This window comes from Nonomuraea gerenzanensis (assembly GCF_020215645.1).
Classification (GTDB): domain Bacteria; phylum Actinomycetota; class Actinomycetes; order Streptosporangiales; family Streptosporangiaceae; genus Nonomuraea; species Nonomuraea gerenzanensis.
The window spans coordinates 10,816,109-10,871,893 of the sequence record NZ_CP084058.1; the positions used below are offsets into that span (position 1 = coordinate 10,816,109).

The following is a 55,785-nucleotide window of genomic DNA, read 5'->3' on the forward strand; positions in this document are numbered from 1 at the left end:
TCGACCCGGCCACCGGGCGCGTCGTCGGCCAGATCAGCGCCTCCGACGTGCCGGGCTCCGGCTGGTGGCTGGCCTTCCCCGACCGCATGGACAAGCTGGGCTTCCTCAAGCACGGCGCCAAGGGCACGGCCTTCGACGTCGCCTCGGGCCGCCCCGTGCCGGTGGAGGAGACGCGCGGCTGGTCCTTCTGCGTCACCGACCCCAAGCCGCTGCCGCTGCGCGGGCAGCCGCCCGGCTTCTACTCCACGGCCGCCCTGTGCGAGTACGACCTGAGCACCGGCAAGCGCGTCTCCCCCGTCGCGGTCCCGCCGCCCTGGTACACCGGCAGCCAGGACGGGTGGCGCCTGTGGCGCGACGAGAAGGGCGCCCTGCACGCCGTCAACGACCACACGGCCACGGCACCGGGCATGTACGGCTGACTCGCCCGCGAACCCGGGGGGCGGCGGGCCTTGCGCGCAGAACTGGAATATAGTTCTACTATTAGCGCCGACAAAGGAGGGGCCATGCCCGAGGCAGTCATCGTCGCAACCGCGCGTTCCCCCATCGGGCGAGCCTTCAAGGGCTCGCTCAAGGACATCCGCCCCGACGACCTGACCGTGCAAATGATCAAGGCGGCGCTGGCCAAGGTGCCCCAGCTCGACCCCGCCTCGATCGAGGACATCATGCTCGGCTGCGGCCTGCCCGGCGGCGAGCAGGGCTTCAACATGGCCAGGGTGGTGGCGGTGATGCTCGGGCTCGACAACGTCCCCGGCACCACCGTGACCCGCTACTGCTCCTCCTCGCTGCAGACCACCCGGATGGCCTTCCACGCCATCAAGGCGGGCGAGGGCGACGTGTTCGTCTCCGCGGGCGTCGAGACCGTCTCGCGCTTCGCCAAGGGCAACTCCGACTCGCTGCCCGACACGCACAACCCGCTCTTCCTGGAGGCCCGCGACCGCACCAAGACCTACGCCGAGGGCGGCAGGACCTGGCACGACCCCCGCGAGGACGGCGCGATCCCCGACGTCTACATCGCCATGGGCCAGACGGCCGAGAACGTGGCCCAGATCAAGGGCGTCTCGCGCCAGGAGCAGGACGAGTTCGGCGTGCGCTCGCAGAACCTGGCGGAGAAGGCGCTGGCCGACGGGTTCTGGCAGAAGGACATCACGCCGGTGACGCTGCCCGACGGCACCGTGGTCAGCAAGGACGACGGCCCGCGGGCGGGCACGACGTACGAGAAGGTCTCCACGCTGCAGCCGGTCTTCCGCCCGGACGGCACCGTCACGGCGGGCAACTGCTGCCCGCTGAACGACGGGGCCGCGGCGGTCGTGGTGATGAGCGACGTCAAGGCCGCCGAGCTGGGCATCACCCCGCTGGCCAGGATCGTCTCCACCGGCGTCTCCGGCCTGTCGCCCGAGATCATGGGCCTCGGCCCGGTGGAGGCCTCGAAGCAGGCGCTGGCCAGGGCCGGGATGGCGATCGACGACATCGACCTGGTGGAGATCAACGAGGCGTTCGCGGCCCAGGTGATCCCCTCCTACCAGGAGCTGGGCATCGACCTCGAACGGCTCAACGTCAACGGCGGCGCGATCGCGCTCGGCCACCCGTTCGGCATGACCGGCGCCAGGATCACCTCCACGCTGATCAACAGCCTGCAGCACCACGACAAGAGCATCGGCCTGGAGACGATGTGCGTGGGCGGCGGCCAGGGCATGGCGATGGTCGTCGAGCGCCTGAGCTGATCGCGGGCGGCGAGCCGCGGCCGGGGTCCGCACCGCGGCTCGCCTGACCCCCGCTACCCGTGCCGGATCGGCCCCACACGGGTCGGCGTGATGCGCATGATGACGCGGCGGTCGCGGACCATCGCCTCGCGGTACTCGTCCCAGTCGGGGTGCTCGCCCGAGATGTCGCGGTAGTAGGTGACGAGCAGGTCCATCGCCTCGGGCAGGTGGACGATCTCCGCCGTGCCGTCGACCTGGATCCACTCCCCGAAGAACCCGTCCGTGAACGCGCACAGCGACACCTGGGGATCGCGCAGCGCGTTGCGGACCTTGGAGGCCGTCTCCCTGGAGCTGATCACCACGTGGCCGTCCTGCACGCCGGCCGTGATCGGGGACATCTGCGGGCGCCCGTCGCGGTGCCTGGTCAGCAGGACCGCGCGGTGATGCTCGCGGAGAAAGCCGATTGCCTTGTCGAGATCCATGACCTCATGATGACGCGCCCGCGCTTGGGGCACGGGCGCGGGGACGGGTGGGCTTAAATGAAGCCCATGCGGTTACGGCGGTGCCGCTCGTGCTCGTGGACGATGGCGGCGGCGTAGCCGTGAGTCAGCCCGTGCTCGTCGGCGAGCCAGTTGGCCCGCTCGTCACACCGTAGGAAAGCCGGGCCGTTGTCGATGGCTTGAAACCACTCGGGGAGTTCGCGTCCCGTGATCGTCGGGACCCTTGCGATGAGCTTCGTCTGCGTCTCCGGTGAGTGGTTCAAGGACATGGGCACCTCCGCGGATTAAGGTCCTTTGCTTGACACTGCAACACGGACGTGCGAATGGCAACCCCCAAGCCCGGCATCATTCTGTGACGGCAGGTAGATTTTCGGTCGCACAGCGAGAGGGCCCCGCCTGGACGGCGAGGCCCTCTCCGATGTCGCGGCGATGAACGGCTAGTCGCTGCTGCTGAAATAGCTGACGAACCGCAGCACCTCGAGGTAGATCCACACGAGGCTCAGCGTCAGGCCGAACGCGCACTGCCAGGCGAACTTGGCCGGCGCCCCCTGCTTGACGCCCTGCTCGATCGAGTCGAAGTCGAGCAGGAGGAAGAAGCAGCCGAGCAGGATCATCGCGATGCTGAAGATCCAGCCGAGCGGGGTGTCGGTGCGCAGGCCGAGACCGCCGTCGTTGAACAGGCCGACGAGCAGGTTGACGAGCATCAGCCCGACGGCCGCGATCGCGGCGGCGATCACGAACTTCACCAGCTTGGGTGTCACCCGCACGATGCGCAGGGCGTAGACGGTCAGCACCGCGCCGAACGCGAAGGCCGTGCCGAGCACCGCCTGCATCACGATGCCGCTGACCATGCCCTCGAAGACCGAGCTGATCTTGCCGAGGAAGACACCCTCGGCGACCGCGTACCCGAGGATGAGCGCCGGGTTGGTGCTCATCGTGAAGGAGGCGATCAGGCCGAGGACCAGCGCGACGATGGCGGCGCCGATGGCGACCATGGGCGGGACGTTGAAATACCAGGCCGCTGCGGCGGCCAGGACGAGCGCCCCGAGGGTCATGAACCCTCGGACCACGACGTCGTCGAGCGTCATGGTGCGGTACGCCGGGCGGGACGGTGGTGCGTACGACGGCGCGTCGTACATGTTCTGCAGCTGGTCGGGGGACGGGGTGGGGCCGGCCCAGCCCGCCGCGGCCTGCTGCCGCGACCTGCTGAATACGGGGTTCTTGCTCTCCATCGCTGCCTCCTGTGACGCCGAGCCTACGGGGCGCGGCGGCACCTTGGTCAACTGACGCTCAGATCGATGTTCATTCGGGACTTCAGCTTGGAACACAACGAACGTGCCCGCCCCGGAGTTCCCAGGTCATCAGGCGACACGGAAATCTTCGCACGGGCGGCGCCAGGAGGCCACGGGTCCGCGCCGGGGCGGCCCCTCGCCCGGCATCCGGACTTTCCGCCGGCGAAAACCCCGGTCGTAAGGCGTAGTCGACCATTCACAGAAAGAAACTCCCGCAAAGCCCGCCGCTCCCGTGCAGGAAACCGGCGGGTTGTCAATATCCGCCGTGACACGAAAAGTTTTCGAGCGGGCGAACGGGAGGCTGCGCCTTCCCGCGCCCGGCCACCCCGTCCGGCGTCCCGCCATCCACCAGCAGTGAGCGCCCGATCACAGGACAACTCCATAACAACTCGATATCGGCTATGGGAGCCCGGCGGGGGCCTGTCTCGTGCTCGCGGTAAAGCTCCAGGTCAGAGACCTAAATTGGGTATAAGTTGGCAAGTGCCCCCGGCGGGATTCGAACCCGCACGTCAACCCTTTTAAGGGGTTTGCCTCTGCCATTGGGCTACGGGGGCGCCGCAATCATACGAAACGGACCATGCTTCCGAGGAGCACAACTTCGCATCAGGCGTCACAAGTGTGAAGTCTGCGGTGAAGTGATAGCACTCCCGGGACTCTGTCCAAGAAGAGTAGTCCGTCCAGATGGTCGAGTTGGTGTTGAATGCACCGAGCCTCGATGGCATCCGCTTCGATGGTGACGTCCTCGCCGGTGCCTGGCAAATGCCCATGTACGGTGATACGCGTCGCACGGCGTACGTCCGCGGTGAGTCCGGTGATCGAGGCGCACCCCTCGCGGCCGTCGTCCCAGTGGGCCGCGCCGGCGAGCCGTGGATTGGCCACGACGAGCTCTCCGGCCCAGGACCTACTCCTGGGGTGGCGCCGGGCGTCAAAGGCGATCAGCCGCAAGCTCAGGCCGATCTGGGGGGCCGCCAGCCCGGTCGTGGCGGGCGCGCGGCGCAGGGTCGCCAGCAGATCCGCCGCGGCGGCCACGACTTCGGGGGCGGTGGGGTCCACGGGCTCGGCTACGGCGGACAGCAGGGGGTGCGGGGCGCCGAGCACCTCGCGGGCCGTGCCCCCGGGCCCGGTCACAACAAGTCCGGTTCGACAGGCCGGAAGGTGATGTCGGAGTCGAGGGTGGAGCCGACGGCCGCCAGCCTGCGCATGAGCGCGGCCACGTCCACCTGCTTCGGCAGCTCGACGTCGGCGATCAGGACGTAGAGCCGGCCGGTGAGCCTGGTGCTCATGCCGGTGATGTTGCCGCCGTCGGCGGCGAGCACGGCGCTGATGGCGGAGATGATGCCGGGCCGGTCGGGGCCGTGCACGGTCAGCACGTAGCCGAGGCCGTCGCCCTCCGCGCAGAAGTGCCGCCGCGTCTCGATCGCGGAGGCCGTCACCACCAGGTCGGGCGCGCCCACCCGCTTCATGAGCTCCGCCGGGTCCAGCTCGCCGGAGACGAGGAGCATCATCGCGACGTGGCCGCCGAGCAACGTCATGGTCGAGTCCTGGATGTTCGCGCCGCAGTCGGCGAGCGATCCGGTGACTGCGGCGATCACGCCGGGCCGGTCGACGCCGAGCACGGTCACCGCTGAAAGACCCACCCGTGGTACCCCTTCCGCTTGCGACCAGGGGCGCCGAGAACGCCCCGGCAGTGGTTCGCCGGGGCGTTGCCGTACCTGGGCTAGCGGCGGGTCGTCGCCACCGCGGCCCTGAAGCCCTCACGCGGGTGCTCCATCTCACCCAGAGAGATCGTCTCGCGCTTGAAGAACAGGGCCAGGGTCCAATCGACGACGACACGGACCTTGCGGTTCAGCGTCGGCACCCGCGACAGATGGTAGGTCCGGTGCATGAACCACGCAGGGAATCCGCGAAGCTTGACGCCATAGACGTTGGCGACGCCCTGATGCAGGCCCAGCCCGGCCACCGATCCGACATACTTGTGGCGGTATTCGGCCAGTTCCTGCCCCCGCAGGTGGCGGACGATGTTGTCGGCCAGCACCTTGGCCTGGCGCACCGCGTGCTGGGCGTTGGGCGCGCAGTACTGCCCGGGGTTCGTCACGTCGGGCACCCCCGCGGCGTCGCCGGCCGTGAAGGCGCCGGGCGTGCCCGCCACGGTCAGCATGGCGGTGGCCTTGATCCGGCCGCGCTCGTCGAGCGGCAGGTCGCTGTCGTTGACCACGGGGCTGGGCTTGACGCCCGCCGTCCACACGAGCGTCTCGGCGTCGAACTCCTCACCGTCCGACAGCACCACGTGCCCGCCCTCGCAGGACACCAGCCGGGTCTCGAGCCGGACGTCGATGCCGCGCTCGCGCAGCTGCTCCAGCGTCCATTTGCCCATCTCGGGGCCGACCTCGGGCAGCACCCGGTTCGTGGCCTCCACGAGCACCCAGCGGATGTCGGACGGCTTGATGTTGCGGTAGTAGCGGGTGGAGTCCTTGGCCATGTCCTCCAGCTCGGCCAGCGCCTCCACGCCCGCGAAGCCGGCCCCGACCACCACGAACGTCAGCGCCCTGCGCCGCACCTCCGGGTCCTCGGTGGACTCGGCCACGTCGAGCAGATGCAGCACGCGGTTGCGCAGCGCGATGGCCTCGCCGACGGTCTTGAAGCCGATGCCGATGTCGGTCAGGCCCGGGATGGGCAGCGTGCGCGAGATCGAGCCGGCGGCCATGACGATCACGTCGTAGGCCACCTGCCGCGGCTCGCCCTCGGCGGGCTGGAAGGTGACGGTGCGCCCGGCGTGGTCGACCTTGGTCACCGTGCCGTTGAGGATGTGCGCCTTCGGCAGGATCCGGCGCAGCGGGGCCACCATGTGGCGCGGCGACAGGTTGCCGGCCGCGGCCTCGGGCAGGAAGGGCTGGTAGGTCATGTAGGACTGGGGGTCGATGATCGTGATGCGGGCTTCGCCGGAGCGCAGCTCGCGGTGGAGCTTGCGCTGCAGCCGGAGCGCCGTGTAGAGGCCGACGTATCCGCCGCCGACGATCAAAATGTGCTGATTCATCCTGAGGCCCCATCCCTCGTGGAATGCTTGTGAAAGCATTCACAAGCTTACGTCAAGGGCTCTCGGTGAATCCAATCCGGGCGTGGTGGGACGCGTCACACAGCCAGTGACCTGGCCCTTTCGAAGATGTCGTCCAGCATCTGGGCGGTGACGCGGCCGGTGAAGGTGTTCTGCTGGCTCGGGTGGTAGCAGCCGATCAGCGTGACGGGCCGCTCGCCGTACGCGACCTCGACCTCCGCCCCGTGACCGAACGGCGGGCGGCTGCGCGGCAGCGCGTACCCCGCGTCCTTGAGCGCCGGCCACATGGCCTGCCAGGCGTACCCGCCGAGCGCCACGACCACCCGCACGTACGGCGCGACCAGCGTCACCTCCTTGGCCATCCACGGGAAGCACGCCGCCTTCTCCGACGGCAGAGGCTTGTTCGCAGGCGGCGCGCAGCGCACCGAGGCCAGCACCCGCGTGCCGAGCAGCTCCTGCCCGTCGCCCGCGTACGTGCTGGTCTCCCGCGCGGCCAGCCCGCAGCGGTGCAGCGAGGCGAACAGCCAGTCGCCGCTGCGGTCGCCGGTGAAGATGCGGCCCGTCCTGTTGCCCCCGTGGGCGGCCGGCGCCAGCCCCACCAGCAGGATCCGCGGCTGCTCCGCGCCCCAGCCGGGGACGGGACGGCCCCAGTACGTCTCGTCCGCGAACGCGCGCCGCTTCACCTCGGCGACGTCCTCGCGCCACTCCACCAGGCGGGGACACGCACGGCAGACGGACTGCCCTGCCGTGAGCTCCGCGAGGGTGCTGCTGGCGGCGGCGAGGCGGCGCACGTCCGCGGGGTCCTGCGCGACCGGGGTGTCAGCGGTCGCGGGGTCGTCGGGCCAGCCGGTGCCAGGTGGGACGTAACTCATGACACCGATGGTGCCCGATCAGTTCGTGCGCCCGGGCTTCGGCGCGGCCGGCGTCGCCGTGGCCATCGGCGCCGGCTCGGCGGGCACCGGGGCCGGGCAGGCGGACGGCGTGCTCTCCACGGCGGCCTCCGGCCCCTCCGCCACCAGGGGCAGCGGGTAGCGGTTGAGCACCGGGGCGCCGCAGGAGCGGTCCACGCGGTAGCCGTAGAACTCGGGGTTGGTCACGAACGGGTTGCCGTCCTGGTCGTAGAGGTAGACGTCGGTCAGCGGCGTGCCGTCCTTGGCGTAGGGCCGCAGGTTGTAGACGCCGTCGGACGAGGCCGGCTGCATCCACACCGCCTGCTCCTGCTCCGGGCTGGGCGTCGTCACGCCCCCCGCCTCCACCATGCCCACGAACAGCGCCAGCCCGGCCACCACGTTCGCCGCCACCGCCGCCAGCACGACCACCCGCCCCCTGCGCCGCCGGCCGAACCAGACCGACGCCCAGATCCCCACCGCGACGGCCACCCAGGCGGGCGGCGTCATGGGCACCAGCGCGGCCTCGCCCGCGATCGACACCAGCAGCATGGCCAGCACGTAACCCCGCAGCACCCACCATCCCGGGCGCAGCTCCGGCAGGAAGCGCGTCAAGCTCCGGTACGGGCCGTATCCCATCAGCCTGGCGTGCCCCGCCACCGCCCACGCGCGCGGCCCCAGGCGGCGCCTCCCCGCGCTCCCCGGACGCTCCCCGTAGGCGGAGGCCAGCTCCTCGGCGTACGTCTCCGGCGGGCCGAGCCGCGCCTCCAGCGGCAGGTCCGACTCCGCGGCGATCTCCGCCAGGTGGTCGTCGAGGTCCTCCAGCAGCTCCTCGCGCTCCGGATGGCCGGACAGGGCGTCCCGTACGGCCTGCGCGTACTGTGCGGGGGTCATGCGTGTCCCTCCTTGAGCAGGGCTGCCATGGTGGCCGAGAAGGAGGCCCAGGTCTTGGCCGAGGTGGCGTACATGTCCCTGCCGACGTCGTTGAGCCCGTAGTACTTGCGGTGCGGCCCCTCGTCGGAGGCCACCACGTATGAGGTCAGGGCGCCTGCCTTGAACAGGCGGCGCAGCGTGCCGTAGACCGAGGCGTCGCCGACTTCCTGCAGGCCGGCTTCCCTGAGCCTGCGGACGATGTCGTAGCCGTAGCCGTCCCGGTCGTTGAGGACTGCCAGGACTGCCAGGTCCAGGACGCCCTTGAGGAGTTGGCTGCTGTCCACGCGAAGCACACTACTGTGCAAAGCGTAATAGCTGCAACAGGAAAAACCGGGCGGCACCCCGAAGGGGCCACCCGGTTCAACCGGTCCGCGTCATGTCGTTCAGGCGCGTCTCACGCGGCCTAGCTGCAGACGTAGGACTTGGTGTCGGTGTCGCTGCCACCCGCGCCGGAGACGGAGAGAGTGACGGTGCCGCTCTTGATCTCCGAGGTGGTCGAGAAGCCGTTGATGGGCTTCGACCCGCCGTCAGCGCCGAACTCGACCGAGCCGGTGCTCAGCACGGTGCCGTTCAGGGCCCAGCTGTAGCTGACGGTCCCGGCCTTGGACGAGGTGACGGAGCCCGTGCCCGTGACCGAGCAACCGGCGCCGGTCGTCACCGAAGCGGTGGCGGAAAGCGTACCGGCGTGCGAGTCAGGGGTCTTGTCGTCGCCCTTGTGGTCGTCGCGGTGGTCACCCTTGTGCTCGTCCTTGCACCAGACCTTGTAGTAGGCCCGGTTCGAGGAGGTAGCGTCAGGGCTCAGCACCTGCAGCTGCGCCCACCCACGCTGGCTGTGCCGCGGGTTGATGCCGAAGCCGACCTTACGGGCCTCACGCACCTTGATCTTGCCGTAGTCGACCACTTCACCGTTGAGCACCCAGCGGTACCGCACCCACGAGGGCCGGTCGGTCTTGATCAGACCGGTGAAGTCGATCTTGTCGCCGTAGGTGTCGCAGCGACCCGCGTACGTGCTCGGGCTGGCCCAGGCGCGAGCCGAGACCGACACGTCGAGGTGCGTACGCACGTCCTCCTGCGGCTTCTGGCAGGAGACGGAGAAGTAGCCCTTCTTCGAGGTGACCTTCTTCGGCCCGAGGACCTGAACGGCCTCCCAGCCCTTGACGTCCTCCTTGAAGGTGATGGACTGCTTGACCGTCACCGTCTTGGTGCCCTTACCCTTGAGCTTGATCACATTGACCTTGCTCTTGGACCCGTCACCGTGGAGCCAGCGGTAGGCCAGCTCCGTCTTGCCCTTGAGGGGCACCTTGATCTGGGCCGAGAAGTTGATCTTCGTCGGGCAGGAACCTTCGTAGTCACCCGGCGTGGCCTTCGGCGCGGAGACCGAGACCTTGGGCGCCGACTTGGTGGCCGCCTGTGCCGGGCTGGACATCAGACCCGCCGACAGGCCGGCCAGCACCGCGGCCGAAGCGCCGAACGCGGCGGCCTTGCGTGCTAACCCAACAGACATCATCTGAGAGTGCTCCATTCCGTGAGGGAAGAGACGCGCTCGGGAACGGTCGCCACGCCGGCGCCTTTCGCGCACAGCGATATGGCAAAGCCCCCGTAATGCCCCTTTACCTAATCACAATACTGAATGCACGCTCAACACGGCCCGCAGATCGGAAATGTCCGGATTTCTTCAGGGTGAACCGGCGAGGGCCCAGGCGATTCCGTCGAGGATGTCGTGTTCGCTCACCACGACCTGGGAAAACGCGAAACGGCGAACGATCCGGTCAAGAATTAGCGCACCCGCGCCAATCACGTCAACCCTCCCGGGATGCATGACCGGAACCTCGGCCCGCTCACCATGGGTCATCGCGAGCAACCGCCGCGTCACCTCGTGCACCTGCTCGGCAGAGATCCGCGAGTGGTGGATGCGCGCCGAGTCGTACGCCGGCAGGTCCAGCACGATGCCCGCGATCGTCGTCACCGAGCCCGCCAGGCCCACGAGCGTGTGCGCCTCGCGGACGGGGATCTCGGCCTCCACCCGGTCCAGCGCGGCCTCGATGTCGGCCACCACGGCCTCCAGGGCATCCGCGGGGGCCGGGTCACCGACGTCGCGCAGGTGCCGCTCGGTCAGGCGGACGCAGCCGATGTCCAGCGACAGCGCCGCCTGGGCGTGCTCGGTGCCGACCACGAACTCGGTGGAGCCGCCCCCGATGTCCACCATGAGGTACGGCGGCAGCGGGCCCTGCGGCACCTCGGTCTCGGGCGACAGGCGCACCAGCCCCCGGGTGGCGCCCGTGAACGACAGCTCCGCCTCCTCCGCCCCCGTCACCACCTCGGGCTCCACGCCGAAGATCTCACGCACCCCCGCCACGAACTCGTGCCGGTTCGCCGCGTCCCGCGTGGCGCTGGTGGCCACCACGCGGGTGGCCGTGGCGCCGTGGCGCTCGATCAGCTCCTGGTAGTGACGCATGACCTTGAACGTGCGCGCCAGGGCCTCGGGCGTGAGCCGGCCCGTCCTGTCGACGCCCTCACCCAGGCGGACGATCTCCATCCGCCGCTCGACGTCCGTCAGCTCGCCGTCGCCGACGTCGGCGATGAGCAGGCGTACGGAGTTGGTGCCGCAGTCGACGGCGGCTACACGCATGGTCCGTCACTCCACCAGTCGGGGAGGGCGTCGAGCGCCTCCCTGCCGAACGGGTTGGCCCCGGGTGCCGCCAGCTCGTGCGCCACGAGCGCGTGCAGGCACTTGACCCGCTCCGGCATGCCCCCCGTGCTCTGCATGTCGCGCGGGAGCGGCGTCAGCCCCTCCTCCTCGGCGGCCTTGTCGCGCCTGGCGACGTAGTCGTCGTGCGCCGCGCGGTAGGCCGCCGCCAGGTCGGGCTCGGTGGCCAGCCTGGCCTGCATCTCGCGCATCAGGCCCGAGCCCTCCAGCGTGCCGATGGCCGAGGCCGCCTTCGGGCAGGTCAGGTAGTACAGGGTCGGGAAGGGCGAGCCGTCGGGCAGCCGGGGCGCGGTCTCCACCACGTCGGGGTTGCCGCACGGGCAGCGGTGCGCCACCCCGCGCAGCCCTCTGGGCGGCCGGCCGAGCTGCTTCTCGACGACCTCGACGTCCTTACTGTCCAACACTTTCCTTCCCCGTCACCGCCCGGCGCCCGGTGCCCTTGTCCGCGGCCTCCACGGACTCCCAGAGCGTCTCGTACCACGGCGGCACCGCCGCCGGCTGTTTCACGGCCGTCTGTTCCCTGCCCTGCTCGGGCTCCATCACCACGTAGCACTTCTCGCCAGGACCGCAGTAATGCAGCCGTTCCTTGGCGGTCTTCTTGATCCAGTTGGGATCGTCGCTCTGCCGGTCGCGGGCCAGCAGCGCCTGCTTCTCCGCCTCGACCCTGGCCTTCTCCGCGCGCAGCTCGGAGATGCTGCGGCGCAGGCTGATGTACTCGCGCACAGGGTAGGCCAGGCTCATCGCGATCGCGCACACCACGACGGCCAGGATGGCGGCCCTCCCGGTGAGCTGCGGCCTTTTCGCCAATTGCTGCACACCCCCTCAAGTACGGCTCGCGGCCGGAGTTCGGGGCGCCGCGAGCCGTACTCGAAACTAGCGCCGGAACCGCGGGAAAGCCGCGCGACCCGCGTAGCGGGCGGCGTCGTCGAGGAGCTCCTCGATGCGCAGCAGCTGGTTGTACTTGGCCACCCGGTCCGAACGGGCCGGCGCGCCGGTCTTGATCTGGCCGCAGTTGACCGCCACCGCGAGGTCGGCGATCGTGGTGTCCTCGGTCTCGCCGGAGCGGTGGCTCATCATGCAGCGGTAGCCGCTGCGGTGGGCCAGGTCCACCGCGTCGAGCGTCTCCGAGAGCGTGCCGATCTGGTTCACCTTGACCAGCAGGGCGTTGGCCGCGCCCTCGTTGATGCCGCGCTCCAGCCGCTCGGGGTTGGTCACGAACAGGTCGTCGCCGACGAGCTGCACCTTGTCGCCGAGCGAGGCGGTGATGGCCTTCCAGCCCTCCCAGTCCTCCTCGTCCAGCGGGTCCTCGATGGAGACGAGCGGGTAGTTGGCGACCAGGTCCTCGTAGAACGCGATGAGCTCCTGCGCCGACAGGCCCTTGCCGTCGATCGTGTAGACGCCGTCCTTGTGGAACTCGGAGGCGGCCACGTCGAGCGCCAGCGCGACGTCCTCGCCCGGCACGTAGCCGGCCTTCTCGATGGCGACCAGGATCAGGTCGAGCGCGTCGCGGTTGGAGGGCAGGTTCGGCGCGAAGCCGCCCTCGTCGCCGAGGCCCGTGGCGTAGCCCTTCTCCTTCAGCACGGCCTTGAGGGCGTGGTAGACCTCGGTGCCCATGCGCACGGCCTCGCGGAACGTCTCCGCGCCGATCGGCGCGATCATGAACTCCTGGATGTCCACGTTGGTGTCGGCGTGGGCGCCGCCGTTGAGGATGTTCATCATCGGGACGGGGAGCACGTGCGCGTTGGGGCCGCCCAGGTAGCGGAAGAGCGGCAGGTCGGCGCTGTCGGCGGCGGCCTTGGCCACGGCCAGCGACACGCCCAGGATGGCGTTGGCGCCGAGCTTGGCCTTGTTGGGCGTGCGGTCCAGGTCGATCATGATCTGGTCGATGATGCGCTGGTCCTCGGCCTCGATCCCGCTGATCTCCTCCTGGATCTCATCGGTGACGGCGAGCACGGCCTTCTCCACGCCCTTGCCGCCGTAACGCTTGCCGCCGTCACGCAGCTCGACCGCCTCGAACTGGCCGGTGGACGCCCCGCTCGGCACGGCCGCGCGGCCGGTGCTGCCGTCGTCGAGCACGATCTCGACCTCGACCGTGGGGTTGCCCCGGGAGTCGAGGATCTCGCGAGCGTATACGACCTCGATGGTAGCCACGGGATGCGCTCCTAAATCGAAAGGTGATATGCCGTCAGAGCCTATCGGTACGGCCGCACGTCACGTGGGCGTGGCCCTGGCCACGGCGGGTGGCATGCAGAGCCCCCGTGATCAAGAGCCCCATCCGGGATCAGGTGCTGTCCGTCAGGCTCCAGGCCCCGAGCCGGCCGCCGGTCTGTGCCACCAGGAGGGATGTTGCTGGGCTTGAAGTCGCGGTGCACGATGCCGGCGCCGTGGATGGCGGTCAGCGCGGTGATCGTCCCGACGGCCAGGCGCTCCAGCTCGCCGCCGGTCAGCGCCCCGCCGCTCGCGACCTGGCCGTGCAGTGACGGCCCGTCGCGGAGCCCTGCCCGCCGTCGCCGAGCCCGCCGAGCAGGCGGTAGCCCGCCACGTGCCGCGGCTCCCCCGAGTGCGGCGGTCTCGGCTCCACGGAACACGTCCCCCTGGTCTCAGTGGTCACAGCCCCAGGGGATCCTGACATTTCGCGACTTATCGCGCCGAACTCAGTCGGTTGCGGACTCCCACGTACGGACTCGGTCCCGGTAGGAACGGGCGGCGGCCCGCAGCTCGGCCTCGGCGTCCAGCCCGGCCTCGGCGGCCCGCCGTACCAGGTCGAACAGCTCCCGCGCGACGCCCTGCCCGACGGCGGCCGCCAGCGACCCGGGCGCCCCGGCCCGCTCGGCCCTGCGCACGAGCTGCGCGGCCAGCGAGAGCGCCGGCTGACCCATCGGCACCCCGTCGAGCACCGACTCGCGGCCCTTGGCCGCCCGCTCGGCCGCCTTGATCGCTTCCCAGTTGTCGTTGACCTCGTCGGCGCTCTCCGCGCGCACCGAGCCGAACACGTGCGGATGGCGGCGGACCAGCTTCTCCACGATGCCGGCCGCCACGTCGTCCATGTCGAAGCCCTCGGCCACCCGCGCGTGGAAGACCACCTGCAGCAGCAGGTCGCCCAGCTCCTCGCGGAGCGCCGGATAGTCGCCCTGCTCGATCGTCTCGAGCACCTCGTAGGCCTCTTCCAGCAGGTACGGCACCAGCGTCTCGTGCGTCTGCTTCCGGTCCCACGGGCACTCGGTGCGCAGCCGGTCCATCACCGCCACCAGGTCGAGCACCCGAGCCCCCGGCAAGTCGTACGACCCGGGCACGACCTCGATCAGCGGCGGCTCGTCGAGGGAGACGGCGGCGTGCCCCACGGCACGCATGAAGTCCTCGCCGTCCTGCTCCGACAGCCACACCACGGTCTCGCCCGCCGCTCGTACGGCCAGCGCCCGCGGGTCGGGCTCGACGACCTCCACCTCGATCCCGGCCTCGGCCAGGTAGGGCAGCTGCGGGTGCGAGCCGGAGCCGGTGAGGACGGGGCCCGAGCGCAGCGCCTGCCAGGCCTGGTGGCTCAGCAGGCCCGGCGCGACCCTGGGCGAGGTGGTGACGACGATCAGCGGCACGGGATCAGCCCTGGGCCGGTTGCTGCGCCTGCTGCGTGAGCTTGCCGAACCTGCCGGTGTCGACGAACAGCGCCGGGTTCTGCTCGGAGCGCTGCGCGTTGAGCGCGCCGAAGCGCGGGTTGAAGACCGGCTTGATGGAGCTGAACTCCTGGATCAGCTTCTCCTGCCCGGCCTGGCCGCCGAACTGCTGCTGCAGCTTGGTCAGGCCGACCATGGCGCGCGCGTAGTCGCGGGCGTCGCTCGGGGCGACGCCGTTGGCCAGCAGGTTGATCTCGGCCGACTGGAACTGGCCGGGGTCCTTCAGCGCGGTGTCGATCTCGGTCTCGCTCACCTGCACCTTGTGGCGGTCCATGAGCTGCTTGGACACGCTCACGTTGACCAGGCGCTGCAGCACGGCCTGGTTGGCCGGCACGCCGAGCGCCGACTCGTCGAGCTGCGCCTTCTTCAGCGCGGCCAGGTAGGCCTGCGTGTCCGTGTTGAGCTTGCTCATCGAGATGCGCTCGTTCCCGACCACGGCCGCGGCCCCGGCCTGCATGGGCGAGGAGCAGGCGGTCAGCGCCGCGACCGCCGCAGCGGCGGCCACGGCCACTCGTATCGATTTCACGTACGTCCCTTTCCGACCAGAAAACCGCCGCTAGCTTACCCGTGCGGGCTCGAGGAACATCGCCTCGACCAGGTCTCCGCACCATTTGAGCAGGTCCAGGTCGCGCAGCGGCTGGCCGCCCAGCGGCTTGGTCTTGGGGATCGGCACCAGCAGCGTCTCCGCCGCGTGCTTGTAGATGGCCTTCTTGTACAGGCGGTCGAGGCGGACCTGCTGCGACTCCTTGAGCCTGGCCGGGCCGAACTTGATGTTCTGGCCCTGCAGCGTGACGTCCGTGAGCCCGGCCGCGCGTGCCCTGATCCGGAACCTGGCGACCTCCAGGAGGTTGTCGACCTCCATCGGCGGCTTGCCGTAGCGGTCGGTCAGCTCGTCGCGCACCTCCTCGATATTGATCTCGGCGGCGATCGCGGCGATCCGCTTGTACGCCTCCAGCCGCAGCCGCTCGGAGGTCACGTAGTCGTGCGGGATGTGCGCGTTGATGGGCAGCTCGACCTTGACGTCCTGCTGCTCCTCCTGAACCTCGGCGCCCGACAGCTTGGCCTTCTGCTCCTGCACGGCCTCGGCCATGAGCCGGACGTACAGGTCGAAGCCGACGCCCGCGATGAAGCCGGACTGCTCGGCGCCCAGCACGTTGCCCGCGCCGCGGATCTCCAGGTCCTTCATCGCGACGTACATGCCCGCGCCCATCTCGGTGTGCTGCGAGATGGTGGCGAGCCGCTCGTGGGCGGTCTCGGTCAGCGGCTTCTCCGGCGGGTAGAGGAAGTAGGCGTAGCCGCGCTCCCTGCCTCGCCCGACCCGGCCGCGGAGCTGGTGGAGCTGCGAGAGGCCGTAGTTGTCGGCCCGGTCCACGATCAGCGTGTTGGCGTTGGGCACGTCGAGGCCCGACTCGACGATCGTGGTGGAGACGAGCAGGTCGTACTCCCGCTCCCAGAACCCCACCATGATCTTCTCCAGCTGGTGCTCGTTCATCTGCCCGTGCGCCACCGCGATGCGCGCCTCCGGCACCAGCTCGCGCAGCCGCGCGGCCACCCGGTTGATGGAGGCGACCCGGTTGTGCACGAAGAAGATCTGGCCGTCGCGCATCAGCTCGCGCCTGATCGCCGCGGCGATCTGCTTCTCCTCATACGGCCCGACGAAGGTGAGGATCGGATGCCGCTCCTCCGGCGGGGTGAGGATCGTGGACATCTCGCGGATGCCGGTCAGCCCCATCTCCAGCGTGCGCGGGATCGGCGTGGCGGACATGGCCAGCACGTCCACCTGCGTGCGCAGGTGCTTCATGGCCTCCTTGTGCTCGACGCCGAACCGCTGCTCCTCATCGATGATGATCAGCCCCAGGTCCTTGAACCTGACCTCGGGGCTGAGCAGCCGGTGCGTGCCGATCACGACGTCCACCGCGCCCGAACGCAGCCCTTCGAGCGTGCCCTTGACCTCGCCGTCGGTCTGGAAGCGCGAGACCGGCTTGATCGTGACGGGGAAGCTGGAGAACCGCTCGGCGAAGGTGGACATGTGCTGCTGCACCAGCAGCGTCGTGGGCACCAGCACCGCGACCTGCTTGCCGTCCTGCACGGCCTTGAACGCCGCGCGCACCGCGATCTCGGTCTTGCCGTAGCCGACGTCGCCGCAGATCAGCCGGTCCATCGGGACGCCGCGCTCCATGTCGCGCTTGACCTCGTCGATGGCTTCGAGCTGGTCGCCGGTCTCGGCGTACGGGAAGGCGTCCTCCATCTCCCGCTGCCACGGCGTGTCGGCGCTGAAGGCGTGGCCCGGCGAGGCCATGCGGGCGGAGTAGAGCCTGATCAGCTCGCCGGCGATCTCCTTGACCGCCTTCTTCGCCCGGGACTTGGCCTTGGCCCAGTCGGCGCCGCCCATGCGGTTGAGCGTGGGGGCCTCGCCGCCGACGTAGCGGGTGACCTCGTCGAGCTGATCGGTGGGCACGTAGAGGCGGTCGCCCTTGGCGTACTCGATGACCAGGTACTCGCGGGTGGCGCCCTGCACGGTGCGCTGCACCATCTCGATGTAGCGGCCGACGCCGTGCTGCTCGTGCACCACGTGGTCGCCGACCTTGAGCTGCAGCGGGTCGACCATGTTGCGGCGGCGCGAGGGCAGGCGCCGCATGTCCTTGGTGGAGGCCTTCTGGCCGACCAGGTCGAGGTGGGTCAGGACGGCCAGGCCGGGCGTGATGAAGCCGTGCTCGATCAGGCCGGTCGAGACGTGCACGACCTTGGGCTCGGGCGCCTTGTCCAGGAACTGCTGGAGCCGCGCCGGCACGTCCACGCCCTTGAGCAGCTCGACCATGCGCTCGGCCGGGCCGTGGCCCTCGCTGAGCAGCACGACCGCCTTGTCGTCGGCCAGCCAGCCCTTGATGTCGGCCAGCGCCTTGGCGGTGTCGCCGCGGTAGGCCTCGGAGTCCTGGGCGGCCAGCTCGATGCCGTTGCCGAACGGCGCCATCGTCCACCAGGGCCGGCCCAGCGCGTCGGCGTGCTCGCGGATCTCCTCCAGCGAGCGGAACGCGGCCGCGCCCAGGTCGATCGGCGCCTCACCACCGGCCGCCGCGTTGATCCAGGACGCTTCGAGGAACTCCTGCGAGGTGCGGACGAGCTCCTCCGCCCTGCCCCTGATCCGCTCGGGGTCGCACACGAACACCGCGGACCTGCTCGGCAGGTGGTCGAGCAGCAGGTCCATCTCCCCCGCCAGCACGGGCGCGAACGCCTCCATGCCCTCGACCGGCGAGCCCTCGGCGAGCTGGTCGAGCACCTCGGCCAGCGCCGGATGCTCCTCGGCCAGCTCCCTGGCCCGCGCACGGACCTCGCCGGTCAGCAGCAGCTCCCGGCACGGCGGCGCGAACAGGCCGTCCTCGGCCGCCTCCAGCGAGCGCTGGTCGGCCACCTTGAACCAGCGGATCTCCTCGACCGTGTCGCCCCAGAACTCCAGCCGCAGCGGGTGCTCCTCGGTCGGCGGGAACACGTCGAGCAGCCCGCCCCGCACGGCCACCTCGCCGCGCTTCTCCACCATGTCCACGCGGTGATAGCCGTTGTTGACCAGGTTGGTGACGACGTCGTCGAGGTCGGCGTCGTCGCCGGCGCGCAGCCGGATGGGCTCCAGGTCGCCCAGCCCCTTCACGATCGGCTGGAGCAGCGCGCGCACGGGCGCCACGACCACGCTGAGCGGCCCGGCGGCGGCATCGCCCTTGACCGGGTGCGCCAGCCTGCGCAGCACCGCCAGCCGCTGGCCCACGGTGTCGCTGCGCGGCGAGAGGCGCTCGTGCGGCAGCGTCTCCCACGCGGGGAACACCGCCACGGACGAGGGTTCGATCAGGCTCGTCAGCGCGGCGGCGAGGTCCTCCGCCTCGCGGCCGGTGGCGGTGACGGCGAGCACGGTGCGCTGGTCGTGCCCGGCCAGCGCGGCCACGCCGAAGGGGCGCAGCGCGGACGGCGCGATCAGCGAGACATCGCCGCCCTCCTCCAGAGCGGCGGTCAACTTCGGGTCGGCGCGAACAAGGTCAAGTAGCCCGGAAAGACTCATCAGATACGCCCACAGCCCCACGACGGCAACACGATTACCCCCGGCCGTGTCAGGTCGCGGGGGTCTCTTCCCAGCCTACTCGCCGCCGTGCCTCAGCCAACTCGATAACCAGGCACGGAGGGCCAGCGCACGGTCAGCACCGTCGAGGCCGCCTCCGCACGCCAGGAATGGTCGACGCCCTGACCCCACACCACGTAGTCGCCCGGCTCGGACAGCAGCACGCTGCGGCCGGGCAGCTCCACCCGGAACCGGCCGCTGATGAGCACGAGCAGCGCCGTGCGCTCCTCGCCCTTCACCCACTGCGCCCGCTCGTCCCCGGCAGGGTGCACGCCCCACTTGATCTCGACGTCATCGCTGTGCCTTGGGTCGCCAGGGGGTTTGAAGTGACCGAGCAGCCACCCCCGGTCCCCTGCGGCATCCACGCCGGCGTTCCCCACGTAGATCCGATCGCTCACGGGGCAGGACGCTAGCAGGGAAATGCATTACGAACGGGGAGCGGTTGATTACTGTAGGTCATATGTCTGAGGTGCGATCGGTCGCCCAGCGAGGCGACCTCTTCGGTCAGCGGGTCCGCGAGCACGTTGCCGGGCAACCGATGAGGCGGCTGGACGTTCTGGTCGCCGGGTGCGCCCACGACGAGCCGCTGGTGCTCGACCACATCGAGACGAGGGCCACGGGGGCCGACGAGGACCATCCGGCGATCCGGCGGGTGCTGGCGGAGCGCGCCGACCTCGCCACCTGGTCGCTGGGCGACCTGCGCTCGGTGCCGCTGCCGCCGCGCGGCTTCGACATCATCCAGCTGTCGTTCCTGCTGGAGCGGGTGCGCCACGCCGAGCTGGTCTTCGACCGGCTGCTGCAGGCGCTGCGGCCCGGCGGGCTGGTGCTGCTGCGGGTGCGCGACCGGCGGTCGGCGTACGGGCTGCTCGACCGCCTCACGCCCGGGTGGCTGCGCCGGCTGCTGTGGCGCGGCCTGGTCCGTCCCGGCACGCCGGGCCCGTTGCCCGCCGTGTACGAGCCGCTGGCCTCCAGCGACGGGCTGCACGCGTTCTGCCTCAGCAGGGGCCTGATGATCACCGACGACGAGCGCAACCTGAGCGGGCCCGCCCGCTCCCGCCGGATCGGGGCCGCGGTCGTGGCACTGGCGTCCAAGCTGACCAGCGGGCGTTTCCCGGCCTCGCACGACGAGATCACCATGGTGATCAGGAAGCCGCAGCACCACTTCGCGCGGCTGCTCTGAGACGCCCAGGGGCCCCAGTGCCCCCCGGAAAGGGTCTGGCGACACACTGGTATCAGCCGGTAGACTCCTTTCCTACCAATTCAATCGGAATAGTTGGGATGCAGACAACGTGGAGTGGACCCCCGACCCGCGCGAGCTGGCCGACCTCGAACTGCTGCTCTGCGGCGCGTTCGAGCCGCTGACGGGGTTCCTGGCCCACGACGACCTGCACGCCGTGCACGAGCGCGGCACACTCGCCGACGGCACCCCGTGGCCCGCGCCCGTGACCCTGCACATCGGCGCCGATCTCGCGCCGGGCGACGAGGTCACGCTGCTCGACCCCGAGGGCCTGCCGCTGGCCGTCCTGACGGTGACGGCGCACGAGCCCGACGGGCTCACCGCGGGGCCGCTCAAGGCGCTGAGCACGCCTGAGCACGGGCCGTTCGCGCGGCTGCGGCGTACCCCCGCCCAGGTCAAGGAGGAGCTCGGCGGGCGCGCCGCGCTGGCCGTCACCATGCGGGGGCCGCTCGACGAGCTGGGCGAGATCGTCGCCACGGCCAAGGAGCTGGACGCGACGATCCTGCTGCTCCCCCTCGCGTACGGCGAGGCGGGCCCGGCGGTCGTCAGGGCCGCGCTGCGTGCCGGGGAGCAGCTCCCCGCCGGCACGCTCGTCGTCCCCGTGCCCCTGGCCCCGCGCGACGAGCCCGAGCTCGACCTGGAGCTGCGCGAGCACGTCGCCACCGCCTACGGCGCCGCCGAGCACCTGGCGGGCCCCGATCCCGTGCACATCCCCGGGCCGCCGCACCGCCGCGGCCTGGTGGTGTTCTTCACGGGGCTGTCGGGCTCGGGCAAGTCCACGATCGCCCGCGGCCTGCGTGACGCGCTGCTGGAGCTGGGCAGCCGCACGGTGACCTACCTCGACGGCGACGTGGTGCGGCACCTGCTCTCCAAGGGCCTGACCTTCTCCAAGGCCGACCGCGACCTGAACATCCGCCGCATCGGCTTCGTGGCCGCCGAGACCGCCCGGCACGGCGGCCTGGCCATCTGCGCCCCGATCGCGCCGTACGCGGCCACCCGCGAGGAGGTGCGCGAGATGGTCGAGTCCGTCGGGGCCGACTTCCTGCTCGTGCACGTCGCCACGCCGCTGGAGGAGTGCGAGCGGCGCGACCGCAAGGGCCTGTACGCCAAGGCGCGCGCCGGCCTGATCCCCGAGTTCACCGGCATCTCCGACCCCTACGAGGAGCCGGACGACGCCGACCTGGTCATCGACACCACGCACATCTCGATCGAGGCGGCCGTGTCCAGGGTGCTGGACACGCTCAAAAGTGGAGGCTGGATCCGTTGATCGACTGGGCGCTGATTGCCGGATCCTTCGTCGTCGCCATCGTGGTCGGGCTGACCGGGATGGGCGGCGGCGCGCTCATGACCCCGATGATGATGCTGTTCTTCAACGTCCCGCCGCTGGCGGCCGTCTCCAGCGACCTGGTCGCCTCGGCCGTGATGAAGCCGGTCGGCAGCGTCGTGCACCTGCGCCGGGGCACCGTCAACCTGCGCCTGGTCGGCTGGCTGTGCGCGGGCTCGGTGCCGGCGGCGTTCTGCGGGGTGTTCCTGGCCAGGGCGTTCGCCGTGAGCGACGCCGTGAAGTACGCGCTCGGCGTGGCGCTGCTGCTGGCCGTGGCGGGCATGGCGCTGAAGAGCTGGCTCGGCGCGCGGGGCGGCACGTCCACCGCCCACGACATCGTCGTGCGCCCAATCCCTACCCTACTGGTCGGTACGGTCGGCGGCCTGGTGGTCGGCGTCTCGTCCGTCGGCTCGGGTTCGCTGATCATCGTGGCCCTGCTGGTGCTCTACCCGGCGCTCAAGGCCAACCAGCTCGTCGGCACCGACCTGGTGCAGGCCGTACCCCTGGTCACCGCCGCCGCGCTCGGCCACCTGCTGTACGGCGACTTCCAGCTCGATCTCACGCTGTCGCTGCTCATCGGCTCGATCCCGGGCGTCTACCTCGGGGCCAGGATCTCCTCGCGCGCCCCTGGCGGCCTGATCAGGGCCATGCTGGCGATCGTCCTGCTCGCCTCCGCGCTCAAGCTGCTCGACGTGAGCAACACGCTCACCGTGTGGGCGCTGCTCGCCGCCACCGCGGTCACCGTGGTCGGCTGGCGGCTGCGGGTCAGGGCCGCGGCACAGGCGTCGAGCGGAAGTACGGATCTCGAGCCAGCTCGGTGAACGCCCGGTCCGCCCCCGGATCGGAGTCGAAGCTCGTGTCGCCGCGCGGCGCCTGCGGCGAGTCGAAGTAGAGCAGCGCCTTGATCTGCGGATACCGCTTGATCTGCCGGAGCGCCGACTCGAAGAAGCGCCGCTTGAACGAGCGGTCCCTGGGCCGCTCGAACACCCCCCACTCGGCCACCATGACCGGCTTGCCGGGGAAGCGCGCCTGCATCCACCGGTAGAAGCCCGGCCAGTCGGGATACTCCTTGCGCGTCTTGTTCACCAGCCCGTCGAAGTCGGACACCCGGTCGTCGGCGTAGGGGTCCATCGCCACCCAGTCGACCACGTCGTCACCGGGATACAGCTCCTCGAACCAGGACTTGGCCGCCCAGTTGGGCGCGCCCATGTAGGTCATCACCACGACCGCGTTCCTGACGCCCTGCTCCCGCAGCCTGAGCACGACGTGGCGGAACATGGCCGCGTAGTCGGCGGCCGCCATGCCGGAGCCGGAGGAGGAGTCGACGTCGTTCTCCGGCTCGTGGTGCAGGGTCAGGAAGAACCGCTCGGGGAAGGTGCGTCTCAGATGGCCGGCCAGCCGGTCGATCCTGGCGTCGAGCGCGCCTTCGGCGATCTCCGCCCAGGTGTGGTCGAACGAGGGCTTCCAGTTGATCATGAGCAGCCGCGGCCTGGCCGGGTCGCGGGCCAGCCTGACCTCCGCCGGGGTCGGGAACAGCTCGCTGCCCCGGTGGTAGACGTGCAGCACGTCGGCGGGCGCGCCCATCCGCGACTCCGCCCCGTGCAGCGCCTGCTCCACCGGAGCCCCGGTGAACACCTCGGGCGCCATGCCCCACCACGCGCCGCAGGACGGGATGAGCCTGGAGGTGACCGTGCAGGCGGGCGCGCCCGCCGGCCTGGCCACGGGCGCCTGGACGGGCACCGGCAGGACGTCGGAGCCCTCCGCGCTGGAGCAGGAGGCCAGCAACACGGCCCCGGCCAGAATCGCACTGGTGAATGTAGTTTCCTGGGAAATGCCCCGTCGCCGCAAAGCCTTCCAACCCCCTCGTCGAACGACCCCGCCTCTCACACCCTGAACCTTGCCATGTCATTCCTGGAACTTCAGCCAGTAGAGAAGTCTCCCCAGTTCGTAGCGGTGAGGTGACGTTCCGAATTTCCTGATATTTCGCTTTATGTGTTTGCTTGTTTATGGCCTTACCGGAGAAAATCTTGAGTATTCAACCTGGGTGCTGACCGTCCCTCCTATAGTGGGCGCACATGAGCTCCGGCACCGACCTGGACGAGCATCTCGCGCTGCTGCGCAGGCGGTGGCTGCTCCTCGTGGGCTGCGTCGTGTTCGGCGGCACCGCGGGCCTGGGGCTGATGCGGCTGACCCCGCCCGCCTACACCGCCACGGCCCAGGTGCTGGTCATGCCGGTCGGCCCGCAGGAGCAGACCAACCAGGTGAGCAATCGCCAGCGCGAGTCGCTCAACCTCGACACCGAGGCCCAGGTCGCCCAGTCGGCCGTGGTCGCCGCGCGGGCCGCTAGGGCGCTCGGGCTCGACCGCACGGAGCCCGCCGAGGTCAGCGTGCCGCCCAACTCGGCGGTGTTGTGGATCTCGGTGACGGCCGCCCACCCCGACACCGCCGCCGCGCAGGCCGCCGCCTACGCCGAGGCGTACCTGGCCAACCGCCGCGAGAGCGCGCTGACCTCCATGACCGAGCAGCAGCAGGCGGTGCTGAGCAAGCTCAAGCAGGTCAACGCCGGGATCGACCAGCTCATCAAGCAGCTCGCCCGCCTGCCCAGGTCGGGCCCCGAGCACGCGATCGCCACCCAGCGGCAGGGCGTGCTCAACCGGCAGGCGGCCAACCTGGCGCTCAGGTACGACGCGCTCAGGACGGTCGCGATCACCCCCGGCACCGTCATCAGCCAGGCCGCCCCGCCCGAGGCGCCCAGCTCCCCCAGCCTGCCCCTCTACCTGGGCACCGGGCTGATGGCGGGGCTGCTCGCCGGCTCGGCCGCCGCCTACACCCGCGACCGCTTCGACCGGCGCCTGCGCACGCCCGCCGACGTCGAGCGGCTCACCGGCCTGCCCGTGCTCAGCGACCTGTCCAGCCCGCGCGAGCACGGCGTGCTGCACGACCTGGCCTGTGCCGTGGTCTCCGCCTGCCCCGGCAAGCGGCTGCTGATCAGGGCGCTGCCCGCCGACCTGTACGCCTCGTCACTGGCCGAGCCGCTCGCCGTGAGCGCGCCGCTCGTCGTGCTCGACGGCTCCGACGTCCGCGACCTGTCCAGGGCGGACGCCGCCGTGCTGCTGGTCGGCCTGGGCCTGGTCACCTCCGAGGAGGTCGCGGCCACCGCCCGCCAGCTCGCCCGGCACGACGTACCGGTCATCGGCGTGGTGACGGCCACCGACGCGGTGCCGTCGTTCGTGCCGCTGCTGGAGCCGCGCCCGCACACCTCGCTCGGCAAGCTCGTCGCGACCGGCGAGCTGGAGCCGGGCGTGTCGGCGGAGACCACGCCCATGCAGGCGCTGCACCATCCCCGGCGGCCGGGCAAGCAGCCGTGACAGGGGCGCTATGACGAGAGCCGCGTGGCCCATCGCGGCGCTGCTGGTCGGTTACCCGGTCTGGTGGGCGCTCGGCTTCGGCGGGCTGTCGGTGATCGTGGTGGCCGGGCCCATGGCGGCGGTGTTGTGGCGGCGGCGGCCGATCCGGGTGCCCCGCGGGTTCGGGCTGTGGTTGCTGCTGCTGGCCGGGTACCTGGTCAGCGGGCTGATGCTGGCCGAGTCGCCGCCCGGCACGTACGGCGAGCTGGGGGCGGGCCGGCTGCTCGGCTACGGCATGCGGCTGGCGCTCTACTGCTCCGTCCTGGTCATGGTGCTCTACCTGGGCAACCTCACCGAGCGGGAGCTGCCGCAGCTGCGCCTGGTGCGCATGCTGGGGGTGCTGTTCGTCAGCACGGTCGCGGGCGGGCTGCTCGGCGTGTTCTTCCCCGGCTTCGGCTACACCTCGCCGGTGGAGCTGCTGCTGCCGGAGTGGATCAGCGGCAACTCGTTCGTGCAGAACCTCATCCACCCCACCGCCGCGCAGACGCAGAAGGTGCTCGGCTTCGCCTCCCCCAGGCCCGAGGCGCCGTACGAGTGGGCCAACGCCTGGGGCAGCAACGCCTCGGTGCTGCTGGTCTGGTTCGTGGTGGGCTGGTGGGTGTACGGCGGGGCGCGGCACCGGCTCCTCGTGGCCGTGGTGCTCGCCCTGGCCGCCATCCCCGTCGTGTACTCGCTCAACCGCGGCCTGTGGATCGGCCTCGGCCTGGCCGTGCTGTACGTCATCGTCCGCGTGGGCGGGCGCACCAGGGCCGCGCTGTGCGGCGCGCTCGCGGCGGCGGCGCTGGCGTTCGCGCTCAGCCCGCTCGCCTCCCTGTTCGCCCAGCGCCTGGACAGCCCGCACTCCAACGACATCCGCGCCTTCACCGTCAGCGCCACCCTCACCGCGGCCGGCCACTCCCCCGTGATCGGGTACGGCAACACCCGCAACGCCACCGGCAACCACCGGACGATCACCACGGGCAAGACCGACTGGTGCGACACCTGCGGCCATCCACCCCTGGGCAGCGACGGGCAGCTCTGGCTGCTGATCATCACGCAGGGCTTCACCGGGGCCGCGCTGTACGTGGCGTTCTTCCTCGGCGCGATCCGGCGCCACTGGCGTGACCGCAGCCCCGTCGGGCTGGCCGGGGTGCTGGTGATGGGGCTCGTGCTGTTCTACATGTTCGTCTACGACGGCCTGGTCACGCCCCTGACCCTCTACCTCGTCTCGTTCGCCCTCCTGTGGCGCAACGCGCAGGCGGGCGACCGATCTGACGCGGCGCCCGCGCGAGCGGCGGAGGAGGGCGGATGAGGGACGCCGCCGTCCGGCTCGGGTACCTGGCGGAGACCGTGCGGCTGCTGTACCCGGGGCCAGGCTCGCCCCGGGCGTACACGCTGCTGCCGCACGCCGCCGTGCCGCGCAGGCTGGCGCCGCGCCGCTGGTGGCACCTGGGCTCCCGGGTCGTGGTGCCGGTCGAGGGGTCCATCGCGGCGCACCTCAGCGACGTCTTCCACCGGCCGGTGGAGACCGTCCTGCACGTGCGTCCCGCGCTGCGGGCCAACCGCAAGCCCATCCTGGAGGCCCGCTCGGGCGGGCGACGGCTGGCGTTCGTGAAGATCGGGGACAGCGCGCGGGCGCGCGCCCTGATCACCGCCGAGGCGGCGGCGCTGCGCCGGCTGGCCGGGCTGTCCCTGGAGACGGTCACCGCCCCCGCCGTGCTGCACCACGGCGACTGGCGCGGGCTGTCGGTGCTGGCGCTGTCGCCGCTGCCCGTGCCGGGGCGGCTGCGGCGCCGCCCGGTGCCCGGCCCGTTGCTCATGGACGCGGTCAGGGAGATCGCCGGCACCGGCGGCGCCCGCCCGGCCTGGCACGGCGACCTGGCGCCGTGGAACCTGTGCCGCTCGCGCGACGGGCGGCTGCTGGTGTGGGACTGGGAGCGGTACGAGATCGGCGTGCCCCTCGGCTTCGACGCCGTGCACCACTTCTTCCAGCGGGCGCTGCGCAGGATGGCGCCGCCGGTCGCGGCCCGGGCGTGCGTGGCGCGCTCCGTACGGCTGCTGGCCCCCCTCGGCGTGTCGTCGGCGGCGGCCAGGCAGACCGCGCTGCGCTACCTCATCGCGCTGGCCGGGCGGCACGCCGCCGACGGCCACGCGCCGCTCGGCCCGCCGGAGTCCTGGCTCAACCCGGCCGTCGACCACGAGGAGCTGTTGCTGTGAGGACGATGAAACGATCGGTCCTGTCGCTGTCGCGGGCCACCGGACGGTTCACGTCGGGGGCACGCGTGCTGCCGTCGTTCCTGATCACGGGGGCGCAGCGGTGCGGCACCACCTCCCTGTACCGGGCGCTGGCCCAGCATCCGCTGCTGCTCAAACCCGTGCTGCACAAGGGGGTGCACTACTTCGACGTCGCCTACTGGCGCGGGCCGGCCTGGTACCAGGCGCACTTCCCGCTGCGGGTCGGCGCGGCGCTGCTGCACCACCGGTACGGCACGCGCGCCCAGGCCTACGAGTCCTCCCCCTACTACCTGTTCCATCCGCTGGCCGGGGAGCGCATCGCCGCCGACCTGCCCGGGGTCAAGCTCATCGTGCTGGTCCGCGACCCGGTGGCGCGGGCCGTCTCCGCGCACGCCCACGAGCTGGCCAGGGGGTTCGAGACGGAGTCCCACTTCGAGTACGCCGTGGAGCTGGAGGCCCAGCGCCTGGCCGGAGCCGAGGAGCGGCTGCGGGAGTCACCGTTCGCGCTGCACCACTCGCACCGCCACCACGCCTACCTGGCCAGGGGCCGCTACGCCGACCAGCTCGACCGGCTGGAGCCGCTGATCGGCCGCGAGCGCATCCTCGTGCTCGACAGCCACCGGTTCTTCACCGAGCCGGAGTCCGTCTACGACCGGGTGCTGGACTTCCTCGGGCTGCCGCACCTGGGCTACCCGGTGTTCGAGCGGCACAACGGGCGGGCGGCGCCGCGCCGGGTGCCCCAGGTGCTCGGGCGGGCGTTGCGGGACCACTTCGAGGCGTACGACGCGCGGCTGGCGCGCTGGCTGGGCGAGGAGCCGTCGTGGCGGCGGTGATCGGGCGCGGCGGGCTGGCCGGGCTCGGCGGGGCGGCGGCGGGGGCGCTGGCTCAGTTCGTCCTCGTGGTGGTGGTGACCAGGGCGTTCCCGGCGGCCGAGGCGGGGGCGTTCTTCACGGCGACCGCGCTGGCGCTAATGGTGGCGGGCATCGCCAAGCTGGACGCGGGGAACGGGCTGATCTACTTCATCGCCCGCGCCAAGACCTACAGCTACCTCGGTATTTCCGGATATATCCGGGCAGCACTCGTGCCGCCCACGCTCGTGGCCGCAGGCGCGGCGGTCATCCTGTACCCGCGGCTCGGGCCGCCGGCGGCGGTGCTGCCGGTCATGGTGGTGGCGGACGTGCTGCTGGCCGCCACCCGCGGGTTCGGCGTCATGCGGCCCACGGTGCTGCTCGACGGGGTGACCGTGCCGGTCGGGCAGGTCGTGCTGGTGGGCGGGGCCGCGCTGGCGGGGGTCTCCGGGTGGGGGCTGACGCTGGCGTGGGCGGTGCCGTACCTGCCGGTGGCTGTTCTGGCGGCGGCCGGGCTGCGGGGGCGGGTGCCGCGCACGCCGTACCTGCCGGGGACGGGTCGGGACCTGTGGCGTTACACGGCGCCGCGGTCGGTGGCGGGGGCGATCCAGGCGGTGTTCCAGCGGGTGGACATCGTGATCGTCGCGGTGCTCGCCGGGCCCGCGCAGGCGGCCGTCTACACGGCCGCCACCCGGTTCAAGGTGGTCGGGCAGCTCGCCAACCAGGGGCTGGCGCAGTCGGTGCAGGCGGGGCTGGTCAGGGCGCTGGCCGACGGGGAGCGGGAGCGGGCCAGGGAGCTGTACCAGGTGGCGACGGCCTGGCTGGTGCTGCTGACGTGGCCGGTGTGGCTGGCGTACGCGGTGCTGGCGCCGTGGGTGCTGCGGCTGTTCGGGCCGTCGTACGGGGTGGCGGTGCCCGTGGCGCTCGTGCTGGCGGGGACGATGATGGTGGCCACTGCTTGCGGGATGGTGGACGTGGTGCTGACTGCGGCGGGGCACACCGGGGCGAGCCTGGCCAATCTGGTGGTGGCGGTCGGTTGCACCGTGCTGCTCGACCTGGCGTTGATCCCGGCTCATGGGGCGCTGGGGGCGGTCGCGGGGTGGTCGGGCGGAGTGATCGTCAAGAACCTGCTGCCGCTCTGGCAGCTCCACCGGCGCTACGGCCTGCACCCCTTCGGCCGCCACACCCTTGCGGCCCTGCGCGGGACGGCGGTCGCGTGAACGCGCACGACGCTGACTCGCATGCGGGCGGCGCTGACTCGCATGCGGGCGGCACTGGCTCGCATGCGGGCGGCACTGGCTCGCATGCGGGCGGCACTGGCTCGCATGCGGGCGGCACTGGCTCGCACGCGGGCGGCGCTGCGCGCGGTCGGGTGAGTCCTGTGCTGGTGACGGGCCTGCCGCGGAGCGGGACGAGCTGGGTGGGCCGGATGCTCACCGCCGGTGGCGAGCTGGTCTACGTCAACGAGCCGCTCAACCCCCAACACCCGCCCGGCCGCTGCCCCGGCGTGCTGGACGCCCAGGTGACCCACCGCTTCCAGTACATCTGCGACGACAACTCAGACCACTGGCTGCCCCCCTTCCGCGACACCGTCGCCCTGCGTTACCACTGGCTGGCCGAGCTGCGTGCGAACCGCTCCCCCTACGACCTGGCCCGCCTGCTCCGCTACGGCACCGCCTTCACCCTCGGCCGCCTGACGGGCAGGCGGGCGCTGCTGGACGACCCGTTCGCGGTGCTGAGCGCCGGCTGGTTCGCGCGGCGGCTGGGCTGCCGGGTGATCGCGCTGGTGCGGGATCCGGTGTCGTTCGTGGCGAGCTGGCAGCGGCTGGGGTGGTCGGTGGACGTCCGGGAGCTGCTGGAGCAGCCGCTGCTGGTCAGGGACCATCCCGAGGTCCTGGAGCTACGCCACCTCCCGGAGGACCGGGTCGCCGGGGCGGCGGCGTTGTGGCGGGTGACCAGGTCGGTGCTGGAGCGCACCCAGGGCATCCTCCTCACGCCGTACGAGGCGCTGGCCGCCGACCCGGTGCCCGGCTTCAGGCGGTTGTACGCGTACGCGGGCCTGCGATGGACGCCCGCCGCCGAGCGACGGATCATACGAGCCTGCTGCGGCCCCACCACGGGCCGGGGCGGCGGCGGTTTCGCCTGGTCGGGCCTGTCACGCACGGCGTACCGCCGGATGGACTCACGCGCGGCGATCGCACACGGCCCCCGCGGCCTCAGCGACCAGGAGGCAGCCCGCGTCCGCGCCCTGACCGGGACCTGAGCCGGGCGCCCAGGCACCCGCCGAGCAGCCGCAGCGCGAAGGGCAGATCGTCCACCAGGTAACGGCGAGCCAGCCGCCCAGGCTCGCCGACCAGCCGGAACACCCACTCCAGCCCCGCACGCCCGGCCCACGCGGGCGCCCTGGCGACCGCGCCGGCGGCGAACGCGACGGCCGCCCCGCACCCCACGAACCACGCCTCCGGCAGCTCCTCCCGCAGCCGGACGATGAGCCGATCCTGCCGGGGGAACCCGAGCCCGACGAACACCAGCCGGGGCCGGGCCGCGACCACCATCCCGCACACCGCGGCCACGCCCTCGGGGCAGGCGTCGAAGGCGTACGGCGGCGTGTGCGCCCCACAGACCTGGAGCTCGGGATGGCGGCTCCTGAGCTCGGCCGCCGCCCTGCGCGCCACCCCGGGCGGCCCGCCGCCGAGCAGGTAGACCGGCCAGCCGCGGCGGGCGGCGAGCGCGCTGAGCGACCAGATCAGGTCGGCGCCCGTCACCCGCTCGGGCACGGGGGTGCCGAGCAGCCGGGCCGCCCACACCAGCGGCATGCCGTCGGGAACGACGAGGTCGGCGGTGCGCACCAGCTCGCGAAGCTCGGGGTCGGCGGCGGCGGCGCGGCAGATGTCCACGTTGGGGGTGACGATCCGGCCGCCGGCGCCGGCCTCCATGGCCTCGGCGACCCGGTGCACGACCTCGTCCTGCGTCAGCGGGTCCAGCCCGACCCCGGCCACCTCCACCCGCCTCGCGGCGTCCGTGCCAGGCCCTGCGACGCCCGGGGGCAGGCTCAAATGCCGTGCCCCCGCCGGTGCAGGGCCGACATCACGGTGGGCGCGGTGACGAGCCCCGCCGCCACCGCCAGCGCGAGCGGCACGCGCGGCTCCCAGAGCCGGGCCGCGAGCGCCCGCCACGCCCACCGGACGGCCGCGCGCCGCTGCCCCAGCGCGGCGTGGCAGAAGGCGAGCTGGCCGTGGACCCGCGCCGCACCCCGCGGGTCCACGGCCAGCTCGGGGTGCCGGGCGAGCATCCACTCGAGCCCGGCGATCCGGTCCGGCCACCGGACCGCATAGTGGGACCCGGCCCAGCGCACCAGCACAAGCGGCCGGTCGACGTGGACGATCGGCCGCCGCTTGGCGGCGCGCAGGGCCAGGTCCCAGTCCTCGTTCTGCCCGCCGGGCGCGCTCTCGTCGGGCCACAGCAGCCCGCGCGAGAACAGGAACGTCGAGGAGTGCACCATCATCATCCGCGAGCGCACCAGGTCGCCGGCGCTGACGGAGGAGGTGCCCGCCAGGCGGGTCACGCGGCGCCCGCCGTGCTCCACCTCGATCGCGCAGCTCGCGAACTCGCCGCCCGCCTCGGCCAGGGCGCGCACCTGGGCGGTGAGCTTGCCCGGCAGCCACAGGTCGTCGTCGTCGCAGAAGGCGACCAGGTCGGTGCCGCAGGCGGCGATGCCGGTGTTGCGCGCGCCGGGCAGCCCCGGCGAGAGCGTGTTGGGCAGCACGCGCACCGGGCGGGGGACGCCGGCCACGTCGTGCGGGGAGCGGCCGTCGGCGACCACGACCACGTGCAGCTCGCCCGGGTAGTCCTGGTGCAGCACCGCGTCCACGGCCTGGCGGAGCAGCGCGGGCCGGTCGCCGCGCGTGGGGATGACCACCCCTACGGACGGGCTCACCGGACCACCCCCCAGTAGCCGTAGCGGGCCCTGAGCGGCCAGGTGAGGGCGTCGACGACCCGGCGGTGCCCGTCGGGCAGGCCGGAGCGCCAGGAGTCGTCGCGCCGCAGCTCGACCCGGCCCACGTGGAAGCGCATCGGGTTGCCCGAGGCGGTGTGGGAGGGGCCCAGCCAGGCCGTGCGGCCCTCCAGGAACGGCAGCTCCGGCTCGGGCAGGCCGAGCCGGCGCGTCAGTGTGCGCAGGGTCTCGCCGGGGGCCGCGAGCAGGTCCTCGTAGCGGACCCGGGTCACGCGTGCCCCGCGCCCGGGCAGTAGCTCCAGCGCGGCGTTCTGGGCCGACCAGTGGAGCGCGGTGCGGGCCGGGCCCCAGCGGGTCATCGGCCGCCCGTCCTCGGGCCTGCGCACGCTCCTGCCCCAGGAGTGCGCGACCGCGCGCGGGTCCCTGACCACGTGCACGACGCGTACGTCCACGCCGCTCGCCAGCAGGCAGCAGGCCAGCGACGCGTGCTTGCTCGAATCGATCACGACCGGCGCGCCGGCCGCGTCGTACAGCCGCCGGTACGCCCGCGCGTACTCGGCCAGGTCCGGATGCGCGATGCGCGCGATCCTGCGGGTGCGGTCGATCCTGCCGCGCAGCAGGACGATGCGCTCGGCCAGCTCGCGACGCCAGCCGCCGAACGCCCGCTCCCCCACCTGCCGCCAGAACGGGCAGTCGGGGAAGGCGGAACCGCACCCGCAGAGCTCCTCCGCCAGAACCCCCCGGTCCCACAGATGCACGACCTCGCCGAGCGGCACCACCCCGGGAAGCTCACCGAGGAGCCTCTCGAGCAGCGTGGTGCCGCTGCGGCCGAGACCGCCCAGGTAGATCACCCGGGCGGGCGTGCTATCAATCAACGGAGGAGGGCCTTCGCGTCGCGATTAACGGAACGCGACGACCCTACTGCGGAGAGTAAAGGGCGGGTAACCGAACCCTAAAAGATCTACCTGGCGTCGATGACCATGCCGGCGCCGACCGTGGCGTTGGTCGACTCGTCCACCAGGATGAAGCCGCCGGTGGCCCGGTTGCGCGCGTAGTCGTCGACGAACAACGGCTGGGTGACGCGCAGCGACACCCGGCCGATCTCGTTCAGGCCCAGCGCGGTCGCCTCCTCGTCACGGTGCAGCGTGTTGACGTCCAGCCGGTAGTGCAGGTCACGCACCAGCGCCCGGGCGGTGCGGGTGGTGTGCTTGATCATCAGCTTCGAGCGCGGCCCGAGCCTGACCCCATCAGCCATCCAGCACACCATCGCCTCCAGCTCCTGCGCGACCGCGGGCTGGTTGTTCGGCCGGGCGATCATGTCACCGCGCGAGACGTCGATGTCGTCCTCGAACCGCAACGTCACCGACATCGGCGCGAACGCCTCCTCCACCGGCCCGTCGAAGGTGTCGATCGAGGCGATCCGCGTGCACAGCCCCGACGGCAGATGCACCACCTCATCCCCCGGCTTGAGCACCCCGCCGGCCACCTGCCCCGCATACCCCCGATAATCATGCAAGGCCGGATCGGTGGCCCGCTGCGGCCGGATCACGTACTGCACCGGAAACCGCACATCGGTCAGGTTACGGTCGGAGGCGATGTGCACGTTCTCCAGATGATGCAACAGCGACGTGCCCAGATACCACGGCATGTTCTCCGAGCGGGACACCACGTTGTCGCCGTTCAGCGCCGAGATCGGGATGAACGTCAGATCGGCGATGTTCAGCTTGGACGCGAACGCCGTGAACTCGTCCCTGATCTCCTCGAACCGCTCCTGCGCGTAGTCGACCAGATCCATCTTGTTGACCGCCAGCACCAGATGCGGCACCCGCAGCAACGAGGTCAGGAACGCGTGCCGGCGCGACTGCTCCAGCACCCCCTTGCGCGCGTCGATCAGCACGATGGCCAGATCCGCCGTCGAGGCGCCGGTGACCATGTTGCGCGTGTACTGGATGTGCCCGGGAGTGTCGGCGATGATGAACTTGCGGCGCGGCGTGGCGAAGTAACGGTAGGCCACATCGATCGTGATGCCCTGCTCCCGCTCCGCCCGCAGCCCGTCGGTCAGCAGGGACAGGTCGGTGTAGTCGGTGCCGCGATCACGCGAGGTACGCTCGACCGCCTCGAGCTGGTCCTCGAAGATCGCCTTGGAGTCGAAGAGCAACCGGCCGATGAGCGTGGACTTGCCGTCATCGACGCTTCCCGCCGTGGCAAAGCGCAGAATGTCCATCGTTAGAAGTAGCCCTCTCGCTTGCGATCTTCCATCGCGGCCTCCGACGAGCGGTCATCGGCCCGGGTCGCGCCGCGCTCGGTGATCCGGGTGGCGGCGATCTCCTCGATGATCTCCTCCACCGTCGCGGCCGTGGACTGCACCGCGCCGGTGCAGGTCATGTCGCCCACGGTGCGGTACCGCACCACCGCCTCGAACAACGGCTCGTCCTGGCCGCGCTGCACCACATCACCGTCGGGCAGCAGCATGCCGTCCCGCTCGAACACCTTGCGGGTGTGCGCGAAGTAGATGGAGGGGATCTCGATGCCCTCGCGCCGGATGTAGTCCCACACATCCAGCTCGGTCCAGTTCGACAGCGGGAAGACGCGGATGTGCTCACCCTTGCGGATACGCGCGTTGTACAGGTTCCACAGCTCCGGCCGCTGGTTCTTGGGATCCCACTGGCCGAAGTCGTCGCGGAAGGAGAAGACCCGCTCCTTGGCGCGCGCCTTCTCCTCATCACGCCGGGCGCCGCCGAAGACGGCGTCGAACTCGTGCTCCTCGATCGCGTCGAGCAGCGTGGTGGTCTGCAGCCGGTTACGCGAGGCGCGCCGGCCGGTCTCCTCCACCACCCGGCCGGCGTCGATGGAGTCCTGCACGCTGGCCACGATCAGCCGCGCGCCCAGCTCGGCGGCGCGCCGGTCACGGAACTCGATCACTTCGTCGAAGTTGTGCCCGGTGTCCACGTGCATGAGCGGGAACGGGATCGCGGCGGGCCAGAACGCCTTCTCGGCGATGCGGAGCATGACGATCGAGTCCTTGCCCCCGGAGAAGAGCAGACAGGGACGTTCGAACTCGGCCGCCACCTCACGCATGATGTGGATGGCCTCTGCCTCGAGCACGTCGAGCTGCGACGTCGTGTAGTCGCGCTGCAGCATGGAGCTTCCTCCGGCGGGTTCAGCGGTGCAGGTCCCGGATGCCGGCGAGCAGGGATGCCGCCAGCTCCGGTAGGGAAACCAGAATATCTGGTAGTGAGGGGTCGGCTTGGTTGTAGGTCAGCTCGGAGCCGTCGATGCGGCTCGCGTGCACCCCCGCCGCCAGCGCGACGGCCACGGGTGCCGCGGAGTCCCATTCGTACTGGCCGCCGGCGTGCACGTACGCCTCCACCTCGCCGGTCAGCACCGCCGAGATCTTCGCCCCGGCCGAGCCGATCGGCACGAGGTCGGCGCCGACCAGGTAGGCCAGCTTCTGCACGAACTCGGGCGGCCTGGTCCGGCTCACCGCGATGCGGAAGCGGCCCTTCTCGAAGGAGGGCGGCTTCGGCGGCTCGGCGGTCGTCAAAGTACGCCCCTGCGCCGGCAGGGCCACGGCCCCGGCGGTCAGCTTCCCGCGCTCCCACAACGCCACGTGCACGGCCCAGTCGGCCCGGCCCTCCTCGGAGAACTCCCTGGTGCCGTCGAGCGGATCGACGATCCACACCCGCTCGGCCGCCAGCCTCCTCGGGTCGAGGCGCTCCTCGCGGGTGGCCTCCTCCGACAGCACGCTGTCGCTGGGCCGCAACCGGGCCAGCGACTCCATGAGGTAGACGTGAGAGGACCTGTCGCCCTCGGCCCGCAGCGCGACCGGGTCGGCGTACCCCGTGCGCTCCCGGGTCCGCAGCAGCCTCTCGCCGGCCTCGGTCGCCAGGTCGGCGGCCAGGGCGTGGTCGTCGCGAATCGTCATCAATATGCTCCTTGCCCGCGGGCGACGGCCGACCAAGTCTTCCACAGGATCTGGAGGTCCAGGGTGAGGGACCAGTTCTCCACGTAACGCAGGTCGAGGCGCACGGATTCCTCCCACGATAGGTCAGATCTGCCACTGACCTGCCACAGCCCGGTCAGCCCTGGGCGGACGAGGAGTCTTCTGCGCACGTCGTCACCGTAGCGTGCCACCTCCTCCGGCAGCGGCGGCCGGGGGCCGACCAGCGACATGTGGCCGCGTACGACGTTGATGAGCTGGGGCAGCTCGTCCAGCGAGTGGCGGCGCATCAGCACGCCGAGCGGGGTCACCCGCGGGTCGTTGCGGATCTTGAACAGCACGCCCTGCCTGTCGCTCACCAGTGTGATCTTCTGCTCCTCCGAGCCGCGCCGCATGGTGCGGAACTTCACGATCGTGAACACCCGGCCGTCCTTGCCCACCCTGGTCTGGCGGAACAGCGCGGGCCCCGGGCTGGTGGCGCGCACGGCCACCGCCAGGCCCGCCAGCAACGGCGACAGCAGCACCAGCAGGGCGGCGGCCACCAGCCGGTCGAAGACGTTCTTGATGAGCTGCCTGACCCCGGCCAGCTCCGGGTGCTCGACGTGCAGCAGCGGCATCCCGGCGACCGGTCTGATGGTGGTGCGCGGGCCCGCCACGTCCATCAGCGCGGGGGCCACGACCAGCTCGGTCTGGGTGCGCTCCAGCCGCCAGGCCAGCCGCCGCAGCGCCTGCCCGTCCATCTCGGGGCAGGCCAGCACGGCCACCGTGTCGGCGTCGTAGTGCTCCACCGCGAGCGGCACGTCGCTGAGGTCGCCCGCGACGGGCACCGCGTCCAGCCGCTCCCCGGCAGGGCCGCCGGGCAGGCAGGCGGCCACGACGTCCATGCCGTGGTGGCGCTCCGCGCGGAACAGGCGCACCAGCTCCGCGATCGAGGACGCGTGGCCGACGGCGACGACCTTGCGCATGCAGGCGCCCGCGGCTCTGCGGCGGTGCAGCGAGCGGCGCAGGAGGTGCCGGAAGATCAGGGTGAGCAGCGTGACGAGCGGCAGGGCGAGCACCACGTAGCCCCGGGCGACGTCGGTCTTGGTGACGTAGGAGCCGATGGCCGTGCCCGCCGTCAGCGCCACCCCTGCCTGGACGACCCGGCGGAACTCCTCGGGGCCCGCGCCGAGCATGCGCGGTTCGTACGCGCGGCTGAGTGCCACCGCGCAGCACCACACCACCGGCAACGCCACGCTGACCAGCAGGTACGGCAGCACGTACGGGGTGAGCCCGCCGAACCGGACCGTGAACGCGGCCCCGGCGCCGAGCCAGGCCCCGCACAGGTCGCCCACCACGGCCCTGATCCGGTAGGAGCGGACCCAGGAGGGCGTGCGCGGTCCGCTTCCCCAAGTGACCCCTTGACCGGACCAGACAACGGTCAAGAGCTCATGACCGCGCACGCGCTGCCTCCAGGTGGGACGAACTCCTGAACGGACAGTCACAGATCGTAGCCGCGCGGACGCCGGTCAACCGGCGAACGTCCCTATGCGGGGATCAGCGTGGAGGGCCGGATATGTGCAGATCAGCCCGGTGGAACTCGTTCTGAGTGGCTTCCAGGCCGCGGCTCATCAGCGACTCCACCACGTCGGCCGCCCGGTCCACGAGGAAGGGCAGGTCCTTGCGCTCCATGGTGGCGAAGTCGCGCAGCACGAAGGAGGCCGGATCCATGCGGCCGGGCGGGCGCCCGATGCCGAAGCGGACCCGCAGGTAGTCGCGGGTGCCGAGGACCTTGGTGATGGACTTCAGGCCGTTGTGGCCGTTGTCGCCGCCGCCCAGCTTGGCGCGCAGCGCGCCGTAGGGCACGTCCAGCTCGTCGTGCACGACGATCAGCCGCTCCGGGCCGATCTTGTAGAAGTCGCAGAGCGCCTTGACGGGCCCGCCGGAGAGGTTCATGTACGTCAGGGGCTTGGCCAGGACGGCGGCACTCGTCTCGCACACCTCGGCCCGGCTCTTGTGCGCCTTGAACCGCCCGCTCACCCTGGCGGCCAGCTCGTCGAGCACCATGAAGCCCGCGTTGTGCCGGTTGCCCGCGTATTCAGGCCCCGGATTGCCCAGTCCGGCGATCAGCCAGCGATCCATGAGATCCCCTTACAGCGGAACGGGACGGCTCGAGTCCGGCCGCCCCGTTCACGAGTGAACCCCGTCGCCTACTCGGCGGCGGGAGCCTCCGCGCTCTCACCCTCGGCGGCGGCCTCGGCGGTCTCGCCCTCGGCGGCCTCGGCCTCGGTCTCCTCGGCGGCCTCGGTCGGCTTGTTGATGACCTGCAGGATGACGGTCTCGGCGTCGGCGACCAGGGTGGCGCCCTTCGGCAGCTTGAGGTCGGCCGCGGTGATCACGGTGCCGATCTCCAGGCCCTCGACGTCGACCTCGACACCGGTCGGGATGTGGGTGGCCTCGGCCTCCACGGCGACGGAGACGAGCTGCTGGTCGAGCAGGCCCTCGGAGTTGACGTCGCCGACCGTGGTGACCGGGATCTCGACCGTGACCTTCTCGCCGCGCTTGACCAGGAGCAGGTCGACGTGCTCGACGAAGCCCTTGATCGGGTCACGCTGCACGCCCTTGGGCAGGGCGAGCTCGTCGACGCCGTCACCCTTGAGGTGGATCAGCACGTTGGGGGTGCGCAGCGCGAGCAGCACCTCGTGGCCCGGCAGGGTCAGGTGCTTGGGGTCGATGCCGTGACCGTAGAGGACGGCGGGCACCTTGTCGGCGCGGCGGATCTTGCGAGCGGCGCCCTTGCCGAACGTGGTGCGGGGCTCGGCTGCGATACGTACTTCGGACACGACATCTCCTAGGGATGCGGTAGGCGGATCTTCGCGCGCTCACCCTCACCCGCCCTAGCGGAAGGCGTTACGAGCGCAACCGGAACAGTCTATCGGCTCAGCGGCCTGCGGCCGACAAGCCAGAGCACCGCGCCTGACCGTTCACTCGCTGCGCTCGCTCACGTGTCGCCCTCGAACAAGCTCGTGACGGAGCCGTCCTGGAAGACCTCCGTGATCGCGCGGGCGATGAGCGGCGCGATCGACAGCACGGTGAGCTTGTCGAACCTGGCGGCCTGCGACAGCGGCAGCGTGTTGGTGACGATGACCTCGGAGATGCGGGAGTTCTTGAGGCGGTCGACGGCGGGGTCGGAGAAGACCGCGTGGGTGGCGGCCACGATGACGTTGGTGGCGCCCTGCTCGTAGAGGGCGTCGGAGGCCTTGCAGATCGTGCCCGCGGTGTCGATCATGTCGTCGATCAGCACGCAGGTGCGCCCCCGCACCGTGCCGACGACCTCGCTGACCTTCACCGAGTTGGCCACATCGAGGTCGCGGCGCTTGTGGATGAACGCCAGCGGCGTGCCGAGCGTGTCGGCCCAGCGCTCCGACAGCCGCACGCGGCCGGTGTCGGGCGAGACGACCGTGGTGTTCTCCAGGTCGAGCTTGTTCTTGAGGTAGCTCTCCAGGACCGGCATGGCGAACAGGTGGTCCACCGGGCCGTCGAAGAAGCCCTGGATCTGCGAGGTGTGCAGGTCGATCGACATCAGCCGGTCGGCGCCCGCGGTCTTGAACATGTCGGCGATCAGCCTGGCGGTGATGGGCTCGCGGCCGCGGCCCTTCTTGTCCTGGCGGGCGTAGCCGTAGAACGGCATGACCACGGTGATGCGCTTGGCGGAGGCCCGCTTCAGCGCGTCGACCATGATGAGCTGTTCCATGATCCACTTGTTGATGGGCCCGGTGTGGCTCTGGATGACGAAGGCGTCGCAGCCGCGCACGGACTCCAGGTAGCGGGCGTAGATCTCGCCGTTGGCGAAGTCGATGAGTTTGGTGGGGGTGAGGGAGACGCCGACGTGCTCGGCGACCTCCGCGGCCAGCTCCGGGTGGGCTCGCCCGGAGAAGAGCATGAGGTTCTTCTCTCCGGGCTGCTTGATGCTGGTCACTGTTCGTTCTCCTGCTCTTGTTCGGCCAGCGCCCGTTCGGCGGCGGCGGCCGACTTCGTGCCCGCGCGCCTGCGCAGAACCCATTTTTCGATGTTGCGCTGTCGCGCTCGAGCCACACCCATCGCACCCGGCGGAACGTCGCCGGTGATGGTCGAGCCCGCCGCCGTGTAGGCGCCGTCGCCGACCGTCAGCGGGGCCACGAGCATGGTGTCGCAGCCCACGAACGCGCCGTCGCGCACGGTGGTGTGGTGTTTGTTGACCCCGTCGTAGTTGACGAAGACGGTGGAGGCGCCGATGTTGACGTCGTCGCCGATGGTGGCGTCGCCGGCGTAGGTCAGGTGCGGCACCTTGGAGCGCTCGCCGACCTTGGTGTTCTTCATCTCGACGAACGTGCCGGCCTTGGACTTGCGGCCGAGCACGGTGCCGGGACGCAGGTAGGCGTACGGGCCGACGCTGGCCTCCGGGCCGATCTCGGCGGAGTCGGCGACGGTGTTGCGGACCACCGCGCCCTCGCCCACGAGGGTGTCGGTCAGCGTGGTGGCGGGGCCGACCTCGGCGCCGGAGCCGATGGCGGTGGCGCCGTGCAGCTGGGTGCCGGGGTGGACGACGGCGTCGGCGCCGATGCGCACGTCCACGTCGACCCAGGTGGTGGCCGGGTCGACGACGGTGACCCCGGCGCGCATGTGCTGCTCCAGCAGGCGCAGGTTGAGCACCTTGCGGGCGGCGGCGAGCTGCACGCGGTCGTTGACGCCCTCGACCTCGACGTAGTCGCCGGCGACGCAGGCGCCGACCCGGTGGCCGTCGCGGCGCAGGATGGCCAGGACGTCGGTGAGGTACTCCTCGCCCTGGGCGTTGTCGGTGGACACGCGCTTGACGGCGTCGGCCAGGAGCAGGCCGTCGAAGGCGTAGATGCCGGAGTTCATCTCCTTGACGGCGCGCTGCTCGGGGCTGGCGTCCTTCTCCTCGACGATCTCCAGCACGGCGCCGGCCTCGTCGCGGATGATCCGGCCGTACCCGGTCGGGTCGGGCACCTCGGCCGTGAGCACGGTGACGGCGTTGCCCTCGGTCGCGTGCCGTTCGAGCAGGCCGGTGAGGGTCTGGGTGCGCAGGAGCGGCACGTCGCCGTAGGTGACCAGGACGGTGCCGGAGATCGTGCCGACCTCCTCCAGCACGGTGCGCACGGCGTGACCGGTGCCGCGCTGCTCCCGCTGGACGACGGCGCGCGCGTCGGGGCTGGTGCCGGCCAGGTGGCCGCCGACCCGCTCCAGCGCGTGGCCGATGACGACGATGAGCTGCTCGGGACCGAGGTCGCGGGCGGCGGCGAGCATGTGGTCGACCAGCGCGCGGCCGCACACCTCATGCAGGACTTTCGGGGTCTGGCTCTTCATCCGGGTGCCCTCGCCGGCGGCGAGGACGATCACGGCTGCCGGGCGCGGCACACTCACGGGCTGAGGCTCCCTGTGACTGGACGGATCGGGCTTCGGTACGTCAGCTACTCAGGGCGTTCGGTACGTCAACCGCACCGCTACCCTCCCGACACCGTGAGGATACCTGGCCTCCCCCAGAACATTCGCTGGGGGCAGCCTTCAAGGCTCCCGGAAGAGGACTCGAACCCCTACAAAGTGGACCAAAACCACTTGTCCTGCCGATTAGACGATCCGGGACAGATCGGACAGGTGATGTCCGACACCCCTCCTACGATACCGACCCCGAACCCGCACGCGCGCCCGATTACCTCTCATGCATGTCACGCTCGCGCGTGGGTAACAGACCGGCCGAAAAGACGCAAGACACGAATCCCACTCACCTTGGCCCGGCTCGCATCACCTTCTGACCATTCCCGCCTTAGGTCTTCCTTACTTACGCTGGCGTAGGTTACGGTTGCGTAGCCCGGACATTCAATCTCATACATGCCCTTGGAGGATGCCGATGACCGTTGTCGCCGAGCGCTCTGCACCTGCCCCCAAGCCCGAGTTCGAAGCCGAACCGAAGTCAAAGTCCGAACTGATCACCTTCGGCCTGGTCGTCGGGCTGCCCCTGGTCGCGATCGCGGCCGCCGTGCCGTTCGCGTGGGGATGGGGTCTCGGCTGGACGGACATCGCCATCGCCTTCGTCTTCTACGTCGTCTCCGGCCTGGGCGTCACCGTCGGCCTGCACCGCTACTTCACGCACGGCTCCTTCAAGGCCAAGCGGCCGCTGAAGATCGCGATGGGCATCGCCGGCAGCCTGTCCCTGGAGATGTCGGTGCTCGACTGGGTCGCCACGCACCGCAAGCACCACAAGTTCTCCGACAAGGAGGGCGACCCGCACTCGCCGTGGCGCTTCGGCCCCGGCTTCAAGAACATGGCCAAGGGCCTGCTCTACGCGCACATGGGCTGGCTGTTCGAGAGCGAGCGGACCAACCGGGAGAAGTACGCCCCCGACCTGTGCAAGGACGAGGACGTGCTGAAGCTGCACAAGTGGTTCGGCGCGCTCGCCCTCACCTCGATCCTGCTGCCCGGCGTGCTGGGCGGGCTGCTGACCTGGTCCTGGCAGGGCGCGCTGACCGCGCTGTTCTGGGGCTCGCTGGTCCGCATCGGCCTGCTGCACCACGTGACCTGGTCGATCAACTCGATCTGCCACGTCTTCGGCGAGGAGGACTTCCAGGTCCGCGACAAGTCCCGCAACGTGTGGTGGCTGGCCATCCCGTCCTTCGGCGAGTCGTGGCACAACCTGCACCACTCCGACCCCACCTGCGCCCGGCACGGCGCCCTCAAGGGGCAGATCGACCTCAGCGCCGGCCTGATCCGCATCTTCGAGCGGCTCGGCTGGGTGTCCGACGTGCGCTGGCCCACGCCCGAGCGGCTGGCGGCCAAGCGCATTGCCTAGCGTCGATCAGGCGGTGAGCGGTCGTGCGAGCATGACCGTCATTATGGAAACCGTGACCGAACCCCGATCTCGCAGGCGCATGTCCGGTAGCGAGCGAAGAGAGCAGCTGATCCAGATCAGCCGCACCCTCTTCGCGGAGAAGGGGTTCGACGGGACCTCTATCGAAGAGATCGCAGCGACCGCACAGGTGTCGAAGCCCGTGGTGTACGAGCATTTCGGCGGCAAGGAGGGCGTCTACGCGGTCGTCGTCGACCGCGAGATGCAGAAGCTGCTCGGCATGATCACCGAAGCTCTCTCCGCCGCTCATTCCCTGGTCAAGCTGGAGCGGGCCGCGCTGGCCCTGCTCCGCTACATCGAGGAGAGCAGCGAGGGCTTCCGCATCCTCGTGCGCGACTCCCACGCCGCCTCGGGCACCGGCACCTTCGCCAGCCTGATCAGCGAGATCGCCAGCCAGGTCGAGGACGTGCTGGCCGACGAGTTCGCGGCCCGCGGCTACGACCCCAAGCTGGCCCCGATGTACGCCCAGATGCTGGTCGGCATGGTCGCCCTGACCGGCCAGTGGTGGCTGGACGTGCGCAAGCCGGGCCGCGAGGAGGTCGCCGCCCACCTGGTCAACCTGGCCTGGAACGGCCTGACCGGGCTCAACCCCAACCCGACGATCACGGCCACGAGCCGGGCCCACACGCCCGCGGTCAAGCCGCCGCAGCCGCGCCCCGCAAGCGAGAAGGAGCTGCGCGAGCTGGAGAAGGCCCGCGAGAAGGAGCTCAAGGAGGCGGAGAAGGTCCGCCAACGGGAGCTCAAGGAGGCCGAGAAGGCGCGCGTACGCGAGCTGAAGGAGCGCGAACGCCTGCTGAAGGAGGCGGAGAAGGCCCGCGAGCGCGAGGAGAAGATCCGCCAGCGCGAGGCCAGGCTCGCCGAGCGGGCCGCCCGTCTCGAACAGGTAGATCATCCTGAGTGACTCTTGAACGAGATGGGCGCGTGGAGTGACGATTGGGTGGAGCTGGGCTGACCATCACAGGTGAGCCGTTGCGGCTACGTTAACGTTCTGTTCAATCAAACGGGGCAATATACGCCATATGTCCGCGGAACCGTTCGAGCCCGTCAATGACCTGCCGCTGCCACAGGAGCGCTTTCTCAACCGCGAGGAGAGCTGGCTCCAGTTCAACCTACGCGTGCTCGAACTGGCCGAGGATCCCTCGCTGCCACTGCTCGAACGGGTGCGCTTCCTGGCCATCTTCGCCAGCAACCTGGATGAGTTCTTCCGGGTCAGGGTGGCGGGCCTCAAGCGCCGGATGGCCACCGGCCTGCTCCTGCGCACCAAGAGCGGGCTCAAGCCGCGCGAGGAGCTGATCCGGATCGCCGCGATCGCCGACGAGCTGGCCAGGCGGCACGCGGCGGTCTTCCACCGCCAGATCTGCCCGCAGCTCGCCGCCGAGGGCATCGAGATCGTGCGCTGGGACGACCTGGGCCGCGAGGAGCGCACCGAGCTGCGCAAGCTGTTCAGGGAGCGGATCAGGCCCGTGCTGACGCCGCTGGCCGTGGACCCCGCCCACCCGTTCCCGTACATCTCGGGCCTCAGCCTCAACCTCGCGGTCCTGGTGCGCAACCCGGCGACCGATCACACCGTGTTCGCCCGGGTCAAGGTGCCTTCGCAGCTGCCCAGGTTCGTCCAGGCGTCGAAGGACCGCTTCGTCCCGCTCGAAGACGTCATCGCCGCCCACCTGGGGCAGCTCTTCAAGGGCATGGAGATCCTCCAGCACCACGTCTTCCGGGTGACCAGGAACGAGGACCTCGACGTGGACGAGGACGTCACGGAGAACCTCATGCAGGCCCTGGAGAAGGAGCTGCTCAAGCGGCGCTTCGGGCCGCCCGTGCGGCTGGAGGTCGAGGACACGATCACCCCCGAGGTGCTGGCGCCGCTGGTGGAGGAGCTGGAGCTGGCCCCGCACGAGATCTACCGGCTGCCCGGGCCGCTCGACCTGACGGGCCTGCACGCCATCGCCGACCTCGACAGGGGCGAGCTGAGCTACCGGCCGTTCGTGCCCGCCGAGGTGATCAACGCCGAGGACGACATCTTCTCCACGCTGCGTGAGCGCGACGTGCTGCTGCACCACCCGTACGACTCGTTCGCCACCAGCGTGCAGCGCTTCATCGAGGTGGCCGCCAACGACCCGAGAGTGCTGGCGATCAAGCAGACCCTCTACCGCACCAGCGGCGACTCCCCCATCGTGGACGCGCTGATCGACGCGGCCGAGGCGGGCAAGCAGGTCGTGGTGGTCGTGGAGATCAAGGCCCGCTTCGACGAGCACGCCAACATCTCCTGGGCCCGCAAGCTGGAGCGGGCCGGCTGTCACGTCGTCTACGGCGTGGTCGGGCTGAAGACCCACTGCAAGCTGGCCCTCGTCGTCCGCCAGGAGCCCTCGGGCGAGCTGCGCCGCTACTGCCACATCGGCACCGGCAACTACAACCCCAAGACCGCCCGCCAGTACGAGGACTTCGGCCTGCTCACCGCCGACCCGCTGGTCGGCGAGGACGTGACGGACCTGTTCATCCACCTGACCGGCTACTCCCACCACTCCGCCTACCGGCGGCTGCTGGTCGCGCCGCACTCCATGCGCAGCGGGCTGGTGGCCAGGATCGAGCGGGAGATCGCCCACCAGCAGGCCGGGCGGCCCGCGCGGATCAGGATCAAGACGAACTCCCTGGTGGACGAGCCGATCATCGACGCGCTCTACCGGGCGTCCAGGGCGGGCGTCCCCGTGGACCTGTGGGTGCGCGGCATCTGCATCCTGCGGCCGGGCATCCCCGGCCTGTCGGAGAACATCCGCGTGCGTTCGGTGCTGGGGCGCTTCCTGGAGCACTCCCGCGTGTACGAGTTCGGCCTCGGCCGCCGGCCCGAGGTGTGGATCGGCAGCGCCGACCTGATGCGCAGGAATCTCGACCGGCGGGTCGAAGCCCTGGTCAAGGTGACGGCCCAGCAGCACAAGGCGTACCTGATCGAGCTGATGGACCTGGCCATGGCCGAGACCACGAGCACCTGGTGGCTCAACTCCGACGGCACGTGGGTGCGCCAGCAGGGCGAGGACCTGCAGAGCCGTCTCATCGGTACGCGTCGCTGGAGGACCGTTGATGACTGACCTGCTCCGCGCCGCCGGAGCCGTGGTCTGGAGGGGCGAGCAGAGCAGCCCCGAGGTGGCCGTCATCCACCGCCCGAACTATGACGACTGGACCTTCCCCAAGGGCAAGCTGAAGTCCGGGGAGCACGTGATCGCCGCCGGCCTGCGCGAGGTCCGCGAGGAGACCGGCCTGACCGTGCTGCTCGGCCGCGCGCTGCCGCCCGTGCACTACCTCAGCGCCGGCCGGCTCAAGCGGGTCGACTACTGGGCGGCGCGGGCCGTCGATGACGCCGGGTTCGAGCCGGGCGAGGAGGTGGACGAGCTGCGCTGGCTGCCCGTGGCGCAGGCCAGGCGGCTGCTGACGTACGAGTGGGACGCAGGGCTGCTGCGCGCGCTCGGCGCCGCGCCGCTCGACACGGTGCCGCTCCTGCTCGTCCGGCACGGCTGCGCCGGCTCCAGGAGCGAGTGGGAGGGCGACGACGCCGCGCGGCCCCTCGACACCGACGGGCGCTCGCAGGCGGCGGCGCTGGCCACCGCCCTGCCCGCCTACCGGCCCGAGCCGCTGCTCAGCTCGCCCAGCGCCCGCTGCGTGCAGACGCTGGAGCCGTACGCGGGCCGGGTAGGGGCGGAGATCAGGCTGGAGCCGCTGCTCAGCGAGGAGAGCCAGGACCCGCAGAAGACCCCCGCCCTGGTCGGCAACCTGTCGGGGCCCGCCGCCGTGTGCAGCCACGGCAAGGTGCTGCCCGGCCTGATCGAGGCCCTCAGCGGCAAGGACGTGCATCTGCGCAAGGGCTCGTTCGCGGTGCTGCACAGGGCAGGCGGGCAGGTCGTCAGCGTCGAGCGCTACGCGACCTGAGAATCACCAGGTGAGGGGCAGGTCGTCGGCGTCGAGCGGCACGCGACCTGAGACTCACCAGGTGACGGGCAGCTCGGCGTACCCGTCGGCGATCCTCCCCTCGGTTCTCGGCAGCTCGGCCTCCGGCACCGCCGGCCGCATCGTGGGGAAGCGCTGGAACAGGCGGCTGAACACCGCCTCCAGCTCGACCCTGGCCAGGCTGGCGCCGACGCAGAAGCGCGGGCCGTACCCGAAGCTCAGGTGCGGGTCGGCGAGCGGGCGGCGCAGGTCGAACACGTCCGGCTCCGGATAGACGCGCTCGTCCCTGTTGGCCGCCCCCGGCGTGATCACCACGCCCTCTCCCCTGCGGATCGTCAGGCCGCCGACCTCGATGTCCTCGTGTGCGTACCTGACCAGGCCGTGCAGGCTGGGCGAGGCCAGGCGCAGGATCTCCTCGACCGCCGCCGGCGCCAGCCCCGGGTCGGCCTTGAGCAGGTCGAGCTGGACGGGGTTGGCGAGCAGGAGCAGCACGCCGAAGTCGATGCGGTTGACGGTGGTCTCGTGCCCGGCGAACAGCAGCGAGCCGGCCAGCTCGGCGATCGTGCCGTCGTCGTCCAGCTCCCCCGCCAGGTCCGACAGGACGTCCTCGGCGGGCTCGCGCCGCTTGCGCTCGATCAGGCCCGCCGTGTACGCGCTCATCTCGTCCATGGCGGCCTGGGCCCGCTCCCGGTCGCGCATGTCGCCCATCCGGTAGGACAGGCCGCTGAAGTACTCCCTGTCCTCGTACGGGACGCCCAGGAGCTGGCAGATGACCAGCACCGGGAGCGGGAAGGACAGCTCGACGTGCAGATCGGCCGGCGGCGTGAGCTTGGCGAGGTGCTCCAGCCGCTCGTCGACTAGCGAGCCGACGTGCCCGCCGAGCCGCTTCATGCGCCGTGCGGAGAAGGCCGGCATGAACAACCGGCGCATGCGGTCGTGCTCGGCCTTCTCCGTCTCGATGTCGCCGCGCGGCCCGCCGAGCAGCGGTGATCCGGACAGCCGCGGCGCGTTGTCCGGGTCGGGGTGCGAGCGTCCGAGCCTGCCGTCGTTGAACAGGGCGCGGGCGTCTTCGTACCCGCTGACCAGCCAGACCTCGTCGCCCGCCGGAGTGCGTACCTTCGCGATGCCCTTCTCCGCCCGCAGTTCCCGGTACGCCTCGGGCACCTCGAGCAGACTGCTGCGTTCGAAGGGGATGGTAGGAAGGCTCCTCATAGAACCTTACTAACCGCTTTGACGGTCTCCTTCCAGACTCGGGGGAACTCGGCGTGGGCCCGCTCGGCGGTGTTGCGCTCGATCCCGATCAGCAGCCCGTACGTGAAGGTGTCCTCGCCTGCCTGGCGGGCGCTCTCGGCCTCCTTGGCCAGCGTCTCCTGCGCGACCACGCCGTCCTGGTGGGCGCCCAGCACCTCCTGGACGTTCTCGGCCAGCTTGGCGAGCTTGCCCATGTCGGCGCCCAGGCTCGGCTGGAGGGCCTCGGCGGTGTAGCGGGCGCGCTTGGCCGCCTTGCGCACGTCGTGCATGGCGATCTCGCGGCGCTCAGGGTCCTCGATGGCCTGGGCGCGGTCGTAGGCCTTGGTCACCCGGCCCCAGTTGGCCGCGGCCACGGTGCGCAACTGCTCCTGCGCGGGCTTGGCCGCGGCCTTGCCCAGGGCGGGCCTGCCCACCAGCCGGTCGAGCGCGTCGAGCAGCAGGTAGTAACGGTCGCCGCTGAGCGCTTCCTTGATCCGCTCGTACGCCTCCTGCTCCCGCTTGTGCAGGTCGGAGCCGAGCCGCGCCTGGATGGGCCCCGTGACCAGCTCCGGCGCCAGCCCCGCCAGGGTCCTGGCGAACCTGGCCCTGATGACCTCCAGGTCGCGGGCCTCGCCGAGCACGTTGCCGAGCCAGCGCAGCTCCTCCTGCATCTCGCCGGTGTCCGTCACGACGGTCTTGAACGCCTTGAGCGCGCTGCGCAGCCTCCTGGCCGCCACGCGCATCTGGTGGACGGCGTCCTCCTCGGCCCTGCGCACCCGCGGGTCCTGGGAGAGCAGGGCGTTCACCTGGCTCGCGAGGTAGGCGACGACGATCTCACCGGCGCTGCCCGCCTTCGTGGCGGCCAGGGCGGGAGGGGCGGGTTCGAGGAGCCTGGCGAGCTTGTTGGCGGACCCGGACGCGCTCGCGCCGGCCTTCCTGAGGCGCTTGCCCACCTTGGCCAGCAGTTGCTCGGTGCCGCCGTCGAGCAGCTCGGCCTCGACCTCGCGCCAGCGCACGATCCTGGGCTCATCGCCGTACACGGTGCCCTTGACGCGGTCGTCGGCGATCTCGACCAGCCCGGTCTCGCCGTCCTTCAGCACCGTGACGCTCCTGCGGGTCTCCAGCTCCGCGACGACCTTCAGCTCGGCGCCGCGCGTGTAGGCGCGGACCAGCTCGGCGAGCTCGAGGGGGACGACCTTGGTGCTGCGGGTGAGCGGATGGGTGATCTCCTGGCGCACGCCCTTGGCCTTCGGCAGCTTCAGGTGCCAGCCGGCGTCGGCGCCGCCCCGCCTTCGCCTGAGAGTCACGCCGCGGGAGGCCAGCCGCAGGTCGGGCGTGTCAAAGTAGAGAGCCACGAGCTGGTGGCTCCTCGGGCCGACGACGTCCGCCAGACCGGTGAGGTCCGGGATCACGTACTCAGGGGGGACGTCGAACTTGTCCTCGATCTCGATGCCCACTACACCTCACAAGTGTCCGATTTCGGACCATGATGCCACCGGAAGGTGAACATCACACGGGTTGCAGGAGTTCGATTCTGTTGCCTACCGGGTCGGAAACATAGAGGCGCCGGTACCCGGGAAACAGCTCGTCAACCTGCGCCTCGGGCATTCTGCTCGCATATGTGCTGAGATCGTCCACCAGGAAGGCGGGATGGGCCTTGCGCGCGGGCCTGAAGTCCTGCTCGATGCCGAGGTGGATCTCCACCCCCTCGCCCCTGAACCAGACGCCGCCGCGCCTGGCCAGCTCGGGCGGTTTGGGCACCTCGCGCAGGCCCAGCACGCCGGCGTAGAACTCCCGTAACGCCGGCTCGCTGCCCTCGGGCGCGGCCAGCTGAACGTGGTGCAGGGCCCTGATCGTCACTTCTGCGCCACCACGAAGATCCGTCTGAACGGGAAGGGGGTGCCGTAGCTCCTGGCCGGGTAGGCCTCGGCGAGCGGCTTGGCCAGGTCCTGCTTGAAGCGCCGCTGCTCGTCCGGGTCGAGGCGGTCGAGGATGGGGCGCAGGGCGGTGCCGGAGACCCAGTCGAGCACCGGGTTCTCGCCGTGCAGGACGTGCACGTACGTCGTCTCCCACGCGTCCACCTGGGAGCCGCCGTCGTTGAGCAGGTGGAGGTACTCCAGCGGCTCGGCCACCGGGTTGCCCCTGGAGAAGTCGCCGAGCCGGTCGGACCAGGCGCGGGAGGAGCACAGCTCGCGGATCGCGACGTGGCTGGGGGCGTCGAAGTTGCCCGGCACCTGGAAGGCCAGCCAGCCGCCGGGGGCCAGCCCCTCCATCCAGTGCTCCAGCACGTCGCGGTGCTCGGGCACCCACTGCAGGACGGCATTGGAGACGATCACGTCCATCGGCCGGTCGGGGCGCCACGTGGCGACGTCGGCCACCGCGAACCTGACCGGCGTCTCCAGCTTGCGCGCCTTGGTGATCATCGCCGGGGAGGAGTCGAAGCCCTCGATCGTCGCATTCGGCCAGCGGCTGCCCAGCTCCACGGTCAGCTCGCCGCTGCCGCAACCGGCGTCCACGACGTAGTCGGGCTCGACGGCGCCGACCCGGGAGATCAGCTCGATGAACGGCCGCGACCGCTCGTCGGCGTAGACGGCGTACGTGACTGGGTCCCAAATATCTCTTGACATAAAGATAATTGATATCGAGAGAGATATCTCGATGTCAAGACAGTACACTCTTGTGTCATGACGGAGGATGCTAGGGACGAGGTCGATCGCCTCGTCGCGGCTTGGCGAGCGGAGCGCCCCGACCTTGACGTCGAACCGCTCCAGGTGCTCTCTAGAGTGTCACGACTCGCCAAGCATCTCGACCGTGCGCGGCGCGCGGCGTTCGCCGAACACGATCTGGAGCCGTGGGAGTTCGACGTGCTCACCGCGTTGCGGCGGGCGGGGAAGCCGTACGAGCTCAGCCCGGGGGCCCTGCTGCGGGCCACCCTCGTGACCTCCGGCACGATGACCAACCGCATCGATCGGCTCGCGCAGGCGGAGCTGGTGCGGCGACGGCCCGACCCGGAGGATCGGCGGGGGGTGCTGGTTTCGCTGACGGACACGGGGTTGGCCCGGGTGGATGCGGCCTTCGACGATTTGTTGCGGAGGGAGCGGGAGTTGCTGGTGGGGTTGGGGGTGGCGGATCAGCGGGCGCTGGCCTCGCTGCTCCGCACCCTTCTGACGCCGTTCGACTCGCCGCGCTGAGCTGCGCCTGGCGCATCGCGCTCGGCCCGGGCGGGTGTTTCTCGGCTGCCTTGGGCGAGCGCCCTGCCCGTCAGTCGCCGAGGCGGTCGGCCACCTCCAGCCACTCGGCCTCGATCGTGTCCTTCTGCGCGGTGATCTCGCGGAGCTGGGCGTCCAGCGAGCCGAGCTTGGCGTAGTCGCTGGCCGCGTCCGCCATCGCGGCATGCAGCCGGGACTCCTGGTCACTGAGCTTGTCGAGCTGCCGCTCCAGCCGGTTGAGCTCCTTGCGCAGCTCGCGCTCCTCCTTGGCCGACAGCCCCGCCTGCCCGGTGGCGCCGCCCGCCTCCACCCCGGAAGCCGGAGCACCGGACTGCGCAGCACCAGACGCCGGCGCACCGGACGCCGCGGCGCCCGAGCCGAGCCGCGCCGTCACCGCCGTGCCCGCGGCGCGGCGTTCGAGGTACTCGTCCACCCCACCCGGCAACATCGACAGCTTGCCGTCGCCCAGCAGCGCCACGCACCGGTCGGTGACCCGCTCCAGGAAGTAGCGGTCGTGGCTGACCAGGATCAGCGTGCCGGGCCAGCCGTCGAGCAGGTCCTCCAGCTCGTTCAGCGTCTCGATGTCGAGGTCGTTGGTGGGCTCGTCGAGCAGCAGCACGTTGGGGTCGTCCATGAGCAGCCTGAGCAGCTGCAACCGCCGCCGCTCGCCACCCGACAGGTCGCCGATCACCTTCCACTGCGCGTCGCCGCGGAAGCCCAGGCGCTCCAGGAGCTGCGAGGCCGTCCACTCCCGCTTGCCGACCTGGAGGTACTTGCGCACCTCCTCCACCGACTCCAGCACCCGCCGGGCCGGGTCGAGCTCGGCGAGCTCCTGCGACAGGTGCGCCAGGCGAACGGTCCTGCCCCTGACCACGCGGCCGGAGTCGGGCTTGATCGTGTCGGCGAGCAACCGCAGCACCGACGACTTGCCCGACCCGTTCACCCCGATCAGCCCGATCCGGTCACCCGGGCCGAACTGCCACGTCAGGTGGTCGAGCACCAGCGGGCCGGTGCCGGGACCGCCCGCGTGGAGGGTGACGTTCTCCAGGTCGTAGACGGTCTTGCCGAGGCGGGCGGCGGCGAAGCGCATCAGCTCGACGGTCTCGCGCGCCGGCGGCTCGTCGGCGATCAGGGCCTGCGCGGCCTCGATCCGGAACTTCGGCTTGGACGTGCGGGCGGGCGGGCCGCGCCGCAGCCACGCGATCTCCTTGCGCATGAGGTTCTGCCGGCGCTCCTCGGCGGCCTGCGCGATGCGCGCGCGCTCGGCCTTGGCCAGCACGTACGCCGCGTACCCGCCCTCGTAACGCTCGACCCGGCCGTCGACGACCTCCCAGGTGCGCAGCGAGACGGCGTCGAGGAACCACCGGTCGTGGGTCACCACCACCAGCGCGCTCTTCCTGGCCGCCAGGTGGGCCGCCAGCCAGGCGATGGCCTCGATGTCGAGGTGGTTGGTGGGCTCGTCGAGCAGGATCAGGTCGTGGTCGTCGATGAGCAGCTTGGCCAGCGCCGTACGCCTGCGCTCGCCACCCGACAGGTCGCCGGCCCTGGAGCCGAGGTCGAGGTCGCCGATCAGGCTCGCGAGGATCTCGCGGACCCGCTGGTCACCCGCCCACTCGTGCTCGGCCAGGCCCCCCAGCACGATCTCGCTCACGGTGGCCGCGGGGTCGAGGTCGTCCCGCTGCGACAGGAAGCCGACGCGCAGGCCGCGGTTGTGCGTGACGCGACCGCTGTCGGGGCGCACGGTGCCCGCCAGCACGGACAGCAACGTCGTCTTGCCGCCCCCGTTACGGCCGACCACGCCGATGCGCTCGCCCGCCTCCACCCCTAGGGAGACGTCGCTGAGCAGCGGTTTGGGGCCGTAGGCGTGGGAAACGGACTCAAGGTTGACCAGGTTCATGGCCTACCCAGGGTATCGGCTCCCCGCGGGCCTCCCCGCCGTCCCCGATCGAACCTCTCGATCAGCGACGCCTGAGGAGCGCGTCTGGTCAGACCAGGACGGCGCCGTGGACGGGCCCGTGCGCCGCGACCGCGGTGTGGGCCGCGCCCGTCGCGGTCAGGCTGTGGGCCAGGTCGCGGGCGTGGGTGGCGTCGATGGCCAGGAAGGCGCAGGTGGGGCCGGAGCCGGAGACGATCGCGCCGAGCGCGCCGTGCTGGCGGCCCGAGTCGAGGGTCGGTGCCAGCTCGGGGCGCAGGTTGAGCGCGGCTGCCTGGAGGTCGTTGCTGAGGTTGGAGCCGAGGGCGTAGGCGTCGCCGGTGCCGAGGGCCTCCATCAGCGAGTCGTTGAGCTGGGGCCAGGGCACGTCCGCTCCGGAGGCCTGCCTGAGCCGGTCGCACTCCGCGTACACGCTGGCTGTCGAGAGCCCGCCGTCGGCCAGCGCGAACACCCAGTGGAACGTGCCTCCGGTGGGCAGCTCGCTGAGCTGCTCACCCCGCCCCGTGCCGACGGCCGTGCCGCCGAGCAGCGAGAACGGCACGTCGCTGCCCAGGTCGCCGGCGATCTCCATCAGATCCTCGAACGGCAGCCCGAGACCCCACAGCTCGTTGCACGCCACCAGCGCGCCGGCCGCGTCGGCGCTGCCGCCCGCCATGCCGCCGGCGACGGGGATGTCCTTCTGGATGACGAGGTCGGCGCCGTAGGTGCGGCCCGCGTGCTTGGCCAGGGCGCGGGCGGCCCGGATGGCGAGGTTGCTGTCATCGACGGGCACCTGGTCGGACCACTTGCCGTTGACCTGGACGGTGATCGACTCGGACTCCTTCGCCACCACCTCGTCGAAGATCGATACCGCGTGGAAGACGTTCACCAGGTCGTGGTAGCCATCTTCCCTGAGCGGGCCGACAGAAAGCTGCACGTTGACCTTCGCGGGCACACGTACGGTCACCGAACTCATCGATCTTCTGCCACTCTCATCGCTTGCCGGGGTCAAGGACACTCGATGTTATCCGGGCACGCTGGCCTGACATGCGGTTCTTGAAATATGAACCGCATCACCTGACAGCACCCCGATACAGAGAGTCAAGTTGGTGGGCATTTGCCGGGCCGCTAGGAGGGGGCGCCCCCGGGCAGCGGGTGCGCCGCTTCGGCGCGCAGGCCGTCCAGGAAGAACGCCAGGCAGCGGCGCCAGGCGCCCGGGGCGGTGTTCATGGACTCGCGGATCACCTGCGACATCGCCCAGACCAGCGTGATCAGGTCCTGGGGCCCGAAGTCGGCGCGGAGCCGGCCGGCGGCCTTGGCCCGCTCGATGATCCGCTGGGCGTCCACGAAACCCTGGTGGCAGGCCTGGCTCACGTCGGTCGCCAGGGTGAAGCCCTGGGTCAGGGCGTCGTTCAGGCCATGATCCTCCGCCTGCAGCGCGAACAGCCCTTCGAGGAAGCCGACGAACCCCGCCCAGGGGTCGGGGTCGGCCAGAGCCGCCCCGGTGACCCGCTCCAGGGCTGCCAGCCGCTGCGGCATGACCGCTCCGAGGAGCGCCTCGCGGGTGGGGAAGTGGTTGTAGAGGGTGCCGATGCTGACCCCGGCGCGGCGGGCGACGTGCTCCAGGGGCACGTCGAGCCCGCGCTCGGCGAAGAGCTGGGTCGCGGCTGCCAGCAGTTTGTCGCGATTGCGCGCGGCATCCGACCGCAGCGGCTTGGTTCCGGCTGCCATCTGCCCATCATACGAAATCGAGGATGCCCTCAAGTTTTGTGGTACGGTCGGGCCACCGAAGTTGAGGAAGCCCTCGATTTAGTGGAAGGAAGGCATCGTCATGTCCGCAGCAGCACACCAGAAGACGGCCGTGGTGATCGGGGCCGGGCCGGGGCTCGGCATGTCCGTCGCCCATCGGTTCGGGCGCGAGGGGTACGCCGTGGCGCTCGTCTCGCGCAGCGGCGACCGTCATGCCGGCTACCTGGCGTCCCTGGCCGGGGCGGGAGTGGAGGCGGCGGCGTTCGCCGCCGACGTGCGCGACCGCGACCGGACGGCGGCCGTCCTGGACGCGATCCGCGAGCGGTTCGGCACGATCGACGTGCTCTACTACGGGCCCGGGGCCACCGACCTGGACTCCCCGCCCGCGTCCATCACCGGCATCGCCTCGGCGGACGTCCGGGAGGCGATGGAGGTCGTGTATCCGGCGGTGGACCTGGTCGGCCAGGTGCTGCCCGGGATGGTCGAACGGGGCGAGGGCGGGCTGCTGTTCGCCGGCGGGCTCAGCGCCGTCATGCCGATGCCCGCCCTCGGCGGCCTGGCGGTCTCCTCGGCTGCGCTGCGCAACTACGTGCTGACGTTGAACGCGGCGGTGGGCGGAGACGGTGTCTATGCCGGGAGCCTGATCATCGGGGGGCTGATCGAGCGGGGCGACATCCACACGTTCGTCACCTCGCAGCCGGAGCGGTTCGGTGACGTGAGCGGCGGCACGCTCGACCCGGACTCGATCGCCGACGCCGCATACGAGTTGTACAAGCAGCGGGACCGAGCGGAGGCGACGTTCAGCGTCTTCGGCGGCCCTGCCTGATCAGCGCATCCGATCGCCCATCGATCAGGGCCTGAGCTCGGCGATGCGGGCGAAGGCCGTGATGTCGAGCTGCTCCCCCCGCGCCGACGGGTCCACCCCGGCCCCGCGCAGCGCGCGTTCGGCGTCGGCGGCGGTGCCCGCCCAGGAGGCGAGCGCCGCCCGCAACGTCTTGCGGCGCTGCGCGAAGGCCGCGTCGATCACCTCGAACACCTCTTCCCGCGACGCCGACGTGTCCGGCGGTTCGCGGCGGGCCAGCGAGACGAGCCCGGAGTCGACG

The 55,785-nt window shown here is 71.0% G+C and carries 56 protein-coding genes and 2 tRNA genes (2 of these 58 only partly in view); 17 read left to right on the forward strand and 41 right to left on the reverse strand.

Features of this window, described 5'->3' with window-relative positions:
• Both LCN96_RS50330 and LCN96_RS50335 read left to right on the forward strand, forming a co-directional pair.
• Positions 1–419, forward strand: partial view of an outer membrane protein assembly factor BamB family protein gene (locus LCN96_RS50330; protein ID WP_225269483.1) — the final stretch only. The gene continues 925 nt to the left of window position 1, outside the view; 419 of the gene's 1,344 nt are visible here — the last part of the coding sequence; its start codon lies off the left edge, out of view; its stop codon occupies positions 417–419.
• A gap of 84 nt (positions 420–503) precedes the next feature.
• On the forward strand, positions 504–1,721 hold the full coding sequence (locus tag LCN96_RS50335; RefSeq protein WP_225269484.1) for an acetyl-CoA C-acetyltransferase: 1,218 nt from the start codon (positions 504–506) through the stop codon (positions 1,719–1,721).
• A 53-nt stretch (positions 1,722–1,774) separates the two neighbouring features.
• Here the strand turns inward: LCN96_RS50335 and LCN96_RS50340 are convergent, their stop codons facing one another.
• From LCN96_RS50340 to LCN96_RS50435, 20 genes are all read right to left on the reverse strand, one after another.
• Positions 1,775–2,182, reverse strand: a complete 408-nt coding sequence (locus LCN96_RS50340; RefSeq protein WP_225269485.1) for a PPOX class F420-dependent oxidoreductase — start codon at positions 2,180–2,182, stop codon at positions 1,775–1,777.
• A 53-nt stretch (positions 2,183–2,235) separates the two neighbouring features.
• Positions 2,236–2,469 (reverse strand): DUF4287 domain-containing protein, encoded by a 234-nt coding sequence (locus LCN96_RS50345; protein WP_043628756.1) that lies wholly within the window; start codon positions 2,467–2,469, stop codon positions 2,236–2,238.
• Positions 2,470–2,637: 168 nt separating this feature from the next.
• Positions 2,638–3,432 carry a Bax inhibitor-1/YccA family protein gene (locus LCN96_RS50350; protein ID WP_225269486.1) on the reverse strand — a complete coding sequence of 265 codons (795 nt, stop codon included), beginning with the start codon at positions 3,430–3,432 and terminating at the stop codon, positions 2,638–2,640.
• 541 nt (positions 3,433–3,973) lie between these two features.
• Positions 3,974–4,046, reverse strand: a tRNA-Leu gene (locus LCN96_RS50355).
• 49 nt (positions 4,047–4,095) lie between these two features.
• Positions 4,096–4,620 (reverse strand): peptide deformylase, encoded by a 525-nt coding sequence (locus LCN96_RS57575; RefSeq protein ID WP_225269487.1) that lies wholly within the window; start codon positions 4,618–4,620, stop codon positions 4,096–4,098.
• Entirely contained in the window at positions 4,617–5,129 is a 513-nt protein-coding gene (locus tag LCN96_RS50365; protein WP_225269488.1) for a glycine cleavage system protein R, read from the reverse strand. Before LCN96_RS50365 ends, LCN96_RS57575 begins: the two co-directional genes overlap by 4 nt.
• 80 nt (positions 5,130–5,209) lie before the next feature.
• Positions 5,210–6,526, reverse strand: coding sequence for an NAD(P)/FAD-dependent oxidoreductase (locus tag LCN96_RS50370; RefSeq protein ID WP_225269489.1), 1,317 nt, complete (start codon positions 6,524–6,526; stop codon positions 5,210–5,212).
• A gap of 95 nt (positions 6,527–6,621) precedes the next feature.
• Positions 6,622–7,416 carry a uracil-DNA glycosylase gene (locus LCN96_RS50375; RefSeq protein ID WP_225269490.1) on the reverse strand — a complete coding sequence of 265 codons (795 nt, stop codon included), beginning with the start codon at positions 7,414–7,416 and terminating at the stop codon, positions 6,622–6,624.
• Between the two features lie 18 nt (positions 7,417–7,434).
• Entirely contained in the window at positions 7,435–8,325 is an 891-nt protein-coding gene (locus LCN96_RS50380) for an HAAS signaling domain-containing protein (protein ID WP_225269491.1), read from the reverse strand.
• Entirely contained in the window at positions 8,322–8,648 is a 327-nt protein-coding gene (locus tag LCN96_RS50385; protein WP_225269492.1) for a PadR family transcriptional regulator, read from the reverse strand. Before LCN96_RS50385 ends, LCN96_RS50380 begins: the two co-directional genes overlap by 4 nt.
• A gap of 119 nt (positions 8,649–8,767) precedes the next feature.
• Positions 8,768–9,871, reverse strand: coding sequence for a hypothetical protein (locus LCN96_RS50390; protein WP_225269493.1), 1,104 nt, complete (start codon positions 9,869–9,871; stop codon positions 8,768–8,770).
• Positions 9,872–10,039: 168 nt separating this feature from the next.
• On the reverse strand, positions 10,040–10,993 hold the full coding sequence (locus LCN96_RS50395; protein WP_225269494.1) for a Ppx/GppA phosphatase family protein: 954 nt from the start codon (positions 10,991–10,993) through the stop codon (positions 10,040–10,042).
• Positions 10,984–11,472 carry a DUF501 domain-containing protein gene (locus LCN96_RS50400; RefSeq protein ID WP_225276240.1) on the reverse strand — a complete coding sequence of 163 codons (489 nt, stop codon included), beginning with the start codon at positions 11,470–11,472 and terminating at the stop codon, positions 10,984–10,986. Before LCN96_RS50400 ends, LCN96_RS50395 begins: the two co-directional genes overlap by 10 nt.
• Complete coding sequence (locus tag LCN96_RS50405) at positions 11,462–11,878, reverse strand: FtsB family cell division protein (protein WP_148437140.1); 417 nt, start codon at positions 11,876–11,878, stop codon at positions 11,462–11,464. The genes LCN96_RS50400 and LCN96_RS50405 overlap by 11 nt, the downstream gene beginning before the upstream one ends.
• A gap of 66 nt (positions 11,879–11,944) precedes the next feature.
• The gene (gene eno, locus LCN96_RS50410) at positions 11,945–13,222 is read right to left on the reverse strand and encodes a phosphopyruvate hydratase (protein WP_225269495.1); all 1,278 of its coding nucleotides are present in this window, start codon (positions 13,220–13,222) and stop codon (positions 11,945–11,947) included.
• 292 nt (positions 13,223–13,514) lie between these two features.
• Complete coding sequence (locus tag LCN96_RS50415) at positions 13,515–13,652, reverse strand: hypothetical protein (RefSeq protein WP_225276293.1); 138 nt, start codon at positions 13,650–13,652, stop codon at positions 13,515–13,517.
• A gap of 73 nt (positions 13,653–13,725) precedes the next feature.
• Entirely contained in the window at positions 13,726–14,661 is a 936-nt protein-coding gene (locus LCN96_RS50420; protein WP_225269496.1) for a MazG family protein, read from the reverse strand.
• A 4-nt stretch (positions 14,662–14,665) separates the two neighbouring features.
• A complete protein-coding gene (locus tag LCN96_RS50425) occupies positions 14,666–15,265 on the reverse strand; it encodes a SurA N-terminal domain-containing protein (RefSeq protein ID WP_225269497.1) in 600 nt (199 codons plus the stop codon).
• A 30-nt stretch (positions 15,266–15,295) separates the two neighbouring features.
• On the reverse strand, positions 15,296–18,784 hold the full coding sequence (mfd, locus tag LCN96_RS50430; RefSeq protein WP_225269498.1) for a transcription-repair coupling factor: 3,489 nt from the start codon (positions 18,782–18,784) through the stop codon (positions 15,296–15,298).
• Between the two features lie 92 nt (positions 18,785–18,876).
• A complete protein-coding gene (locus tag LCN96_RS50435; RefSeq protein ID WP_225269499.1) occupies positions 18,877–19,239 on the reverse strand; it encodes a cupin domain-containing protein in 363 nt (120 codons plus the stop codon).
• Positions 19,240–19,301: 62 nt separating this feature from the next.
• On the opposite strand from LCN96_RS50435, the gene LCN96_RS50440 reads away from it, so the two are divergent.
• The 3 genes from LCN96_RS50440 (at position 19,302) to LCN96_RS50450 (ending at position 22,223) form a co-directional block, all read left to right on the forward strand.
• The gene (locus LCN96_RS50440) at positions 19,302–20,021 is read left to right on the forward strand and encodes a class I SAM-dependent methyltransferase (protein ID WP_225269500.1); all 720 of its coding nucleotides are present in this window, start codon (positions 19,302–19,304) and stop codon (positions 20,019–20,021) included.
• Between the two features lie 109 nt (positions 20,022–20,130).
• A complete protein-coding gene (gene cysC / locus LCN96_RS50445) occupies positions 20,131–21,345 on the forward strand; it encodes an adenylyl-sulfate kinase (RefSeq protein ID WP_225269501.1) in 1,215 nt (404 codons plus the stop codon).
• Complete coding sequence (locus LCN96_RS50450) at positions 21,342–22,223, forward strand: sulfite exporter TauE/SafE family protein (protein ID WP_225269502.1); 882 nt, start codon at positions 21,342–21,344, stop codon at positions 22,221–22,223. Before cysC ends, LCN96_RS50450 begins: the two co-directional genes overlap by 4 nt.
• Here LCN96_RS50450 and LCN96_RS50455 read toward each other — a convergent pair.
• The gene (locus LCN96_RS50455; protein WP_225269503.1) at positions 22,168–23,190 is read right to left on the reverse strand and encodes a glycoside hydrolase family 26 protein; all 1,023 of its coding nucleotides are present in this window, start codon (positions 23,188–23,190) and stop codon (positions 22,168–22,170) included. The two genes, LCN96_RS50450 and LCN96_RS50455, sit on opposite strands and share 56 nt — an antisense overlap.
• Positions 23,191–23,477: 287 nt before the next feature.
• Between LCN96_RS50455 and LCN96_RS50460 the strand changes: the two genes are divergently transcribed.
• The 6 genes from LCN96_RS50460 to LCN96_RS50485 all read left to right on the forward strand — a co-directional run bounded on the left by LCN96_RS50460 (position 23,478) and on the right by LCN96_RS50485 (position 30,134).
• Positions 23,478–24,770, forward strand: coding sequence for a Wzz/FepE/Etk N-terminal domain-containing protein (locus tag LCN96_RS50460; protein ID WP_225269504.1), 1,293 nt, complete (start codon positions 23,478–23,480; stop codon positions 24,768–24,770).
• 10 nt (positions 24,771–24,780) lie between these two features.
• Entirely contained in the window at positions 24,781–26,100 is a 1,320-nt protein-coding gene (locus LCN96_RS50465; protein WP_225269505.1) for a hypothetical protein, read from the forward strand.
• Positions 26,097–27,005: a hypothetical protein gene (locus tag LCN96_RS50470; protein WP_225269506.1), complete on the forward strand. Its 909-nt coding sequence runs from the start codon at positions 26,097–26,099 to the stop codon at positions 27,003–27,005. The genes LCN96_RS50465 and LCN96_RS50470 overlap by 4 nt, the downstream gene beginning before the upstream one ends.
• A 5-nt stretch (positions 27,006–27,010) precedes the next feature.
• Positions 27,011–27,856 carry a sulfotransferase family protein gene (locus LCN96_RS50475; protein ID WP_225269507.1) on the forward strand — a complete coding sequence of 282 codons (846 nt, stop codon included), beginning with the start codon at positions 27,011–27,013 and terminating at the stop codon, positions 27,854–27,856.
• The gene (locus LCN96_RS50480) at positions 27,844–29,091 is read left to right on the forward strand and encodes a lipopolysaccharide biosynthesis protein (protein WP_225269508.1); all 1,248 of its coding nucleotides are present in this window, start codon (positions 27,844–27,846) and stop codon (positions 29,089–29,091) included. The genes LCN96_RS50475 and LCN96_RS50480 overlap by 13 nt, the downstream gene beginning before the upstream one ends.
• Positions 29,092–29,252: 161 nt before the next feature.
• Positions 29,253–30,134: a sulfotransferase gene (locus tag LCN96_RS50485; RefSeq protein ID WP_225269509.1), complete on the forward strand. Its 882-nt coding sequence runs from the start codon at positions 29,253–29,255 to the stop codon at positions 30,132–30,134.
• Here the strand turns inward: LCN96_RS50485 and LCN96_RS50490 are convergent.
• The 12 genes from LCN96_RS50490 to LCN96_RS50545 all read right to left on the reverse strand — a co-directional run bounded on the left by LCN96_RS50490 (position 30,088) and on the right by LCN96_RS50545 (position 41,388).
• Positions 30,088–30,927 carry a WecB/TagA/CpsF family glycosyltransferase gene (locus LCN96_RS50490; RefSeq protein ID WP_225269510.1) on the reverse strand — a complete coding sequence of 280 codons (840 nt, stop codon included), beginning with the start codon at positions 30,925–30,927 and terminating at the stop codon, positions 30,088–30,090. The two genes, LCN96_RS50485 and LCN96_RS50490, sit on opposite strands and share 47 nt — an antisense overlap.
• Entirely contained in the window at positions 30,924–31,808 is an 885-nt protein-coding gene (locus LCN96_RS50495; RefSeq protein WP_225269511.1) for a glycosyltransferase family 2 protein, read from the reverse strand. The genes LCN96_RS50490 and LCN96_RS50495 overlap by 4 nt, the downstream gene beginning before the upstream one ends.
• Complete coding sequence (locus tag LCN96_RS50500) at positions 31,805–32,701, reverse strand: sulfotransferase (protein WP_225269512.1); 897 nt, start codon at positions 32,699–32,701, stop codon at positions 31,805–31,807. Before LCN96_RS50500 ends, LCN96_RS50495 begins: the two co-directional genes overlap by 4 nt.
• An 86-nt stretch (positions 32,702–32,787) precedes the next feature.
• Positions 32,788–34,050, reverse strand: a complete 1,263-nt coding sequence (gene cysN, locus LCN96_RS50505; RefSeq protein WP_225268098.1) for a sulfate adenylyltransferase subunit CysN — start codon at positions 34,048–34,050, stop codon at positions 32,788–32,790.
• A gap of 2 nt (positions 34,051–34,052) precedes the next feature.
• Entirely contained in the window at positions 34,053–34,967 is a 915-nt protein-coding gene (gene cysD, locus LCN96_RS50510; RefSeq protein WP_225269513.1) for a sulfate adenylyltransferase subunit CysD, read from the reverse strand.
• Positions 34,968–34,986: 19 nt separating this feature from the next.
• Positions 34,987–35,751 (reverse strand): 3'(2'),5'-bisphosphate nucleotidase CysQ, encoded by a 765-nt coding sequence (locus tag LCN96_RS50515; protein WP_225269514.1) that lies wholly within the window; start codon positions 35,749–35,751, stop codon positions 34,987–34,989.
• Positions 35,751–37,103: a sugar transferase gene (locus tag LCN96_RS50520; protein ID WP_225269515.1), complete on the reverse strand. Its 1,353-nt coding sequence runs from the start codon at positions 37,101–37,103 to the stop codon at positions 35,751–35,753. The genes LCN96_RS50515 and LCN96_RS50520 overlap by 1 nt, the downstream gene beginning before the upstream one ends.
• A 199-nt stretch (positions 37,104–37,302) precedes the next feature.
• Positions 37,303–37,887, reverse strand: a complete 585-nt coding sequence (gene pth, locus LCN96_RS50525) for an aminoacyl-tRNA hydrolase (protein ID WP_225269516.1) — start codon at positions 37,885–37,887, stop codon at positions 37,303–37,305.
• Between the two features lie 68 nt (positions 37,888–37,955).
• Positions 37,956–38,588, reverse strand: coding sequence for a 50S ribosomal protein L25/general stress protein Ctc (locus LCN96_RS50530; RefSeq protein ID WP_225269517.1), 633 nt, complete (start codon positions 38,586–38,588; stop codon positions 37,956–37,958).
• Positions 38,589–38,746: 158 nt separating this feature from the next.
• Complete coding sequence (locus LCN96_RS50535) at positions 38,747–39,724, reverse strand: ribose-phosphate diphosphokinase (RefSeq protein ID WP_225269518.1); 978 nt, start codon at positions 39,722–39,724, stop codon at positions 38,747–38,749.
• Complete coding sequence (gene glmU, locus LCN96_RS50540) at positions 39,721–41,169, reverse strand: bifunctional UDP-N-acetylglucosamine diphosphorylase/glucosamine-1-phosphate N-acetyltransferase GlmU (protein WP_225269519.1); 1,449 nt, start codon at positions 41,167–41,169, stop codon at positions 39,721–39,723. Before glmU ends, LCN96_RS50535 begins: the two co-directional genes overlap by 4 nt.
• Before the next feature lie 147 nt (positions 41,170–41,316).
• A tRNA-Gln gene (locus tag LCN96_RS50545) sits at positions 41,317–41,388 on the reverse strand.
• 265 nt (positions 41,389–41,653) lie between these two features.
• On the opposite strand from LCN96_RS50545, the gene LCN96_RS50550 reads away from it, so the two are divergent.
• From LCN96_RS50550 to LCN96_RS50565, 4 genes are all read left to right on the forward strand, one after another.
• Positions 41,654–42,592: an acyl-CoA desaturase gene (locus LCN96_RS50550; RefSeq protein WP_225269520.1), complete on the forward strand. Its 939-nt coding sequence runs from the start codon at positions 41,654–41,656 to the stop codon at positions 42,590–42,592.
• A gap of 43 nt (positions 42,593–42,635) precedes the next feature.
• Positions 42,636–43,550: a TetR/AcrR family transcriptional regulator gene (locus tag LCN96_RS50555; RefSeq protein ID WP_225269521.1), complete on the forward strand. Its 915-nt coding sequence runs from the start codon at positions 42,636–42,638 to the stop codon at positions 43,548–43,550.
• A gap of 118 nt (positions 43,551–43,668) precedes the next feature.
• Positions 43,669–45,729, forward strand: coding sequence for an RNA degradosome polyphosphate kinase (locus LCN96_RS50560; RefSeq protein WP_225269522.1), 2,061 nt, complete (start codon positions 43,669–43,671; stop codon positions 45,727–45,729).
• Positions 45,722–46,564 carry an NUDIX hydrolase gene (locus tag LCN96_RS50565; protein ID WP_225269523.1) on the forward strand — a complete coding sequence of 281 codons (843 nt, stop codon included), beginning with the start codon at positions 45,722–45,724 and terminating at the stop codon, positions 46,562–46,564. The genes LCN96_RS50560 and LCN96_RS50565 overlap by 8 nt, the downstream gene beginning before the upstream one ends.
• Positions 46,565–46,618: 54 nt before the next feature.
• On the opposite strand, the gene LCN96_RS50570 is transcribed toward LCN96_RS50565, so the two are convergent.
• Genes LCN96_RS50570 through LCN96_RS50585 form a run of 4 tightly spaced genes read right to left on the reverse strand, consistent with a single transcriptional unit; the run spans position 46,619 to position 50,439 of the window.
• Complete coding sequence (locus LCN96_RS50570) at positions 46,619–47,794, reverse strand: cytochrome P450 (protein ID WP_225269524.1); 1,176 nt, start codon at positions 47,792–47,794, stop codon at positions 46,619–46,621.
• The gene (locus tag LCN96_RS50575; RefSeq protein ID WP_225269525.1) at positions 47,791–49,269 is read right to left on the reverse strand and encodes a CYTH and CHAD domain-containing protein; all 1,479 of its coding nucleotides are present in this window, start codon (positions 49,267–49,269) and stop codon (positions 47,791–47,793) included. The genes LCN96_RS50570 and LCN96_RS50575 overlap by 4 nt, the downstream gene beginning before the upstream one ends.
• 52 nt (positions 49,270–49,321) lie before the next feature.
• Positions 49,322–49,672 carry a VOC family protein gene (locus LCN96_RS50580; RefSeq protein ID WP_225269526.1) on the reverse strand — a complete coding sequence of 117 codons (351 nt, stop codon included), beginning with the start codon at positions 49,670–49,672 and terminating at the stop codon, positions 49,322–49,324.
• Positions 49,669–50,439 (reverse strand): trans-aconitate 2-methyltransferase, encoded by a 771-nt coding sequence (locus tag LCN96_RS50585; RefSeq protein WP_225269527.1) that lies wholly within the window; start codon positions 50,437–50,439, stop codon positions 49,669–49,671. The genes LCN96_RS50580 and LCN96_RS50585 overlap by 4 nt, the downstream gene beginning before the upstream one ends.
• A gap of 57 nt (positions 50,440–50,496) precedes the next feature.
• On the opposite strand from LCN96_RS50585, the gene LCN96_RS50590 reads away from it, so the two are divergent.
• The gene (locus LCN96_RS50590; protein ID WP_225269528.1) at positions 50,497–51,003 is read left to right on the forward strand and encodes a MarR family winged helix-turn-helix transcriptional regulator; all 507 of its coding nucleotides are present in this window, start codon (positions 50,497–50,499) and stop codon (positions 51,001–51,003) included.
• Positions 51,004–51,073: 70 nt separating this feature from the next.
• Here the strand turns inward: LCN96_RS50590 and LCN96_RS50595 are convergent, their stop codons facing one another.
• The 3 genes from LCN96_RS50595 to LCN96_RS50605 all read right to left on the reverse strand — a co-directional run bounded on the left by LCN96_RS50595 (position 51,074) and on the right by LCN96_RS50605 (position 54,664).
• Positions 51,074–52,918 carry an ABC-F family ATP-binding cassette domain-containing protein gene (locus tag LCN96_RS50595; RefSeq protein ID WP_225269529.1) on the reverse strand — a complete coding sequence of 615 codons (1,845 nt, stop codon included), beginning with the start codon at positions 52,916–52,918 and terminating at the stop codon, positions 51,074–51,076.
• Between the two features lie 88 nt (positions 52,919–53,006).
• Complete coding sequence (locus LCN96_RS50600; RefSeq protein ID WP_225269530.1) at positions 53,007–53,909, reverse strand: 4-(cytidine 5'-diphospho)-2-C-methyl-D-erythritol kinase; 903 nt, start codon at positions 53,907–53,909, stop codon at positions 53,007–53,009.
• Between the two features lie 152 nt (positions 53,910–54,061).
• The gene (locus tag LCN96_RS50605; RefSeq protein ID WP_225269531.1) at positions 54,062–54,664 is read right to left on the reverse strand and encodes a TetR/AcrR family transcriptional regulator; all 603 of its coding nucleotides are present in this window, start codon (positions 54,662–54,664) and stop codon (positions 54,062–54,064) included.
• A 100-nt stretch (positions 54,665–54,764) separates the two neighbouring features.
• On the opposite strand from LCN96_RS50605, the gene LCN96_RS50610 reads away from it, so the two are divergent.
• Positions 54,765–55,508: an SDR family NAD(P)-dependent oxidoreductase gene (locus LCN96_RS50610; RefSeq protein ID WP_225269532.1), complete on the forward strand. Its 744-nt coding sequence runs from the start codon at positions 54,765–54,767 to the stop codon at positions 55,506–55,508.
• A gap of 24 nt (positions 55,509–55,532) precedes the next feature.
• Here the strand turns inward: LCN96_RS50610 and rsmA are convergent, their stop codons facing one another.
• Positions 55,533–55,785, reverse strand: partial view of a 16S rRNA (adenine(1518)-N(6)/adenine(1519)-N(6))-dimethyltransferase RsmA gene (rsmA, locus tag LCN96_RS50615; RefSeq protein ID WP_225269533.1) — the 3' end only. Its footprint extends 608 nt past the window's final position; the window shows 253 of its 861 coding nt (coding positions 609–861); the start codon falls outside the window, past its right edge; the stop codon is at positions 55,533–55,535.

What these genes read in the sequence shown, in the direction of transcription:
- LCN96_RS50515 (WP_225269514.1), bottom strand. Translation starts at nt 35,751, where the DNA reads ATGACGATTCGCGACGACCACGCCCTGGCCGCCGACCTGGCGACCGAG.
- LCN96_RS50590 (WP_225269528.1), top strand. Translation starts at nt 50,497, where the DNA reads ATGACGGAGGATGCTAGGGACGAGGTCGATCGCCTCGTCGCGGCTTGG.
- cysN (WP_225268098.1), bottom strand. Translation starts at nt 34,050, where the DNA reads ATGGACATTCTGCGCTTTGCCACGGCGGGAAGCGTCGATGACGGCAAG.
- LCN96_RS50350 (WP_225269486.1), bottom strand. Translation starts at nt 3,432, where the DNA reads ATGGAGAGCAAGAACCCCGTATTCAGCAGGTCGCGGCAGCAGGCCGCG.
- LCN96_RS50585 (WP_225269527.1), bottom strand. Translation starts at nt 50,439, where the DNA reads ATGTCAAGAGATATTTGGGACCCAGTCACGTACGCCGTCTACGCCGAC.
- LCN96_RS50375 (WP_225269490.1), bottom strand. Translation starts at nt 7,416, where the DNA reads ATGAGTTACGTCCCACCTGGCACCGGCTGGCCCGACGACCCCGCGACC.
- LCN96_RS50460 (WP_225269504.1), top strand. Translation starts at nt 23,478, where the DNA reads ATGAGCTCCGGCACCGACCTGGACGAGCATCTCGCGCTGCTGCGCAGG.
- LCN96_RS50390 (WP_225269493.1), bottom strand. Translation starts at nt 9,871, where the DNA reads ATGATGTCTGTTGGGTTAGCACGCAAGGCCGCCGCGTTCGGCGCTTCG.
- LCN96_RS50370 (WP_225269489.1), bottom strand. Translation starts at nt 6,526, where the DNA reads ATGAATCAGCACATTTTGATCGTCGGCGGCGGATACGTCGGCCTCTAC.
- LCN96_RS50380 (WP_225269491.1), bottom strand. Translation starts at nt 8,325, where the DNA reads ATGACCCCCGCACAGTACGCGCAGGCCGTACGGGACGCCCTGTCCGGC.
- LCN96_RS50470 (WP_225269506.1), top strand. Translation starts at nt 26,097, where the DNA reads ATGAGGGACGCCGCCGTCCGGCTCGGGTACCTGGCGGAGACCGTGCGG.
- LCN96_RS50595 (WP_225269529.1), bottom strand. Translation starts at nt 52,918, where the DNA reads ATGAACCTGGTCAACCTTGAGTCCGTTTCCCACGCCTACGGCCCCAAA.
- LCN96_RS50570 (WP_225269524.1), bottom strand. Translation starts at nt 47,794, where the DNA reads ATGAGGAGCCTTCCTACCATCCCCTTCGAACGCAGCAGTCTGCTCGAG.
- LCN96_RS50550 (WP_225269520.1), top strand. Translation starts at nt 41,654, where the DNA reads ATGACCGTTGTCGCCGAGCGCTCTGCACCTGCCCCCAAGCCCGAGTTC.
- LCN96_RS50340 (WP_225269485.1), bottom strand. Translation starts at nt 2,182, where the DNA reads ATGGATCTCGACAAGGCAATCGGCTTTCTCCGCGAGCATCACCGCGCG.
- LCN96_RS50440 (WP_225269500.1), top strand. Translation starts at nt 19,302, where the DNA reads ATGTCTGAGGTGCGATCGGTCGCCCAGCGAGGCGACCTCTTCGGTCAG.
- cysD (WP_225269513.1), bottom strand. Translation starts at nt 34,967, where the DNA reads ATGCTGCAGCGCGACTACACGACGTCGCAGCTCGACGTGCTCGAGGCA.
- LCN96_RS50600 (WP_225269530.1), bottom strand. Translation starts at nt 53,909, where the DNA reads ATGAGTTCGGTGACCGTACGTGTGCCCGCGAAGGTCAACGTGCAGCTT.
- LCN96_RS50395 (WP_225269494.1), bottom strand. Translation starts at nt 10,993, where the DNA reads ATGCGTGTAGCCGCCGTCGACTGCGGCACCAACTCCGTACGCCTGCTC.
- LCN96_RS50475 (WP_225269507.1), top strand. Translation starts at nt 27,011, where the DNA reads ATGAAACGATCGGTCCTGTCGCTGTCGCGGGCCACCGGACGGTTCACG.
- LCN96_RS50565 (WP_225269523.1), top strand. Translation starts at nt 45,722, where the DNA reads ATGACTGACCTGCTCCGCGCCGCCGGAGCCGTGGTCTGGAGGGGCGAG.
- LCN96_RS50465 (WP_225269505.1), top strand. Translation starts at nt 24,781, where the DNA reads ATGACGAGAGCCGCGTGGCCCATCGCGGCGCTGCTGGTCGGTTACCCG.
- LCN96_RS50345 (WP_043628756.1), bottom strand. Translation starts at nt 2,469, where the DNA reads ATGTCCTTGAACCACTCACCGGAGACGCAGACGAAGCTCATCGCAAGG.
- LCN96_RS50335 (WP_225269484.1), top strand. Translation starts at nt 504, where the DNA reads ATGCCCGAGGCAGTCATCGTCGCAACCGCGCGTTCCCCCATCGGGCGA.
- mfd (WP_225269498.1), bottom strand. Translation starts at nt 18,784, where the DNA reads ATGAGTCTTTCCGGGCTACTTGACCTTGTTCGCGCCGACCCGAAGTTG.
- LCN96_RS50605 (WP_225269531.1), bottom strand. Translation starts at nt 54,664, where the DNA reads ATGGCAGCCGGAACCAAGCCGCTGCGGTCGGATGCCGCGCGCAATCGC.
- LCN96_RS50555 (WP_225269521.1), top strand. Translation starts at nt 42,636, where the DNA reads ATGGAAACCGTGACCGAACCCCGATCTCGCAGGCGCATGTCCGGTAGC.
- LCN96_RS50560 (WP_225269522.1), top strand. Translation starts at nt 43,669, where the DNA reads ATGTCCGCGGAACCGTTCGAGCCCGTCAATGACCTGCCGCTGCCACAG.
- LCN96_RS50610 (WP_225269532.1), top strand. Translation starts at nt 54,765, where the DNA reads ATGTCCGCAGCAGCACACCAGAAGACGGCCGTGGTGATCGGGGCCGGG.
- pth (WP_225269516.1), bottom strand. Translation starts at nt 37,887, where the DNA reads ATGGATCGCTGGCTGATCGCCGGACTGGGCAATCCGGGGCCTGAATAC.